Raw genomic sequence first — 46892 nt, forward strand, 5'->3', positions numbered from 1 at the left:
GGGCAACGGCGCGCCGCGCCCGACCCGCCCGGCCGCGCCGAGCGCCATGCCGCGCGGTTTCCTGCCGGCCGACCCACTGCGAATCACCGAAGCCGACAGTGCGACCCTGGCTGCGCGCATGGCCGCCGGCGACTTCAACAGCGTCCGACTGACCCAGGCCTACCTCGACCGCATCGCCGCACTCGACGACGACGGGCCTCGGCTCAACGCGGTGATCGAACTCAATCCGGATGCGCTGGCCGAGGCGCGCGCGCTCGACGAAGAGCGCAAGGCCGGCCGGCTGCGCGGCCCGCTGCACGGCATCGCGGTGCTGATCAAGGACAACATCGACGCCACTCCGATGGTCAACTCGGCCGGCTCGCTGGCCTTGGCCGCGCATCGCCCGGCGCAGGACGCGCCGCTGGTCGGCGCACTGCGCCAGGCCGGCGCGGTGATCCTCGGCAAGACCAACCTCAGCGAGTGGGCCAACTTCCGCTCGTCGCGCTCGATCTCCGGCTGGAGCGGCCGCGGCGGGCTGACCCGCAACCCCTACGCGCTCGACCGCACCGCTTGCGGTTCCAGCAGCGGCACCGGCGCGGCGATCGCCGCCAGCCTGGCCACGATCGGCGTCGGCACCGAGACCGACGGCAGCATCCTGTGCCCGGCGGCGATGAACGGCCTGGTCGGCTTCAAGCCCAGCGTCGGCCTGGTCAGTCGCGCCGGGATCATCCCGATCTCGCACAGCCAGGACAGCGCCGGCCCGATGGCGCGCAGCGTCGCCGACGCCGCGCAACTGCTGAACGTGCTCGCCGCGGCCGAGGCCGGCGGCGACAGCGCCGCGCAGGCCGCCGCCGGCAAACGCATCGACGACTACGTCGCCGCGCTCGATGCCGAGTCCTTGCGCGGCGCCCGCCTCGGCTTCATCCGCGAATCCGGGGTCAAGACGCCTGCGGCGATCGACGCGGTGCTCGAGCGCAGCTTCATGGGCATGCGCGATGCCGGCGCCACCATCGTCGAGGTGCGGATCCCGACCGCCGGGCAGTGGGACGCGGCCGAGTTCGAAGTGCTGCTGTACGAGTTCAAGGACGGCGTCGAGCGCTACCTGCGCGAGCACGACGCACCGGCCAGGACCCTGACCGAGCTGATCGCCTTCAACCGCGCCAACGCCGCGACCGAGATGCCCTACTTCGAACAGGAACTGCTCGAACAAGCCAACCGGAAGGGCAGCCTCAAGGACCCGGCCTATCGCAAGGCCGCGGCCCGCGCGCGCCAGCTGGCCGGCGCGCAAGGCATCGACGCGGTGATGAAGCGGCACAAGCTCGACGCGCTGATCGCGGTCGCGACGACCCCGGCCTTCATGGTCGACGCCGTCAACGGGGACCCCTTCGGCGGCGCGAGCTGGGGCGCCGCCGCGGTGGCCGGATACCCGAGCCTGACCGTGCCGCTCGGCGAAGCCTCCGGCCTGCCGGTCGGCCTGGTCTTCATGGGCCGGCGCTGGAGCGACGCGAAGCTGCTGTCGCTGGGCTATGCCTTCGAGCAACTGACCCGGGCGCGCACCGCGCCGAAGTATCGGGCGACCGTGAATCCCTGAGGATGGGACGCGGTTGCGCTGGGTGGAGTTGGAGTTGGAGTTGGAGTTGGAGTTGGAGTTGGAGTTGGAGTTGGGGTTGGGGTTGGGGTTGGGGTTGGGGTTGGGGTCTGCGATGGTGTGGCGTCGCGCCGTGCGGTGTAGCGGTCTCGGCTCACGCCGCTCCTATCCTGCGACGGAGCGCCGTCCCGGCGAATGGTGTCGGCGTTGTCGGCACTGCGCGTCGTGTGGTCGCGGCTCACGCCGCTCCTACAGTGGATGGATTCGCAGGGTCGCCCGTGTAGGAGCGACGTGAGTCGCGACCGCAGGACGCGCAGAAGTAACAAGGCCGTCGTCATCCGTCGAGGCGGCGCGCGTTCGCCAGGGGTAGGAGCGGCGCAAGCCGCGACCGCCATGCCTCGGTCTCGCTTCGCCGTTGGGTCTCTCTGTAGGAGCGACGTGAGTCGCGACCGCGGGACGCGCAGAAGTAACAAGGCCGTCGTCGTCCGTCGAGGCGGCGCGCGTTCGCCAGGGGTAGGAGCGGCGCAAGCCGCGACCGCCATGCCTCGGTCTCGCTTCGCCGTTGGGTCTCTCCGTAGGAGCGACGTGAGTCGCGACCGCGGGACGCGCAGAAGTAACAAGGCCGTCGTCATCCGTCGAGGCGGCGCGCGTTCGCCAGGGGTAGGAGCGCGCAAGCCGCGACCGCCATGCCTCGGTCTCGCTTCGCCGTTGGGTCTCTTTGTAGGAGCGACGTGAGTCGCGACCGCGGGACGCGCAGAAGTAACAAGGCCGTCGTCATCCGTCGAAGCGGCGCGCGTTAGCAAGGGGCAGGAGGGACGCAAGCCGCGACATCGCTGTGACGGTCTTACGGCGCATCGCTCACTCGAACCAAATCAGGATCAAGATCAAACCCAAAGCTTCCGCCACTAAAGCGGCGGGTTACTTTCTTTTGTCATAAGCAACAAAAGAAAGGTAACCAAAGAAAAATGCTTTTTTCTTGAATCACCAGCCCGCACGAGCGGTGCATACGCCGGGATTTTTCATACGGGACATCCCTGTCCCGATGAAAAACGGCGCGCGTCCCTGCGCGCCGCCCTCCGGGTCTTCTATGGCCTTCGCTAGTGCGACGCGACGCAAAGCAACGGCAACGGCAACGGGCAACGGGCAACGGGCAACGGGCAACGGGCAACGACAGTAGCAATAGCAACGGGCGGGACGGTCAACTACGACGCTACTCTTGGGTAGGAGCGGCGCAAGCCGCGACCGTCGACTCCATGCCTCCGGCATCCCTAACCATCACCCCGCACTCCAACAAACAAAAACCCGCCTTGCGGCGGGTTTTCGTCTTGCGGGCGCATCGGCCGAGGCCAGAACGAAACCTCAGGCCGGCGCGGCGATCTGCGCCTGCTTGCGGACGATCAGCATCGCCACTTCCAGCGCCTGTTCGTAGTTCAGGCGCGGGTCGACGGTGGAGCGGTAGGCGCGGTCGAGATCGCTCTCGGTCAGTTCGCGTGCGCCGCCGAGGCACTCGGTCACGTCTTCGCCGGTCAGTTCCAGATGCACGCCGCCCATGCGGGTTCCGGCGGCCGCGTGCAGTTCGAACGAAGTCTCGATCTCGGCGCGGATGTTGCGGAAGCGACGGGTCTTGTAGCCGTTGCTGGTGCTCTCGGTGTTGCCGTGCATCGGGTCGCAGACCCACAGCACGCGACGGCCGTCGCGACGCATCGCGTCGAGCAGCGGCGGCAGCTTCTCGGCGATGTGGCTCGCGCCCATGCGGTGGATGAAGGTCAGGCGGCCGGGCTCGTCCTCGGGGTTGAGCAGGTCGATGGTGCGCAGCAGCTGGTCCGGCGTCACCGTCGGGCCGACCTTGAGCGCGATCGGGTTGCGGATACCGCGGAAATACTCGGCATGGGCGCCGTCGACCGCGGCGGTGCGCATGCCGATCCACGGGTAATGGGTGCTGAGGTTGAAGAAGCCCCAGTGACGCGGCACCTGCCGGGTCAAGGACTCTTCGTACGGCAACAGCAAGGCCTCGTGCGAGGTGTAGAAGTCGACCCGGTTGAGGTTGTGCACTTCCGAACCCGACAAGGTTTCCATGAAACGCACCGCATCGCCGATGGCGTTGACCATGCGCCGGTACTCGTCGGCCAGCGGCGAATGGCCGACCCAATTCAGGTTCCAGTACTCGGGATGATGCAGGTCGGCGAAACCGCCGTCGATCAGGGCGCGGACGAAGTTCATCGTCATCGCCGAGCGCGCATGCGCCTTGATCATGCGGCGCGGGTCGGGCTTGCGCGCGGCCTCGTTGAAGGCCGGCGCGTTGACCATGTCGCCGCGGTAGCTCGGCAGGGTGATCCCGTCGATGGTCTCGGTGTCGGCCGAACGCGGCTTGGCGTACTGGCCGGCGAAACGGCCGACGCGCACCACCGGCTTGCGCATGCCGTGGACGAGCACCAGGCTCATCTGCAGCAGCACCTTGAGGCGGTTGGAGATCACGTCCGAGGAACACTGGTCGAAGCTCTCGGCGCAGTCGCCGCCCTGCAGCAGGAAGCGCTTGCCTTCCTGCGCCTCGGCGAGCTGCTGCTTGAGCGAGAGGATCTCCCACGAAGTCACAAGCGGCGGCAGATGACGCAGTTCCTGCAACGCGGATTCCAGCTCGGCCGCGTCCGGATAATTCGGCAACTGCAATGCGGTGCGCTCGCGCCAGGACGTGGGCGTCCAGTCGGCGGGAAGGTTGACGGCACGCAGGTTGCGATCGGAGGCGCTCATTTCCTTGGTTTCCAGTTGGGGGCTGCGGTGGGGATCGAGTGAGGCGGGATGGCTCTGTCCAGTCAGGACTCTATTGAATCAACGACGGCGGAACGCGGCATAGGCCGCCCAGACCGCCAGCACGACGAAGCAGATCAGGCTCCAGGCCGGCATGGCCAGGCCGAGGAAGCTCCAATCGACCGCGGCGCATTCGCCGGAACCGGTCATGACCTTGCGGATCACCCCGGCGATCGGCATCGCATCGAGCATGTAATCCAGGCCCGGGCCGCAGGCCGGGACCTGGTCCGGCGGCAGGTGCTGCAGGCGCACGTGGTTGCCGGCGACGGCGATGCCGCCGAGCGAGGCCAGCAGGGCCAGCACGCCGTAGGTGCGGCGCCCGCCGGCACTCTTCGGGCCATGCACGGCGCCGGCCAGGAACACCAGGCCGAGCGCGAAGAAGGCCACGCGCTGGAAGATGCACAGCGGGCAGGGTTCGAGGTGTTGGTACAGCTGCAGGTAGAACGCGTACGCAAGCAGGCCGGTGCAGGCCAGGAAGCCGAGCAGGTACTGGGTCCGGAAAGAGGCTTTGAAGGGGTTCATGTTCACACCATACGGGTCTGGGTCGGGTCGTGCCAATGTCGGATAGGCATGTCGCTACGCAACGTGGCGTTTCGTCGCAGCAACATCGACTGCGCCGGACGGGGAAAGTTGCGCCGAGAAACCGATCGTCCGCCCGAAACCCTCTTCCGCAGCCCGCCTGCCCCGATCATTACCGCCGTAACCGTTGCCGAAGTAACCGTCGCCGAAAAGCAAAAACCCCGGCCGGGGCCGGGGCTTCGCTCGCTGGGCACGCGACCGTCGCCGGTCGCCTGCCTGTTGGCTTGCATGTCGTATCGCAGCGCCGGTCGCCCGGCGCAGGCGATCACTCGGCCGCGGCTTGCGGACGATCGACCAGCTCGACGTAGGCCATCGGCGCATTGTCGCCAGCGCGGAAACCGCACTTGAGGATGCGCAGGTAACCGCCCGGGCGCGAGGCATAACGCGGGCCGAGTTCGACGAACAGGGTGCCGACGGCTTCCTTGTCGCGCAGGCGCGAGAAGGCCAGGCGGCGGTTGGCGACGCCGTCCTTCTTGGCGAGGGTGATGAGCGGCTCGGCGACGCGACGCAGCTCCTTCGCCTTCGGCAGGGTGGTGCGGATGAGACCGTGCTTGATCAGCGAAGCGGCCATGTTGGTGAACATGGCGTCGCGGTGAGCACTGGTGCGGCTGAACTTACGGCCGGATTTCTGGTGGCGCATGGTTGGGATTCCTGATGAATGTCGTAACTGTTGGAGATCGCTGTCGCCATCCAGGCGTTGGAGCATTGGACTGCGGGTGGTCCGAACCGGCCTTCCCTGACCGGAGAGCCGCGGACTTCTGGGTCCGTCGGCATGTGTTGCGGTGTTGCGGTGTTGCTTCTAATCAGAAATCCACGCTTCGGCTGAGCTTCGGCGTGGATTTCTTTTCGTTCCCGGCCCTGCGCCGCGCGCAGGGCCTTCGCCCAAGCCGCGCGGCAATGCCGCGCGAGCCAGGCTGGGCCTTAGCCCATCATCCCGTGCGAGGCGATGCCGGCGGGCGGCCAGTTTTCCAGCTTCATGCCGAGGGACAGGCCGCGCTGAGCCAGCACTTCCTTGATCTCGGTGAGCGACTTCTTGCCGAGGTTCGGGGTCTTGAGCAGCTCGACTTCGGTCTTCTGGATCAGATCGCCGACGTAGTAGATGCTCTCGGCCTTGAGGCAGTTGGCCGAACGAACGGTCAGTTCGAGGTCGTCGATCGGACGCAGCAGGATCGGATCGATGCCGCTGGTGGCCGGCTTCTGCGCACCGCGGTCGCGGTGGGTGAAGTCGCCGAACACCGACAGCTGATCGGTGAGGATATCGGCCGCGGTGCGCACGGCTTCCTCGGCGTCGATCGTGCCGTTGGTTTCGATGTCGAGCACGAGCTTGTCGAGGTCGGTGCGCTGTTCGACGCGCGCGGCTTCCACCGCGTAGGCGACGCGACGGACCGGCGAGAAGCTGGCGTCGAGCATCAGGCGGCCGATCGCACGGGTTTCTTCGTCCGGACGACGGCGCGAAGCCGCCGGCTGGTAGCCGAAGCCACGCTCGATCTTCAGACGCATGTTGAGTGCCGTGTCCTTGGTCAGGTGGCAGATCACATGGTCGGTGTTGAGGATTTCGACGTTGTGGTCGGTCTTGATGTCGCCGGCGGTGACGATGCCGGGACCCTGCTTGGCCAGCGACAGCGTCGAAGCGTCGCCGGTGTGCATGCGGATCGCGACGTCCTTGAGGTTCAGCAGAACCTCCAGCACGTCCTCTTCCAGACCTTCGACCGTGGTGTACTCATGCAACACGCCGTCGATTTCGACCTCGGTGATGGCGAAACCCGGGATCGACGACAGCAGCACGCGACGCAGCGCGTTGCCCAGCGTGTGGCCGTAACCGCGCTCCAACGGCTCGATCACGACTTTCGCGCGATTGCCAGTGAGGCGTTCGATCTGCGGACCGCGCGGGCGCAGTACCTGGTTGGCGGTAACCGTCATGTTTCGGTGTCTCCAATGACCTCCGTCGGGGGGCGACGGGAGGCTTTAGCTCTTGGAGCCCCCTCTGTTCGAGGGAGCGGCCGATGCGCCTGGCGCATCGACCTGGGTTGCGGGTGTTGCCGGCCCCGGGGGACCGGCAGCGCCCTGCACTATTACTTGCTGTACAACTCGACGATCAGCGCTTCGTTGATGTCGGCCGGCAGGTCCGCACGATCCGGAACCGCCTTGAACACGCCGCTGAACTTCTTGTTGTCGACCTCGACCCACGACGGCGACAGGTCCATCTGCGACGACACGGTCAGGGATTCCTGCACGCGAAGCTGCTTCTGGGCGCGCTCGGACAACGCGATCGCGTCGCCGGCCTTGACCTGGTACGACGGGAGGTTGACCGACTTGCCGTTGACCGTGACGCCACGGTGCGAAACCAGCTGGCGGGCGGCCGGACGGGTCACGGCGAAGCCCATGCGGTAGACGACGTTGTCGAGACGGGTCTCCAGCAACTGCAGCAGGTTCTCGCCGGTGTTGCCCTTCTTGGTCGAGGCCTTCTTGTAGTAGTTGCGGAACTGACGCTCCAGCAGACCGTAGATACGCTTGACCTTTTGCTTCTCGCGAAGCTGGGTGGCGTAATCGGACAGCTTGCCCTTGCGGGCGGTGGGGCCATGCTGGCCGGGCTTTTGCTCGAGCTTGCACTTCGAGTCGAGCGCGCGGGCGGACGACTTCAGACCAAGGTCGGCGCCTTCGCGACGAGCGAGCTTACAGGTGGGGCCAATATAACGAGCCATTTTTCTTCAGCTCCTCAGACGCGACGCTTTTTCGGCGGACGGCACCCGTTGTGCGGGATGGGCGTCACGTCGATGATGTTGATGATCTTGTATCCGACGTTGTTCAGCGAACGAACGGCGGACTCGCGACCCGGACCCGGGCCCTTGATGCGCACTTCCAGCGACTTGACGCCGTAGTCGAGCGCAGCACGGCCAGCCTTTTCGGCTGCCACCTGGGCGGCGAACGGGGTCGACTTGCGGGAACCGCGGAAACCCGCGCCGCCCGAGGTCGCCCACGAGAGCGCGTTGCCCTGGCGGTCGGTGATCGTGATGATGGTGTTGTTGAAAGAAGCGTGGACGTGGGCGATGCCGTCGGTGACGACTCGCTTGATCTTCTTCTTGGTTTTGGCAGCTGCCGGCTTGGCCATGGTATGGGTCCCTTACTTCTTGATGGCCTTGCGCGGACCCTTGCGGGTACGTGCATTGGTACGCGTGCGCTGACCACGCAGCGGCAAGCCGCGGCGGTGACGCAGGCCGCGGTAGCAGCCCAGGTCCATCAAACGCTTGATCGCAATACCGACCTCGCGACGCAGGTCGCCTTCGACCACGAACTTGCCGACTTCGGCGCGCAAGCGCTCGACTTCCGGCTCGGACAGGTCACGGATTTTGGTCGTCGAAGTGACGCCTGCGGACTCGCAGACTTGCTTCGAACGGGTACGGCCGATGCCGAAAATGCTTTGCAGGCCAACCCAGACATGCTTCTGGGCAGGCAAATTAACGCCCGCAATACGCGCCATAAGGCGATCTCCAACTGATTTGGCGGCCAGGACGGATTAATCCTGGCGGAGTGAACTGGAAATTATATCTAGGTCTCGGGTTAATAGGAAGCCCCGCGGCACCAAAGGTGCCACGGAACCACGGCATGGGGAGTGTGCCCATGCTCCGGCGACGAATCTGAACTGGCTGAACAAGGCGATGACCTGCCTCCCCAGCCCCGCGCGCTACTCTGGCGCGCGGAACGGTCCCGACTCACCCGCGCGCGAGACCGCCGCGCGAGCCGCCCTTCAAGTTCGCTTTCTTCAACAGGCTTTCGTACTGATGCGACATCAGATGAGCCTGGATTTGAGCGATGAAATCCATCACCACGACCACGACGATCAGCAACGAGGTGCCGCCGAAGTAGAACGAGGTTCCCAGTTGGGTGCGCATGACCTCCGGAAGGAGGCAGACGATCACCAGGTAAATCGCGCCAGCCGCCGTAAGGCGAGTCAGCACGCCGTCAACGTAGTCCGCGGTGGCCTTGCCGGGACGGATGCCCGGGATCAGCGCGCCCGACTTCTTGAGGTTGTCGGCGGTTTCCTGCGAATTGAACACCAGCGCCGTGTAGAAGAACGCGAAGCCGATGATCAGGCCAGCATACAGGATCATGTGAACCGGTTCACCCGGGTTCAACCACTGGCTGAGGCGCTGCAGGAAGCCGGAGAAACCGCTGCCGCTGTTGTTCTGGGCGAACCAGGTCGCTGCCGTCGCCGGGAACATCACGATGCTCGAGGCGAAGATCGCGGGGATCACGCCCGACATGTTGAGCTTCAGCGGCAGGAACGAGGCCTGGTTCATGTAGGCGTTACGGCCGCCTTGGCGACGGGCGTAATTGACCGTGATCCGACGCTGGCCGCGCTCGACGAACACCACCAGATAGGTGAAGCCGACGACCAGGGCGATGATCGCGATCGCCGCGATGGCGCTCATGTCGCCGTTGCGGATCTGCTCGAACATCTGCAGGACCGCGGCGGGCAGGCCCGCGACGATGCCGGCGAAGATGATCAGGGAGACGCCGTTGCCGATACCGCGTTCGGTGATCTGCTCGCCGAGCCACATCAGGAACATCGTGCCCGCGGTCAACGCGATCACGGCGGTCAGGATGAAGCCCATGCCCGGCGCGTACACCACCGGCACGCCGTTCGGCGCCATGCTCGACTGCAGGCCGGCGGCGATGCCCCAGGCCTGGAACACCGCCAGCGGAATCGCGCCCATGCGCGACCACTGGTTGATCTTGCGCCGGCCCGATTCGCCTTCCTTCTGGATGGCTTTCAGGCTGGGCACGATCTGCACCAGCAGCTGCACGATGATCGAGGCCGAGATGTACGGCATCACGTTCAGTGCGAACAAGCTGAAGCGATGCAGGGCGCCGCCCGAGAACATGTTGAACATGTCCACGATCGTGCCCTGCTTGGTCGACATGAACTCGACCATCGCCTGCGGGTTGACGCCGGGCACCGGGATGTAGCTACCGATGCGGTAGACGATCAAAGCGCCGATCACGAACAGCAAACGCTGACGGAGCTCGGTGAACTTACCGAGCCCGCCACCGAGGCCAGCCATCGCGTTGCCGCTCCGCGCCATGCGTCGTTTACTCCTCGACCTTGCCGCCGGCCGCTTCGACGGCGGCCTTGGCGCCGGCCGTGGCCAGCACGCCCTTGAGTACGAACTTCTTGGTCAGCTCGCCCTTCTTGACGATCTTGGCCTGCTTGGCCGAGCTCGGAACGAGCTTGGCGGCCTTGAGGGCGGCAAAATCGACGTCGCCGGCATCCAGCTTGTCCAGCTGGTACAGCAGCACTTCGGCCGTGTCGTTCTTCAGCTTGGAGCGGAAGCCGATCTTCGGCAGGCGACGCTGCATGGGCATCTGGCCGCCTTCGAAGCCGGCCTTGATCTTGCCCTTGCCCGAACGGGCGAACGAGCCCTTGTGGCCGCGGCCGGCGGTCTTGCCGAGGCCGGAACCGATACCGCGACCGACGCGCTTGCGGTCTTCGCGGGCGCCGTCAGCCGGCTTGAGTGTATTGAGACGCATGATGTTCTCCTTAGCCCTCGACCTGAACCAGGTAGTGGACCGTGTTGATCAGACCACGAACCTGCGGGCTGTCTTTCAGCACGCGCACGTCGTTGAGCTTGTTCAGGCCGAGCGCCTTCACCGACAGGCGGTGACGGGCCTGGCAACCGCGCATGCCCTTGACCAGGCGCACGGTGACGGTGCCGCCTTCGACGGCCTTGTTTTCGGCCTTAGCCATGGTGCAGATCCTCCACCTTCTTGCCGCGCTTGGCAGCGATCTTGGCCGGCGAGTGCATGCCGGTCAGACCCTTCAGCGTGGCGCGAACCAGGTTGATCGGGTTACGCGAACCGGTGGCCTTGGCCAACACGTTCTTGACGCCGACCGCTTCGAGCACGGCGCGCATCGCGCCGCCGGCGATCACGCCGGTACCTTCCGACGCCGGCTGCATGTACACATGCGCCGCGCCGTGGCCCGACTTGACCGCGTGCCACAAGGTGCCGCCGTTGAGGTCCACGTTGTTCATCGCCTTGCGGGCGTATTCCATCGACTTCTGGATCGCGACCGGCACTTCGCGCGCCTTGCCGTAGCCGAAGCCGACCTTGCCGTTGCCGTCGCCCACCACCGTCAGAGCGGTGAAGGTGAACTGGCGACCGCCCTTGACCGTCTTGCTGACGCGGTTGACCGCGATCAGCTTCTCGATCATGCCGTCGTCGATTTCTTCGCGGTTGCGATCACGGTCGCGGCCCCGCGGTGCTCTATCGTCTGCCATTTCGATGTCTCGTTTATTGAAGGGATTTGCGGCGTCGCCGCTTATGATTGTGAAGTGGCTCGGGTGTTGCGGCGATGGCGGGAACCCGTCATCGCGCCCGACGCAGCCCGCGTCGGCGGGTTGAAACGATTGATTGCATCAGGCGTGGAGACGAATCTCCACGCTTTCAAGCCTGCGAAGGCCCGGATGCTTAGAACTGCAGACCGCCTTCACGCGCGGCATCGGCCAGCGCCTTGATGCGGCCATGGTAGCGGTAGCCCGAGCGGTCGAAAGCGACCTTCTCGATACCGGCCGCCTTGGCGCGCTCGGCGATCATCTTGCCGACCTTGACGGCGGCTTCGGCGTTCTTGCCGTTCTTCAGGCCTTCCTTGACGTCGGCCTGGACGGTCGAAGCGGTGGCCAGGACCTTGGAGCCGTCGGCGGTGAAGACCTGGGCGTACAGGTGCTGGCCGGTGCGGAGCACGGTCAGGCGGGCGACGCCGAGGTTGCGGATGTGCGAACGGGTCGACTTGGCGCGACGCAGACGAGCGATGTTCTTGTTCATGTTCTGATCTCCGAAAGCTGAAAGCTTGGTGTTCTGGGGCCGGTACGGGACCGGCGCCCTACCCGTTAGGCCTTCTTGGCTTCCTTACGGATGATGACTTCGCCGGCGTACTTCACACCCTTGCCCTTGTAGGGCTCCGGCGGACGGAAACCGCGAATCTTGGCGGCGACTTCGCCGACGCGCTGCTTGTCCGCGCCCGAGACCAGGATCTCGGTCTGGGTCGGCGTGGCGATCGTGATGCCTTCCGGGGCCTTGAACAGGACCGGGTGCGAGAAACCCAGCGACAGGTTCAGGTCGGAACCGGCCATCGAGGCGCGGTAACCGACGCCGACCAGCTCGAGCTTGCGCTCGAAGCCTTCCGACACGCCCTTCACCATGTTGGCGAGGATGGCGCGCAGGGTGCCGGTCAGCGGGATCAGCGCCGCGTCTTCGGTCGCGAACAACGCTTCGCCGTTCTCGATCTTCAGGTTGATGGCGGCCGGCTTGGCGATCGACAGCGAGCCCTTCGGGCCCTTGGCGACGATCGAATCGGACTGGACGTTCAGCTCAACACCCTTCGGCAGGGCGATCGGCTTCTTGGCAACTCGGGACATGGTCGTTTACTCCCTTAGGCCACGAAGCACAGGACTTCACCGCCGACGCCCTGCTGGCGCGCCTGCGCATCGGTCATGATGCCTTTCGAGGTGGAGATGATGGCGATGCCCAGGCCGCCGAGGACCTTGGGCAGCTCTTCCTTGCCGCGGTACTGGCGCAGGCCCGAGCGGGAGTAGCGCTGGAGGCGCTCGATCACCGGCTTGCCTTCGTAGTACTTCAGCGAAATTTCGAGTTCGGACTTGCCCGGGGCGACTTCCGTCACGCGGGAATCCAGGATGTAACCCTCGTCCTTCAACACGGCCGCGATGGCCACCTTGACCTTGGACGACGGCATTTTCACCGTCGGCTTGCGCACAGCCGCCGCATTCTTGATGCGGACCAGCATGTCGGCGATGGGATCAGTCATGCTCATTGAGATTCACCTTATGAGTAGCACCGATATCCGCGGAATTGCGAATTTCAGTTGTAGTAACGCTTTCCTGCGACGGTCCCAGAAGCGCCGCCGCGACCCGAGGGCCGCGGCGGTGGATCCGGGAAAGCCGACTATCTTACCAGCTTGCCTTGCGAAGACCAGGCACGTCGCCGCGCATGGTGGCTTCGCGCAGCTTGTTGCGGCCGAGGCCGAACTTGCTGTATACGCCGCGCGAGCGGCCGGTCAGGGCGCAACGGTTGCGCTGACGGCTCGGCGAGGAGTCGCGGGGCAGCTTGGACAGCTTGATCACCGCCTCGGCCTTGTCCTCGTAGGAGGACGCGTCGCTGGAGATGATCTTCTTCAGCTCTTCGCGCTTGCCGGCGTACTTCTTCGCCAGCTTGGCCCGCTTGACCTCGCGGTTGACCATGGAAGTCTTAGCCATTGTTCAATCCTTAAGTATCAGTTGCGGAACGGGAAGCGGAAGGCTTCGAGCAGGGCCTTGGCCTCGGCATCGGTCTTCGCGGTCGTGGTGATCGCGATGTCCATGCCGCGCAGCGCGTCGACCTGGTCGAAATCGATTTCCGGGAAGATGATCTGTTCCTTGACGCCCATGTTGTAGTTGCCGCGGCCGTCGAACGAACGGCCGGACACGCCACGGAAGTCGCGCACGCGCGGCAACGAGATGTTGACCAGGCGATCGAGGAACTCGTACATCTTGGCGCGGCGCAGGGTGACCTTGGCGCCGATCGGCCAGCCGTCGCGGATCTTGAACGAAGCCACCGACACGCGGGACTTGGTCACGATCGGCTTCTGGCCGGCGATCTTGGTCATGTCGGCGACGGCATTTTCCAGGATCTTCTTGTTGGTGGCGGCTTCGCCCACGCCCATGTTCAGCGTGATCTTGACGAGGCGCGGCACTTCCATCGGGTTCTTGTAGCCGAACTTTTCGGTCAGCGCCGGAACCACTTCTTTCTTGTAAAACTCTTCGAGCCGGGTGGTCATTTCAGCATTCCTCAGGCGTCAACCGCCTCACCACTGGAGCGGAACACACGCAGTTTGCGTCCATCCTCCAGCATCTTGAAACCGATGCGTTCGCCCTTGCCGGTGGCCGGGTTGAACAGCATGACGTTGGAAATGTGAATCGGCGCTTCGCGCTCGATCACGCCGCCCGGCTGGTTGGCCTGCGGATTCGGCTTGGTGTGGCGCTTGATGATGTTGATGTTCGCCACGACGACCTTGTCGCCGAGCACGCGCACCACATCACCCTTCTTGCCCTTGTCCTTGCCGGCGGTGACGATGACTTGATCGCCCTTCTTGATACGGTTCATGTCTAGTTCCTCCGCTCAGAGCACTTCAGGCGCGAGCGAGACGATCTTCATGAACTTCTCGGAGCGAAGCTCGCGAGTCACGGGCCCGAAGATACGGGTGCCGATCGGCTCATGCTTATTGTTGAGCAACACCGCAGCGTTGCCATCGAAGCGGATCAGCGAGCCGTCCGGACGGCGCACGCCCTTGCGGGTGCGGACCACGACGGCGTCGTAAACGTCGCCCTTCTTGACCTTGCCGCGCGGGATCGCGTCCTTCACGGTGACCTTGATGATGTCGCCAATGTGCGCGTAACGGCGCTTGGAGCCGCCGAGCACCTTGATGCACATCACTTCCTTAGCACCGGAGTTGTCGGCCACGCCGAGGTAGCTTTGCATCTGGATCATGGTTCAGCCTCCTCTTATTCGGCCGCGCGGCTGACGATTTCAACCACGCTCCAGTTCTTGGTCTTGGACATCGGAGCAATCTCCTTCACGCGGACGATATCGCCTTCTTTGCAGGCGTTCTCGGCATCGTGAGCGTGGAGCTTGGACGAGCGACGGATGTACTTGCCGTACAGCGCGTGCTTGACCTGGCGTTCGACCAGCACGGTGACGGTTTTGTCCATCTTGTTGCTGACGACCCGGCCTTCAACCGTGCGCAGCGCCTTGTCTGTATTGTTGTCGGTCATGGCGGGTCCTTACTTCTTCTCACCCAGCAGCATGTTGACGCGAGCAATCTCGCGCTTCACACGGCGGGCTTCATGAGTCTTGGCGAGCTGGCCGGTGGCCTTCTGCATGCGGAGAGAGAAGCTCTCCTTGTGCAGTTCCACCAGGTGGGCCTTCAGTTGGTCGGCCGACTTCTCGCGCAGTTGCTTGAGTTCCATTAGCGCACCGTCCGGGTAACGAAAGTGGTGGTCACCGAGAGCTTGGCGGCGGCCAGACGGAACGCTTCGCGCGCCACGTCCTCGCCCACGCCTTCGATCTCGTAAATCATGCGACCGGGCTGGATCTGAGCGACCCAGTACTCGACGTTGCCCTTACCGGAGCCCATGCGGACCTCGATCGGCTTCTTGGTGATCGGCTTGTCCGGGAACACGCGGATCCACATCTTGCCGCCACGCTTGACGTAACGGCTGATCGAGCGGCGGGCCGCTTCGATCTGACGCGCAGTGAGCTGGCCGTGAGCAGTGGCCTTGAGGCCGTACTCGCCGAAGCTGACGGCGTTGCCGCTCCAGCTCAGGCCATCATTGCGGCCCTTGTGTACCTTGCGGTACTTGGTTCGCTTGGGTTGCAACATGACGGATTACCTCTGTTCGCGGGCGGGACGGCCCGGACGGTCGTTACGATCACCGCGGTCGCCGCGGTCACCACGATCGCTGCGCGGGGAGTCGTCCTGCTTCTCCTGGCCCACCTGGGAGAAGTCGAACACTTCGCCCTTGTAGATCCAGGTCTTGATGCCGATGATGCCGTACGTCGTCTTGGCTTCCGCGAAGCCGTAGTCGATGTCGGCGCGCAGCGTGTGCAGCGGCACGCGACCTTCGCGGTACCACTCCGAACGCGCGATTTCGGCGCCGTTGAGACGGCCGGCGACGTTGACCTTGATGCCGAGGGCACCCAGGCGCATCGCGTTGCCGACGGCACGCTTCATCGCGCGGCGGAACATGATGCGACGCTCGAGCTGCTGCGCGATCGATTCGGCGACCAGCTGCGCGTCGAGTTCCGGCTTGCGGACCTCGGTCACGTTGATGTGCGCCGGGACGCCCATCAGTGCGCTGACTTCCTTACGCAGCTTCTCGATGTCCTCGCCGCGCTTGCCGATCACCACGCCCGGACGGGCGGTGTGGATCGTCACGCGGGCGTTGTTCGCCGGACGCTCGATGAAGATCTTGGAAATACCGGCCTGAGCGAGCTTCTTGCGGAGCATCTCGCGGACCTTGAGGTCGGCTGCGAGGTACTCGGCATACTGCTTCTTGCCGGCAAACCACTTCGAATTCCAGTCCTTGGCGATGCCCAGGCGGATTCCGGTCGGATGTACTTTATGACCCATTGTCTGACTCCGCCTTACTTGCCCGCGCCCACAACCACAGTGATGTGGCTGGTGCGCTTGAGGATGCGGGTGCCGCGGCCTTTCGCACGAGCCATGAAGCGCTTCAGTGCGGGACCCTCGTCCACCATGATGGTCGTGACCTTGAGTTCGTCAACGTCGGCGCCCTGGTTGTTCTCGGCGTTCGCGATGGCGGACTCCACGACCTTGCGGATCAGTGCAGCCGCCTTCTTGTCCGAGAACTTCAGCAGGTTGACGGCGCGCTCGGCGGACAGACCGCGCACCTGGTCGGCGACCAGGCGGGCCTTCTGCGGGGAGATGCGCGCGGTGCGCAGGATGGCTTTCGCTTCCATGGTCATCTCCTTACTTACCCGACTTCTTGTCGCCGCCGTGACCCTTGAACGTACGGGTCAAAGCGAATTCGCCAAGCTTGTGGCCAACCATGTTCTCGTTGACCAGCACCGGGATGTGGTTTTTGCCGTTATGCACGGCGATGGTGAAGCCCACCATTTCCGGCAGCACCATCGAGCGGCGCGACCAGGTCTTGATCGGCTTCTTGTTGTTGCCCGCGGTCTCCACCTTCTTGATGAGATGGTGGTCGACGAACGGACCCTTTTTGAGTGAACGTGCCATGGCCGATTAACCCCTGCGATCGCGCACGATGAATTGCGAAGTGCGCTTGTTCTTGCGCGTCTTGTAACCCTTGGTCGGAACACCCCAGGGGGTGACCGGATGCGGGTTGCCCTGGCCAGCCTTCGCCTCACCGCCACCGTGCGGGTGGTCGACGGGGTTCATGGCGGCGCCGCGGACGGTCGGCTTGATGCCGCGCCAGCGCTTGGCGCCGGCCTTGCCCAGCTTCTCGAGGCTGTGCTCGTCGTTGCCGACTTCGCCGATGGTGGCGCGGCACTCGACCGGCACCTTGCGCATTTCGCCGGAGCGAAGACGCAGCGTGGCGTAACCCTGCTCGCGAGCGACCAGCTGGACGCCGGCGCCGGCGGCGCGGGCGATCTGGGCGCCCTTGCCGGGCTTCATTTCGATGCAATGCACCGTCGAACCGACCGGGATGTTGGTCAGCGGCAGCGTGTTGCCGACGCGGATCGGAGCATCGCGGCCGGCGATCACCTGATCGCCGTCCTTCAGGCCCTTCGGGGCGATGATGTAACGGCGCTCGCCATCGACGTAGCACAGCAGCGCGATGTGCGCGGTGCGGTTGGGATCGTATTCGATCCGCTCCACGCGCGCCGGAATGCCTTCCTTGTCGCGCTTGAAGTCGATGATGCGGTAGTGCTGCTTGTGACCACCACCGATGTGACGGGTGGTGATGCGGCCGTGGTGGTTACGGCCGCCGCTCTTGCTCTGCTTTTCGACCAACGCCGCGTGCGGCGCGCCCTTGTGCAGGCCCGGCGTCACGACGCGGACCGCGTTGCGGCGGCCGGCGGAAGTGGGCTTGAAAGTCATCAATGCCATGGGTCTTTCCTCAGGCCTTGGCCATTACGTCGATCGACTGGCCTTCGGCCAGCTTCACGTACGCCTTGCGCCAGTCGGCGCGACGGCCCATGCGGAACTTGAAGGCCTTGTTCTTGCCCTTCACGTTGACCACATTCACCGCCTCGACCTTAACGTCGAACAGCTTTTCCACGGCGACCTTGATGTCGGCCTTGGTAGCGTCCGTCGCGACTTCGAAGACGTATTGGTTGGATACTTCCTGCAGACGGGCGGTCTTTTCGGACACGCGCGGCGCACGGATGATGCTGTAGAGCTTGGCCTCGTTCATGCCAGCCACTCCTCGATCTTCTTGACCGCATCGGCGGTGAACACGATCGAATCGGCGCCGACGAGGGCCACCGGATCGAGTCCCTGCACGTCGCGGACTTCCACATAGGGCAGGTTGCGAGCCGAGAGGTACAGATTCTCGGAGGCTTCCTCGGTGACGAGCAGCGGACGACGGCCCATTTCGAGCGACTTCAGCATGGCGACCATGCCCGAGGTCTTCGGCGTCTCGATGTCCAGCTTCTCGACGACGGTGATGCGGCCCTGGCGGTTCAATTCCGACAGGATCGCAGCCATCGCCGCGCGGTACATCTTGCGGTTCACCTTCTGGGCGAAGCTGCGCGGCTTGGCCGCGAAGGTCACGCCGCCGCCGACGAAGATCGGAGCCGTCAGCGCGCCGTGACGCGCACCGCCGCCCTTCTGCTTCTTCGACTTCTTGGTGGTGCCGTTGACTTCCGAACGCGTCTTCTGCGCCTTGGTGCCGGCGCGGCCCGCGTTGCGGTAGGCCACAACGACCTGGTGGACCAGGTCTTCGCTGAATTCGCGATCGAAGATGGCGTCGGAAACCGACAGCTTCTTGTCGCTACCGTTGATGGCAAGTTCCATCGTCATACTCCCTTGCTCGACGGACGGACGATCACGTCGCCGCCCGGAGCGCCCGGCACGGCGCCCTTGATCGCGATCAGGCCGCGCTCGGCGTCGACCTTGACCACTTCCAGGCCCTGCGTGCTCTGCTGAACGGCGCCCATGTGACCGGACATCTTCTTGCCCGGGAAAACGCGGCCCGGCGTCTGGCGCTGGCCGATCGAACCCGGCGAACGGTGCGACAGCGAGTTACCGTGCGTCGCGTCGCCCATGCTGAAGTTCCAGCGCTTGATCGTGCCCTGGAAGCCCTTGCCCTTGGTGATGCCCTGGACGTCGACGATCTGGCCCACTTCGAAGATGTCGGCCTTGATCTCGCCGCCGACTTCGAACGCGCCGATCTTGTCTTCTTCCACGCGCAGCTCCCACAGGCCGCGACCGGCTTCGACCTTCGCCTTGGCGAGGTGTCCGGCTTCGGGCTTGTTGACGAGCGCAGCGCGGCGCACGCCGACGGTGACCTGCACGGCGCTGTAGCCGTCGGTGTCCGTGGTCTTGATCTGGGTAATACGGTTCGGGGTCGCCTCGATCAGGGTCACCGGAACCGACTTGCCGTCTTCAGTGAAGAAGCGGCTCATGCCGGCCTTGCGACCGACGATGCCCAACGAATATTTCTTCGCGGTCATGGTGGTGGCCTCAGGTCAGCTTGATCTGCACATCGACGCCAGCCGCCAGCTCGAGCTTCATCAGCGCGTCTACGGTCTTGTCGTTCGGGTCGATGATGTCGAGCACGCGCTTGTGCGTGCGGGTTTCATACTGGTCGCGCGCGTCCTTGTCGACGTGCGGGGACACCAGGATGGTGTAGCGCTCGATCTTGGTCGGCAGCGGGATCGGGCCGCGCACTTGCGCGCCGGTCCGCTTAGCTGTCTCGACGATCTCGCTGGCCGAGCGGTCGATCAGACGATGATCGTACGCCTTCAGCCTAATCCGGATCTTTTGGTCCGCCATGAACGGAATTCCTTGGTTAAAAGAGCGACGGGCCGGCCTCTGGGTGTGCCGAACCCCACGAAAACGCAAACACTCCAGGACTACACCCACGTCCCGGAGCCTCCTTGCCTGGTAAAAACATAAGGCAGGCCGGTTACCCGACCCGCCCAGAAAGGATTGGAACGCACGAAAGGCCCCGTTTACTGTTCCTTGGAAGCCCGAGGGCCCGGAACGTACGGAGCGCAGCCGTGCGACATGTCCTTGTCTGGCGAATACGAGGCGCGTCCTGCACCTCATTTCGCTGGTCGTGCCGCCCTGGCATGAACAAGGGTGGCACGGTGGTCGCGCATTCTACACGCACTGCCGCGGCAGGTGCAAGCCCATGGTTTCGGGAACGTCGAGCCGGGCGTCCACGCTGGCGCGAGGCCTCGCACTGCGCGCGCGCCGGGTTCGGACGGGTTCGGATCGCCGCCGGGCGGCGCGGCCGCCCGACGCTACCCGGGCCCTGCGAGCACCGCTTCGATTCCGGCCGGCCGCGGATCGAGGGCCGGGAATCCATCCGTGCCACGAGCCGAAGGCAGGCCATTGGCCGGCAGGTCGAGCGGACGGCCGGGCATTGTAGACGAAACCCGCTCGCCGGAGACGACGCCCCGAAACGCCGGCGGACGGGCGCCCCGAGCACTCGGGGCGCCCGCGTGCAGCCTCAGCGGTAGGCGGTCAGCGAATGGGTCCAGGTGTGGCCGCCACCCTTCGTTGCCCAACTGTGGGTCGCCCACGAATTACCTTCGCCCGGCCAGGGGTCGGCCAGGGTCACGTAACCGACCCCATCGAACACCTGGTAACCGTAGATGGCCAGGGCATGTCCTCCGCCGCCGTCCCAGCCCCAGCGAACGGCCAGGGGGCCGCGATAGTCGATCTGGTTGGCGATCTCGGAATAGCTCAACGAGCGGCTGTAACTGACGGTCGAAACCCCCCAATGCCAAAGGATATGGTCGACACCGTCGTAGGCCCCGCCGAACAGGGCGTTGGTTCGGTTGGCGCTGTCGTTCCAGTAGAAGGGCTGGTTCTGGCAGGCGTAGTTGATCGCGAAGTCGTAGTTAGCCGTGGCGCATTGGCTGGCGCCGACACCGTAGAAACCGAGGATGCTGCTGGCGGTCGCCGCCCAGCACCAGTTGCTGTGCTGCTGCTCCTGGGTCGACCAGTTCACCAAGTACCCGGCGTGGGCCGGGACCAGCGCGGCGAGGGCCAGCGCAAGCGGCGCCAGGATGGAGCGTAAGCGTGTGCGATTGGACATGATTGGGTGCTCCTGTCGGCTCAAAGGCGCTTGAGGGCTGCGGCCACGGCGGCACGCAAGGCGGGGGTGGCCTGGGCAGCGGTCAGGCCCTGTGAAGCCGAGGCGGCTTCGGCCCGATCCAGCGAGAGGTTGGCGCGGGCCGCGGCCAGCGGGACATAACGAGAAGCGCGACTGACGCCGCTCACCTCCAGAAAGTCGGCCACGCCCTGGCGGCTGCGCACCAGGCGCAAGCCCTCCTGCCCGCTCCGCTGCAGGGCCACGGCTTCGATCTCGTTGGCCAGGCCAGAGGCGCCGACAGCGACCACTTGATAGCGGCCCTGCGTATCGGGCTCCAGTGTGGCCAGCCCCACCGGCACCTGCCCGTCCCAGAGAACGTAGCGCAGGGTCGGCGCGCTTCGGGCGGACTGGGCAATGTCCTTACCCGCCAACAGCAGCGCGGGGTCGACGAAAGCGACTGGAACCGTGCGGCCGACCCGCAGCCCGCGCGGCGAGCGGCCGCTGTCCAGGCTGAGCACCTCGGCCAGACTCGCGGCCCGCTCGGCCGAGCCCGATTGAGCGGCGAGCCAGTCATGGATCAGGCGCCGGGCTCGTGCATCCTCGAGAGCCGGCGCAGACGCCGCTGCGTTCGACGCCTGCGCCTGCACCGGCGATGGCGCCTGCAGCGCCGCGGCCAGGGCGAGCGCGCAAGCGAGATTTACATACTTCATAAAAACTCCTTTCGATTATTGGGAAAGTGCGCGGCCGCGCCCCAGGTCGAAATTGAGTTTCTCCACACCGGCAGTCAAGCGAAAAACAAATAAATACCACCCCTCTCGACAATTACCATTATTCAACCCCTTAAAACCCCAGCAACGCGTGACGCAGCGCACCATCGGAAAATATGCCTTGGTGCTGCGCACCACAGTTTCAGCTGAGTGATAATCCAATCACACTAAGTGAAAACCCCTATAAAACAGGCCATCGGACGCCATAGCGCCCGATCCGGAACATGCACTGACGCATCAAAGATAATATTCCCTACAAACCCGACGACCCGCCGCGCCGAAAATGCGGGAGCCGAACCAGATCGAATCGCAGGGTCGCGCGCCATGGCAAACCGGCATATGGCGCATAACGAAACTCATGCGCTCCATGGATTCGACTTCCGGGCAGCACCGTGCCGACGCGAAGGAATCAGGGGAAAATATCGGGCCGCCAGGTCGGCGCAACGGACCGCAACGGCGCGTGGATATTGACCTGGGGCGCAACAACCGCGGCCGCCGAAAGCCCGGCCATAACGCGAGCCGGCCACCCGTCTCGCAGGACCGCCAGGGTCGGTTTCGGAGCTGGAGCTCGGGAAAGAACATCGGTCGTGGCGGCCGCATCGGCCGACGGCGACGAGCCGCGGCCGGCTCCACACCGGACCGCTGCTGCCGCAATGCGCAGACAGCGACGCTCCCGCCCTGCCTGCCTTTGCGCGGCGACCGAGCTCCCGGCAGGTTGCGGGTACGGCGCATCGGCGCGCCTTGAGCCATCCGCACAGAAGCGTTCCCCCAAAACGACACTGGCGGCCCGAAGGCCGCCAGTGCGTTCGACACGCCGGGTCAGACCGGCGCGCCGCAGGTTGCTTACTGCAATTACTTGATGATCTTGGCCACGACGCCGGCGCCGACGGTACGGCCGCCTTCGCGGATCGCGAAGCGCAGGCCTTCGTCCATCGCCACCGGGTTGATCAGCGTGACCACCATCTTCACGTTGTCGCCCGGCATCACCATCTCGACGCCTTCCGGCAGCTCGCAAGCGCCGGTGATGTCGGTGGTGCGGAAGTAGAACTGCGGACGGTAGCCCTTGAAGAACGGGGTGTGACGGCCGCCTTCGTCCTTCGACAGCACATAGACTTCGGCTTCGAAGTCGGTGTGCGGCTTGATCGAACCCGGCTTGCACAGCACCTGGCCGCGCTCCACGTCGTCGCGCTTGGTGCCGCGCAGCAGCAGACCGGCGTTGTCGCCCGCCTGACCCTGGTCGAGCAGCTTGCGGAACATTTCCACGCCGGTGACCGTGGTCTTCTGGGTCGGACGGATGCCGACGATTTCGATTTCGTCGCCCACCTTGACGATGCCGCGCTCGATGCGGCCGGTCACCACGGTGCCGCGGCCCGAGATCGAGAACACGTCTTCCACCGGCATCAGGAACGGCTTGTCGACGTCGCGTTCCGGCTGCGGGATGAAGCTGTCCAGCGCGTCGACCAGGCGCAGGATCGACGGCACGCCGATTTCGCTCTGGTCGCCTTCCAGCGCCAGACGCGCCGAACCGTGGATGATCGGGGTGTCGTCGCCCGGGAACTCGTACTTGCTCAGCAGCTCGCGCACTTCCATCTCGACCAGCTCGAGCAGCTCGGCGTCGTCCACCATGTCGGCCTTGTTCAGGAACACGACGATGTACGGCACGCCGACCTGACGCGACAGCAGGATGTGCTCGCGGGTCTGCGGCATCGGGCCGTCAGCGGCCGAGCACACCAGGATCGCGCCGTCCATCTGCGCCGCACCGGTGATCATGTTCTTCACGTAGTCGGCGTGGCCCGGGCAGTCGACGTGCGCGTAGTGGCGCGTCGCCGATTCGTATTCCACGTGCGCCGTCGAGATCGTGATGCCGCGCGCCTTTTCTTCCGGCGCCGCGTCGATCGCGTCGTAAGCCTTGAACTCGCCACCGAAACGCTCGGCGCCCACCTTGGTCAGCGCCGCCGTCAGCGTCGTCTTGCCGTGGTCGACGTGGCCGATCGTGCCGACGTTCACGTGCGGCTTGGTGCGCTCGAATTTACCCTTAGCCATGATGTCTCTCTCAAAGTTCTGTGATTCGTGATTCGGGATTGGGGATTCGACGAACGAAGCCGCCCAATCCCTTTAACTAAACTTGCACTGGATCAGAGCCGGTACGGGCCCCGGAAGCAGGCGGCATCCGCTGTGCGAATCCCGCCCCGCTGCCGGATCCCGGCCTGGATCAGCCGCCCTTCTTGATCACGGTCTCGGCGATGTTGTTCGGCGCCTCGGCGTAGTGATCGAATTCCATCGTGAAGGTCGCGCGGCCCTGGGTCAGCGAGCGGATGGTCGTCGCGTAACCGAACATTTCGCCCAGCGGCACCATCGCGTTGATGGTCTTGCCCGACGGCGTGTCGTCCTGGCCCTGCAACAGGCCGCGACGACGGCTCAGGTCGCCCATCACGTCGCCGACGTACTCTTCCGGCGTCACGACTTCGACCTTCATCATCGGCTCCAGCAGGACCGGATCGGCCTTGCGGAAACCTTCCTTGAACGCCATCGACGCGGCGAGCTTGAACGCCATTTCCGAGGAGTCGACGTCGTGGTACGAGCCGAACACCAGCTTGACCTTGACGCCTACGACCGGGAAGCCGGCCAGCGGACCGCTGGTGATGGTTTCGCGCAGGCCCTTCTCGATCGCCGGGATGAATTCCTTCGGAATCACGCCGCCGGTGATGTCGTTGATGAACAGGAAATCGTTCTCGACGTCCTCGTTCGCGCGGTCCTTCTCGTCCATCGGCGACAGCTCGATCACGACGTGACCGTACTGACCCTTACCGCCGGACTGCTTGGCGTGCTTGTAGTCCGACTTGACGTCCGCCTTGCGGATGGTCTCGCGGTAAGCGACCTGCGGCTTGCCGACGTTGGCTTCGACGTTGAACTCGCGCTTCATGCGGTCGACGAGGATGTCCAGGTGCAGCTCGCCCATGCCGGCGATGATGGTCTGGCCCGATTCTTCGTCGGTGCGCACGCGGAACGAAGGATCTTCCTGCGCCAGGCGGCCCAGGGCGATACCCATCTTTTCCTGGTCCGACTTGGTCTTCGGTTCGACCGCCATCGAGATGACCGGCTCCGGGAACACCATGCGCTCGAGGGTGATAATGTGATCCTGCGCGCACAGCGTGTCGCCGGTGGTCACGTCCTTCAGGCCGACCGCCGCGGCGATGTCGCCGGCGCGGACTTCCTTGATTTCGTCGCGCTGGTTGGCGTGCATCTGCAGGATGCGGCCGACGCGTTCCTTCTTCGACTTGACCGGGTTGTACACCTGGTCGCCCGAATTCAGCACGCCCGAGTAGACGCGGAAGAAGGTCAGCGAACCCACGAACGGGTCGGTCATGATCTTGAACGCCAGCGCCGAGAACGGTTCGGTGTCGGACGCCTTGCGGGTGTCTTCCTTCTCGTCCTCGTCGATGCCGGCGACCGGCGGACGGTCGGACGGCGACGGCAGCAGGTTGATCACGCCGTCGAGCATGGCCTGCACGCCCTTGTTCTTGAACGCCGAGCCGCAGAACACCGGCACGATCTCGACGCGCAGGGTGCGCGCGCGCAGACCGGCGACGATCTCTTCTTCGGTCAGCTCGCCCTCGTTGAGGTACTTGTCCATGAGCTCTTCCGAGGCTTCCGCCGCGGCTTCGATCATGAACGCGCGAGCCGCTTCGGCGGTGGCCTGCAAATCGGCCGGCACGTCGCGGTATTCGAACTTGGTGCCCTGCGAAGCGACATCCCAGTGGATGGCCTTCATCTTGAGCAGGTCGACCACGCCTTCGAAGCCTTCTTCGGCGCCGATCGGCACCTGCATCGGCACGGCGTAGGCGCCCAGACGGGCCTTCAGCTGCTCGACGACCTTGTCGAAGTTGGCGCCGGTGCGGTCCATCTTGTTGACGAAGGCCATGCGCGGCACGGAGTACTTGTTGGCCTGGCGCCACACGGTCTCGGACTGCGGCTGCACGCCGCCGACCGCGCACAGCACGAACACCGCGCCGTCGAGCACGCGCAGCGAGCGCTCGACTTCGATGGTGAAGTCGACGTGTCCGGGGGTGTCGATGATGTTGAAGCGGTGCTCGGGCAGGGACTTGTCCATGCCCTTCCAGAACGCGGTCGTCGCTGCCGACGTGATGGTGATGCCGCGTTCCTGCTCCTGCTCCATCCAGTCCATCGTCGCGGCACCTTCGTGCACTTCGCCGATCTTGTGGCTGACGCCGGTGTAGAAAAGGATGCGCTCGGACGTGGTGGTCTTACCCGCGTCGATGTGCGCCATGATGCCGAAGTTGCGGTAACGCTCGATGGGAGTGGTGCGAGCCACGGGACCCTCTCGTAATAAGTTTTCGAATTCCAAATGGCCGGACGCCGCCTTATCGGCGGCCTCCGGTTCGCTAGGCGGCCTTTAAGCCGCCGCGGCAACATCTCATGCGGATGTTGCGAAGGCCCTGTCGCCAGGGCGCGCGATCACCAGCGGTAGTGAGCGAACGCGCGGTTCGCTTCTGCCATGCGGTGGGTCTCTTCGCGCTTCTTGATCGCGGCGCCGCGGTTTTCGGAGGCGTCGAGCAGTTCGGCGGCGAGCTTGCGCGGCATGCTGCTCTCGCCGCGCTTGCGCGCCGACTCGATCAGCCAACGCATCGCCAGCGCCATGCGGCGCGACGTACGCACTTCGACCGGCACCTGGTAGGTGGCGCCGCCGACGCGACGCGACTTCACTTCGACCGACGGAGAGACGTTGGTCAACGCCTTCTCGACCAGCTCGAGAGCGTTGGGGCTCTTTTCGCCGATGACGTCCATCGCGCCGTAAACGATCTTCTCGGCGACGGACTTCTTGCCGCTCTGCATGACCATATTGATGAAGCGCGCGATCGTCTCGCTGCCGTGCTTGGGATCGGGCAGAACCGAACGCTGCGGGGTGGAACCTTTACGCGACATGGTGCGTACCTATTCTCGTGATTCTTGGTAGACGTATTCCGGGAGCGGGCGCCTGTACGAAGCGCCGGCCGTCGAAACGACGCGCTTAGGACTTCGGACGCTTGGCGCCGTACTTGGAACGGCTCTGGCGACGCTTGGCGACACCGGCGGCATCGAGCGAGCCGCGCACGGTGTGGTAGCGCACGCCCGGCAGGTCCTTGACGCGACCGCCGCGGATCAGGACCACCGAGTGCTCCTGCAGGTTGTGGCCTTCGCCGCCGATGTACGAAATGATTTCGTAGCCGTTGGTGAGGCGCACCTTGGCGACCTTGCGCAGAGCCGAGTTCGGCTTCTTCGGGGTCGTGGTGTAAACGCGGGTGCAAACGCCGCGACGCTGCGGGCAATTCGCCAGCGCCGGCGAGGCGCTCTTGTAGGTGGTCGCCTGCCGCGGCTTGCGGACGAGCTGATTGATGGTTGCCATCTAGAACTCTATTGATGAGGGGCCGGGCGGCCGCTTCGTGAGAAACGAACGGCAAGCCGAATACACCCGGCCCACCGAGACGAAAAAGTATAGCTCGCGTTTGACGTGGCCGTCAACGCGAGCGACGCGGACGAACGGAATCGGCGCCGATCAGCGCCAATCCGTCCCAATTCCGATTGATCCCGCCCTGCCCTGGGCCGAACACGAGGCGCTCCATGCGCCTCATTTCGTGATCTGGGACGGCCCGAAGGCCGTCCGAATTGCCTAGTTTAGCTGTATTTCCGCGCGATTACGAGCCGCAGCGCCTCAGGAGGCGCTGGACTCCTCGCCGCCCTCGGCGACCGCAGCCACCGCGGCCGGAGCCTCGGCCACCGGGGCCGAGACCGGGCCCGACAGGGCTTCCATCTCCGAGTCGGTCAGACCCGAGGCGTTCTTGCGGCGCTGGGTGTGGTACGCCAGGCCGGTACCGGCCGGGATCAGTCGGCCGACGATCACGTTTTCCTTGAGGCCGCGCAGGCCGTCGCGGGTACCGCGCACGGCGGCCTCGGTCAGCACGCGGGTGGTCTCCTGGAACGAGGCGGCCGAGATGAACGACTCGGTCGCCAGCGAGGCCTTGGTGATGCCGAGCAGGACCGGATCGTACTTCGCCGGGATCTCGTTGCGCGCCAGCAGGCGGGCGTTCTCTTCGACGAAGCGCTGACGCTCGATCTGCTCGCCGTGCAGGAACTTGCTGTCGCCCTGGTCGGTGATCTCGACCTTGCGCAGCATCTGGCGAACGATCACCTCGATGTGCTTGTCGTTGATCTTCACGCCCTGCAGGCGGTAGACGTCCTGGATTTCCTTGGTCAGGTACACGGCCAGCGGCTCGACGCCCAGCAGGCGCAGGATGTCCTGCGGACTCGGCTCGCCGTCCACCACGGTCTCGCCCTTCTCCACGTGCTCGCCTTCGAACACGATGATCTGGCGGTACTTCGGGATCAGCTCTTCGTGCTCTTCGCCATCGGCCTGCTTGATGATCAGGCGCTGCTTGCCCTTGGTGTCCTTGCCGAAGCTGACGATGCCCGAGACTTCGGCGAGGATCGCCGGGTCCTTGGGCTTGCGCGCTTCGAACAGGTCGGCCACGCGCGGCAGACCGCCGGTGATGTCGCGGGTCTTCGAGGCTTCCTGCGGGATCTTGGCGACCACGTCGCCCACGCCGACCGCGGCGCCGTCCTGCAGGTTGACGATCGAACGCGGCGGCAGCAGGTACTGCGCCGGCAAGTCGGTGTTCGGGATCGTCAGATCCTTGCCGTTCTTGTCGACGATGCGCACGATCGGGCGCAGATCCTTGCCTTGCGAGCCGCGACGCTTCGGATCGGTGATCTCGCGCGAAGCCAGGCCGGTCAGTTCGTCGGTCTTCTCGATCACGGTCACGCCGTCGACGAAGTCGATGAAGCGGATGAAACCGGCGACTTCCGAAACGATCGGGTGGTTATGCGGATCCCAGTTGGCCACGGTCTGGCCGGCCTTGATCTCGGCGCCGTCCTTGACCGCGACGGTCGCGCCGTACGGCAGCTTGTAGCGCTCGCGCTCGCGGCCGTGCGGGTCGAGCACCGACAGTTCGCCCGAACGCGACACCGCGACCAGATGGCCGTTGGCGTGCGCGACGTGCTTGAGGTTGTTGAACTTGATCGAACCGGTGGTCTTGACCGTGACGTTGTCGATCGCCGCAGCTCGCGATGCCGCACCACCGATGTGGAAGGTACGCATGGTCAGCTGGGTGCCCGGCTCGCCGATCGACTGAGCGGCGACGACGCCGACCGCTTCGCCGTGGTTGACCAGGTGACCGCGGCCCAGATCGCGGCCGTAGCAGTTGGCGCAGACGCCGAAGCTGCTGGTGCAGGTGATCGTCGAGCGGACTTTGATCGACTGGACGCTGGCCTCTTCGAGCTTGGCCACCCAGGCTTCGTCGAGCAGCGTGTTGCGGGTGACGATCGGATCCTCGTCGTTGCCCGGCAGGAACACGTCCTCGGCCACGACGCGGCCCAGCACGCGGTCGCGCAGCGGTTCGACCACGTCGCCGCCTTCGACGATCGGGGTCATCATCAAACCCTCGAGCGTGCCGCAATCGTCCTCGGTGATGACCACGTCCTGGGCCACGTCGACGAGTCGGCGGGTCAGGTAACCGGAGTTGGCGGTCTTCAACGCGGTATCGGCCAGGCCCTTGCGCGCGCCGTGGGTCGAGATGAAGTACTGGAGAACGTTCAGGCCTTCGCGGAAGTTCGCGGTGATCGGCGTCTCGATGATCGAGCCGTCGGGACGCGCCATCAGGCCGCGCATACCGGCCAACTGGCGGATCTGCGCCTGCGAACCGCGGGCGCCGGAGTCGGCCATGATGTAGATCGAGTTCATCGACTTCTGCGGGACGCGCTTGCCTTCGGCGTTCTCGACGGTGTCGGTGCCGATCGCGTCCATCATCGCCTTGGCCACGCGCTCGTTGGTGCGCGACCAGATGTCGACGACCTTGTTGTAGCGCTCGCCGGCGGTGACCAGACCGGACTGGTACTGCTGCTGGATTTCCAGCACTTCGGTCTCGGCCTCGGCCAGGATGCCCTTCTTCTCGCCCGGGATGATCATGTCGTCGATGCCGATCGAGACGCCGGCGCGGGTCGCGTAAGCGAAGCCGGTGTACATCAGGCGGTCGGCGAACACGACCGTGTCCTTAAGACCCAGCATGCGGTAGCACGAGTTGATCAGGCGGCTGATGTTCTTCTTGGTCAGCTCGGTGTTGGCCAGCGCGTACGGCAGGCCGTCCGGCAGGATCTCGCGCAGCAGGGCGCGGCCGACGGTGGTGTCGACGATCGAGGTCTTGGGCTCGCGGGTGCCGTCCTCGTTGATCACGATCTCGCTGATGCGGACCTTGACCTTGGCGTGGATCTGCACGACGCGGTTGTCGTAGGCGCGCTTCACTTCGGCGACGTTGGCGAACACCATGCCCTCGCCCGCCTTGTTTTCGAGGGCGCGGGTCATGTAGTACAGGCCGAGCACGACGTCCTGCGACGGCACGATGATCGGCTCGCCGTTGGCCGGCGACAGGATGTTGTTGGACGCCATCATCAGCGCGCGCGCTTCCAGCTGGGCTTCCAGCGAGAGCGGCACGTGGACGGCCATCTGGTCGCCGTCGAAGTCGGCGTTGAACGCGGTGCAGACCAGCGGATGCAGCTGGATCGCCTTACCTTCGATCAACACCGGCTCGAACGCCTGGATGCCCAGACGGTGCAGGGTCGGCGCGCGGTTCAACAGCACCGGGTGCTCGCGGATCACCTCTTCGAGGATGTCCCACACCTCGGCCTCTTCACGCTCGACCAGCTTCTTGGCGGCCTTGATCGTGGTGGCCAGGCCGCGACGCTGCAGCTTGGCGAAGATGAAGGGCTTGAACAGCTCCAGCGCCATCTTCTTCGGCAGGCCGCATTCGTGCAGGCGCAGGGTCGGGCCGACCACGATGACCGAACGGCCCGAGTAGTCGACGCGCTTGCCGAGCAGGTTCTGACGGAACCGGCCCTGCTTGCCCTTGATCATGTCGGCGAGCGACTTGAGCGGACGCTTGTTGGTGCCGGTGATGGCGCGGCCGCGGCGGCCGTTGTCCATCAGGGCGTCGACCGATTCCTGCAGCATGCGCTTTTCGTTGCGCACGATGATGTCGGGCGCGTTGAGCTCGAGCAGGCGGCGCAGGCGGTTGTTGCGGTTGATGACGCGACGGTACAGATCGTTCAGGTCGGAGGTCGCGAAGCGGCCGCCGTCCAGCGGGACCAGCGGACGCAGATCCGGCGGCAGCACCGGCAGCACGGTCATGACCATCCACTCCGGGCGGTTGCCGGACTCGAGGAAGGCTTCGACCAGCTTGATGCGCTTGGTCAGGCGCTTGAGCTTGGTTTCGCTGTTGGTCGAGGCGATCTCCTCGCGCAGCTGCAGCATCTCAGCCTGCAGGTCGATCGTGCGCAGCAGGTCGTACACGGCCTCGGCGCCCATCGCGGCTTCGAAGTCGTCGCCATGTTCCTGGCGCGCGGTGAGGTACTGCTCTTCGGTCAGCAGGTTGCCGCGTTCCATCGGGGTCAGGCCCGGCTCGGTCACGACATACGCTTCGAAGTACAGGATGCGCTCGATGTCGCGCAGGGTCATGTCGAGCATCAGGCCGATGCGCGAGGGCAGCGACTTGAGGAACCAGATGTGCGCGACCGGCGAGGCCAGGTCGATGTGGCCCATGCGCTCGCGGCGCACCTTGGCCAGGGTCACTTCGGTGCCGCACTTCTCGCAGACCACGCCGCGGTGCTTCATGCGCTTGTACTTGCCGCACAGGCACTCGTAGTCCTTGATCGGTCCGAAGATCGCGGCGCAGAACAGGCCGTCGCGCTCGGGCTTGAAGGTGCGGTAGTTGATGGTTTCCGGCTTCTTCACTTCGCCGAACGACCACGAACGGATCAGGTCGGGCGAAGCCAGCGCGATCTTGATCGCGTCGAAGTCCAGCGCGGGACGCTGCTGGTTGAAGAGATTGAGCAAGTCTTTCATTTTTGACTCCGGGATTCGGGATTAGAGATCTGAGATTCGTCAAAGCGGGGATCCGGGGGATCGGGACGGTCGGCGTTCGCCTGGACCCATCCCGAACCCGAATCCCCAATCACCGCTCTCAGTTCTCTTCCAGCTCCATGTTGATCGCGAGCGAGCGGATTTCCTTCACGAGCACGTTGAAGGACTCCGGCATGCCGGCGACCATTTCGTATTCGCCGTCGACGATGTTCTTGTACATCTGGTTGCGGCCCTGCACGTCGTCGGACTTCACCGTCAGCATTTCCTGCAGGGTGTAGGCCGCGCCGTAGGCTTCCAGCGCCCAGACTTCCATTTCGCCGAAACGCTGGCCGCCGAACTGCGCCTTGCCGCCCAGCGGCTGCTGGGTGACGAGCGAGTACGGACCGGTCGAACGCGCGTGCATCTTGTCGTCGACGAGGTGGTTCAGCTTCAGCATGTGCATGTAGCCGATCGTGACCGGACGCTCGAACGCTTCGCCGGTGCGGCCGTCGTGCAGGATCGTCTGACCGCTGCTCGGCAGTTCGGCCAGCTCGAGCATGCGCTTGATCTCGAACTCGGCCGCGCCGTCGAACACCGGGGTCGCCATCGGCACGCCGTCGACCAGGTTGTGCGCCAGGGTCAGCAGCTCTTCGTCGGTGAATTGCTTCAGGTCGACGCGCTGGCCGTGCAGTTTCTGGTCGTGGTTGTAGATGTCGTCCAGGAACTTGCGCAGTTCGGCGATCTTCTGCTGCGCCTCCAGCATGCGCTGGATCTTCTGGCCCAGGCCCTTGGCGGCCCAGCCCAGATGCACTTCGAGGATCTGGCCGATGTTCATGCGCGACGGCACGCCCAGCGGGTTCAGCACGATGTCGACGGTCTGGCCGTCGGCCGCGTACGGCATGTCCTCGACCGGCACGATGGTCGACACGACGCCCTTGTTGCCGTGACGGCCGGCCATCTTGTCGCCCGGCTGGATGCGGCGCTTGACCGCCAGGAACACCTTGACCATCTTCAGCACGCCCGGCGCGAGGTCGTCGCCCTGGGTGATCTTGCCGCGCTTGTCGGCGAAGCGGCGGTCGAATTCCTTCTGGTGGACATCGATCTGCTTCTGGGCGCGTTCGATCGCCTCGATCGCTTCCTCGTCCTTCATGCGCAGGGTGAACCAGTCGGACTTCTTCAGGCCGTCCAGCACCAGGCTGGTGACCGTGTCGCCCTTCTTCAGGCCGGCGCCGCCGTTGGCGGTCTTGCCGATCAGCTGCGAACGCAGACGGTCGTAGATCGCCGCTTCGAGGATCCGGAACTGGTCGTCGAAGTCCTTCTTGACGCGACGGATTTCCGACTCTTCGATCTGGCGGGCGCGCTTGTCCTTCTCGATGCCGTCGCGGGTGAAGACCTGCACGTCGATGACGGTGCCGTCCATGCCCGGGGGCACGCGCAGCGAGCTGTCCTTAACGTCCGAAGCCTTTTCGCCGAAGATCGCGCGCAACAGCTTCTCTTCCGGGGTCAGCTGGCTCTCGCCCTTCGGCGTGACCTTGCCGACCAGGATGTCGCCGGCGCGGACTTCGGCGCCGATGTACACCACGCCGGACTCGTCGAGGCGGTTCAGCGCCTGCTCGGAGACGTTCGGGATGTCGGCGGAGATTTCCTCCGGCCCCAGCTTGGTGTCGCGGGCGACGCAGGTCAGCTCTTCGATGTGGATCGTGGTGTAGCGATCCTCTTCGACCACGCGCTCGGAGAGCAGGATCGAGTCTTCGAAGTTGTAGCCGTTCCACGGCATGAACGCGACCAGCATGTTCTGGCCGAGCGCGAGCTCGCCGATGTCGGTCGAGGGGCCGTCGGCCAGCACGTCGCCGCGGGCGATGACGTCGCCGACCTTGACCAGCGGGCTCTGGTTGATACAGGTGTTCTGGTTCGAACGCGTGTACTTGATCAGGTTGTAGATGTCGACGCCGGCGTCGGTGACGCCGGAGATTTCCGACTCGTTGACCTTGACCACGATGCGGGCCGCGTCGATCTGCTCGATCGTGCCGCCGCGCAGCGCATTCACGGTCACGCCCGAGTCGCGCGCCACGGCGCGCTCGATGCCGGTGCCGACCAGCGGCTTCTGCGCCTTCAGGGTCGGGACGGCCTGGCGCTGCATGTTCGCGCCCATCAGCGCGCGGTTGGCGTCGTCGTGCTCGAGGAACGGAACCAGCGCGGCCGCGACCGACACGGTCTGCATCGGCGAGACGTCCATGAAGTGGATCTCGGACGGCGGCTTGAGCAGGGTTTCGCCCTGGTAACGGCAGGCGACGAACTGGGCGGTGATCATGCCCTTGTCGTCCTGCGGCGCGTTAGCCTGGGCGATGACGTACTCGTTCTCTTCGATCGCCGACAGGAACTCGACGTCGTCGGTGACCTTGCCGTCCACGACCTTGCGGTACGGCGTCTCGAGGAAGCCGTACTTGTTGGTGCGGGCGAACACGGCCAGCGAGTTGATCAGGCCGATGTTCGGGCCTTCAGGCGTTTCGATGGTGCACACGCGGCCGTAGTGGGTCGGATGCACGTCGCGCACTTCGAAGCCGGCGCGCTCGCGGGTCAGACCGCCCGGGCCGAGGGCCGACACGCGACGCTTGTGCGTGACTTCCGACAGCGGGTTGTTCTGGTCCATGAACTGCGACAGCTGCGAGGAGCCGAAGAACTCCTTGATCGCGGCGGCCACCGGCTTGGCGTTGATCAGTTCCTGCGGCGTGAGGCCTTCGGATTCCGCCATCGACAGGCGCTCCTTGACCGCGCGCTCGACCCGGACCAGGCCGACGCGGAAGGTGTTCTCGGCCATTTCGCCGACCGAACGCACGCGGCGGTTGCCCAGGTGATCGATGTCGTCGACCACGCCGCGGCCGTTGCGGATCTCGGTCAGCACGCGGATGACGTCGAGGATGTCGGAGGTCTTGCCCAGCTCGCTGCGCAGGCGCACGGACTCGTCGTCCTTGCGCTCGGCGAAGTACTTGGCGTCGTACAGCACCGAGGCGCCGAGGGTTTCCTTGCGGCCGATGCGGCGGTTGAACTTCATCCGGCCGACGCCCGACAGGTCGTAGCGCTCGAAGGTGAAGAACAGGTTGTGGAACAGGTTCTGCGCGGCGTCCTTGGTCGGCGGCTCGCCCGGACGCATCATCCGGTAGATTTCGACCAGGGCTTCCAGCTGCGTCTTCGACGGATCGATGCGCAGGGTGTTGGAGATGTACGGACCGCGGTCGAGGTCGTTGACCCAGATCGTGCCGACCGACTCGATGCCGGCCTTGCGGAACGCGGCCAGCTGGTCGTCGCTGATTTCGTCGTTGGCCGAGGCCAGCAGTTCGCCGGAACGGGTGTCGACGACGTCGTGCGACAGGATGCGGCCGACCAGGTAGCTGTCGGGCACGGCCAGCGCGGCGATGCCGGACTGCTCGAGCTGCTTGACGTGGCGCGCGGTGATGCGCTTGCCGGCTTCGACGATGACCTTGTCGCCGTCGGCCAGATCGAAGTCCAGGGTTTCGCCGCGCAGGCGCTCGGAGACCAGCTCCCACTGCACGCCCTCGGACATGATGTGGAAGGTGTTGATCTCGAAGAACTCGGCGAGCATTTCTTCGTTGTTGTAGCCGAGCGCGCGCAGCAGCACGGTGACCGGCAGCTTGCGGCGGCGGTCGATGCGGGTGAACAGCGCGTCCTTCGGGTCGAACTCGAAGTCGAGCCAGGAACCGCGATACGGGATGATGCGGGCGCTGTACAGCAGCTTGCCCGAGCTGTGGGTCTTGCCGCGGTCGTGGTCGAAGAACACGCCAGGCGAACGGTGCAGCTGCGAGACGATGACGCGCTCGGTGCCGTTGACGATGAAGGTGCCGTTGTCGGTCATGAGCGGGATCTCGCCCATGTAGACCTCCTGCTCCTTCACGTACTTGATGGCCTTGGTCGACGACTCGCGGTCGTAGATCACCAGGCGCACGGTCACGCGCAGCGGGGCGCCGTAGGACAGGCCGCGGTTGCGGCACTCGCGCTCATCGAACACCGGATCGCCGAGCTTGTAGCCGACGTATTCGAGAGCAGCGTTGCCGCTGTAGCTGGAGATCGGGAACACCGACTTCAGGGCGGCGTGCAGGCCGCGGTCGGCGCGCTTGGCCGGGTCGGTGTGTTCCTGCAGGAATTCGCGATAGGAGTCGACCTGGATCGCGAGCAGGAACGGCACTTCGAGGATGGACTTGCGCTTGCCGAAGTCCTTGCGGATGCGCTTCTTTTCAGTGAACGAATAGTTCGTGGAAGCTGTGGTCATGGTGAGCTACCGCCTCGATTAACTTTGATGGGCCGGGAAAGCCGCCGTAGCGTCCTTCCGGGCGAACCGCGCGTCCGCGGTCCGGGGGAACAAGGGAAAATTGCCAGTGGGAAGTCGCTGGTATTGCCGGCACCAGCACGCCTTCTCCCGCTACTTCCGACTGGTAACTCGGATGACGCCGGGAATATCGATCCCCGTGGAACGGCCAAAGGCCGGGGACTTTCGTCCCCAGCCTTGGGTGGTCGCCAAAGTGACTCGGCGACGCAAGTACGGCTTACTTGACTTCGACAGCTGCACCAGCGGCTTCGAGGTCCTTCTTGAACTTCTCGGCGTCGGCCTTCGAGACGGCTTCCTTGACGGTCTGCGGAGCGCCTTCGACCAGGTCCTTGGCTTCCTTCAGGCCCAGGCCGGTGATGGCGCGGACGGCCTTGATGACTTCGACCTTCTTCTCGCCGGCAGCCTTCAGGATGACGTTGAACTCGGTCTGCTCTTCGACCGGAGCGGCATCGGCCACGGCGACGCCGGCGGCAACCGGAGCAGCGGCGGAAACGCCGAACTTCTCTTCGATCGCGCGGACGAGCTCCATGACTTCCATCAGGCTCTTTTCGGCGATGGCTTCGACGATTTGTTCGTTGGAAAGGGACATTTGAATAACCTCAGGAAATATTGATCTTACGAATCGGATTCAGTGAAGCGGTCGCGAATGCGGGGCGGCGGTTACGCCGGTTCCGCTTCGGCCGGAGCTTCGACAGCGACTTCGCCGCCGCCCTGCTGGTCGGCCACGGCCTTGACGGCGCGGGCGAACATGCTGGCGGGTTCGGACAGGACGCGGGCCAGCATGGCCAGGGCCTGGTCGAGGGTCGGCAGCGAGGCGAGGACGTCGACGTGGCTGGCCGGGTACACCTGGCCTCCCAACGCGACGACCTTGGCCTGCAGCTTGTCGTTGCCCTTGGCGAATTCCTTGATCAGACGCCCGGCGGCGCCGGGTTCTTCCGTCGAGAACGCATACAGCAACGGACCGACGAGCTTGTCCTGGACGCACTCGTATTCGGTACCGGCGACGGCGCGCGAAGCCAGGGTGTTCTTGACGACACGCAAGTACACACCGGTTTCACGAGCCTTCTTGCGCATCGCGGTCATTTGACCGACCGTGATGCCTGCGTACTCGGCAGCAATCAAGGAGTGAGCCTTGGCGGCGACTTCTGCCAGTTCGGCGACTACTTCTTGCTTCTGAGACAGATTAAGAGCCATTGCACTCCTCCAAGGCCGGGATTCGGGATTCGTGAGAGGAAACCGGCACAGCGGCTTGCGCCTGCGGCCGATCCCCGATCCCGTACTACCCATCCCGGCACTATTAACTCCGCTTACGGCTCCTGCCGCTTGCGGTCCTGGGCGGCGACCGTCCTTGTCGCCGGGGACGCCGAAGGCATCCCGGGTGGTGGCCTTTCCTGAAAAGGTTTCAGGGGCGGCACCATCTACGCCGGCCCGGCTCCGAAGAGTCCGAATTAAGCGATCCCGCTGTACCGACGGCGACTCCTTGCCGTGTCGAGCTTCCGTGCCCGTCGTCGGTATGCGCAGACCGCGCCTGCGGTCTTTGACGGCTATCGGTCGGGAGCGGACTCCCTTGCGACGCCCTCAAATGCTGGGAACGAGTTGAGAGGAGCGAGAAACGAGTTGGAGCGACTGGGCTTGCCGCCGACTCCTCATTCCCCTTCGCTCATTCCTGTTGTTCGATTACTTCAGCGACAGCGAGGTCAGATCGACGGTCACGCCCGGACCCATAGTCGAGCTGATCGAGATCTTCTGCAGGTACTGGCCCTTGGCGGTCGCCGGCTTGGCCTTGATCAGGTCGAGCAGCAGCGCCTGCAGGTTGTCCTTCAGCGAGGCGTCTTCGAAGGTGGCCTTGCCCAGGGTGCAGTGGATGATGCCGGCCTTGTCGGTGCGGTAACGCACCTGGCCGCCCTTGGCGTTCTTGACCGCTTCGGCCGGGTTCGGCGAGACGGTGCCGACCTTCGGGTTCGGCATCAGGCCGCGCGGGCCGAGCACCTGGCCCAGCTTACCGACGACGCGCATGGCGTCCGGGGTGGCGATGACGACGTCGTAGTTCAGATCGCCGGCCTGCATCTTCTCGGCCAGGTCGTCCATACCGACGGCTTCGGCGCCGGCGGCCAGGGCCTCGTCGGCCTTCGCGCCGGCCGGGGCGAACACCGCCACGCGCACGGTCTTGCCGGTACCGGCCGGGAGCACGGTCGAGCCGCGGACCTGCTGGTCGGACTTCTTCGCGTCCACGCCCAGGCGCACGGCGACGTCGACGGACTCGACGAACTTGGCCTTGGTGGCGGTCTTGACGATCTTGACCGCTTCTTCGAACGAGTAGGCCTTGCCCGGAACGACGGCTGCCTTGATTGCTTTTTCGCGCTTCGTGATTGCCATGATCAGCCCTCCACCACCAGACCCATGCTGCGGGCCGAACCCGCAATCGTCTTCACTGCCGCTTCCAGGTCGGCCGCGGTCAGATCCGCTTCCTTCGCCTTGGCGATGTCTTCGAGCTGCTTGCGGGTGACCTTGCCCACCTTCTCGGTGTTCGGGCGCTTGGAGCCCGACGAGATGCCGGCGGCCTTCTTGAGCAGGACCGAAGCCGGGGTGCTCTTGGTGACGAAGGTGAAGGTACGGTCCGAGTAGGCCGTGATGATGACCGGGGTCGGCAGACCCGGCTCGAGCTTGGAGGTCGCGGCGTTGAACGCCTTGCAGAACTCCATGATGTTCAGGCCGCGCTGACCCAGCGCAGGACCGACCGGCGGCGAGGGGTTGGCCTGACCGGCCTTCACCTGCAGCTTGATGTAACCGACTACTTTCTTTGCCATTGCTCTGCTCTCCGGGTGCTAGCGCCTGGACCTCAGGCTCCCCATCGGGCCGGAAATCGCGCGTTCCGGCATCGCGTTTTGCTTGCGCAGACAGCCGCCCCGGACCTTTGGAGAGGGGGCAGCTGCATGAGTTGGGCCACCGCACCTGGGCAGTGAGCCGCGCACTATATCAGGTTTTGCGGAATACAACACGACAAGGCCCGGCAAGCCGGGCCTCGTGCGATGCGGTCAGCCAGGCCGGGGCCGGACTCAGGTGGCCTTTTCGACCTGCCCGAATTCCAGCTCGACCGGGGTCGAGCGGCCGAAGATCAGCACCGCGACGCGCAGGCGGCTCTTCTCGTAGTTGATTTCCTCGACCACGCCGTTGAAGTCGACGAACGGGCCATCGACCACGCGGACCATCTCGCCCGGCTCGAACAGCACCTTCGGACGCGGCTTTTCGACGCCTTCCTGAACGCGCTGCAGGATCCGGTCCGCTTCGCGGTCCTGGATCGGCAAGGGGCGATCGGCGGTGCCGCCGATGAAACCCATGACCTTCGGGGTTTCCTTGATCAGATGCCAGCTTTCGCTGTCGATGCGCGGAATACCGGCTTCGTCGTGCGTGGCGATCTGGACCAGGACGTAGCCCGGGAAGAACTTACGCTCGGACCGGCGCTTCTGGCCGGAACGCATTTCGACGACCTCTTCGGTCGGCACCAGGACGTCGCCGAAGCGGTCCTGCATCTCGAAACGGACGATACGGTCGCGCAGCGCCTGCGCTACGGACTTTTCGAAGCCGGAATACGCATGTACCACGTACCAGCGCTTGTTATCTTGCGAATTCACGTCGGTCGTCTCCTCAACGCGACAGCAGGAACTTGACCGCAGCCTGGATCACATAATCGAAGCCGGACAGGATGAGGCTGAGAATCGCGACCGCGATCATGACCACCCAGGTGGTCTTGAGCGCCTCTTCGCGGGTCGGCCAGACCACCTTGCGCAACTCGAAGCGCGATTCCGAGAGGAATTCGCGGGTCTGTGCACCCTTGGTGGAAAACATGAACACCACCGCGCCGGCGAGCAGGCCGGCCACGACCACGCCGCTGCGCAGCGGGCCGCTCCAGTTCTCGAACCAGAGGTAGGCGAACACACCGCCCAGCGCAAGCGCCAGCGCGAGCGCGTACTTGGCGATATCACCGGCACCGCCGGATTTATGTTGTTCGGCCTTGCTGTTCATTCTCGGGGCGATTCCCTCGCGAAAGCCCGCCCATCCCTGCGCGGCCCTTTCAATGCATTCCAGTCGCCGGATCGTCCGAGCCGGCTCGGTATCGAGTGGCACGCCAGGAGGGACTCGAACCCCCAACCTGCGGTTTTGGAGACCGCTGCTCTGCCAATTGAGCTACTGGCGTACGTCTTTGAAGTCTTCAACCCGGCGCGGCGCCCGAATCGGGCCCGGACCGGGCGGATATTCCAAGGTGTACTAAACAACGAAGGCGGACCGGGTTGCCGGCCCGCCGTTCGCGGCTTGCGGCGGCCTTGCGACCGCCGCGATAGTGCAATTACTTGATGATCTTGGCCACGACGCCGGCGCCGACGGTACGGCCGCCTTCGCGGATCGCGAAGCGCAGGCCTTCGTCCATCGCCACCGGGTTGATCAGCGTGACCACCATCTTCACGTTGTCGCCCGGCATCACCATCTCGACGCCTTCCGGCAGCTCGCAAGCGCCGGTGATGTCGGTGGTGCGGAAGTAGAACTGCGGACGGTAGCCCTTGAAGAACGGGGTGTGACGGCCGCCTTCGTCCTTCGACAGCACATAGACTTCGGCTTCGAAGTCGGTGTGCGGCTTGATCGAACCCGGCTTGCACAGCACCTGGCCGCGCTCCACGTCGTCGCGCTTGGTGCCGCGCAGCAGCAGACCGGCGTTGTCGCCCGCCTGACCCTGGTCGAGCAGCTTGCGGAACATTTCCACGCCGGTGACCGTGGTCTTCTGGGTCGGACGGATGCCGACGATTTCGATTTCGTCGCCCACCTTGACGATGCCGCGCTCGATGCGGCCGGTCACCACGGTGCCGCGGCCCGAGATCGAGAACACGTCTTCCACCGGCATCAGGAACGGCTTGTCGACGTCGCGTTCCGGCTGCGGGATGAAGCTGTCCAGCGCGTCGACCAGGCGCAGGATCGACGGCACGCCGATTTCGCTCTGGTCGCCTTCCAGCGCCAGACGCGCCGAACCGTGGATGATCGGGGTGTCGTCGCCCGGGAACTCGTACTTGCTCAGCAGCTCGCGCACTTCCATCTCGACCAGCTCGAGCAGCTCGGCGTCGTCCACCATGTCGGCCTTGTTCAGGAACACGACGATGTACGGCACGCCGACCTGACGCGACAGCAGGATGTGCTCGCGGGTCTGCGGCATCGGGCCGTCAGCGGCCGAGCACACCAGGATCGCGCCGTCCATCTGCGCCGCACCGGTGATCATGTTCTTCACGTAGTCGGCGTGGCCCGGGCAGTCGACGTGCGCGTAGTGGCGCGTCGCCGATTCGTATTCCACGTGCGCCGTCGAGATCGTGATGCCGCGCGCCTTTTCTTCCGGCGCCGCGTCGATCGCGTCGTAAGCCTTGAACTCGCCACCGAAACGCTCGGCGCCCACCTTGGTCAGCGCCGCCGTCAGCGTCGTCTTGCCGTGGTCGACGTGGCCGATCGTGCCGACGTTCACGTGCGGCTTGGTGCGCTCGAATTTACCCTTAGCCATGGCTGTCGCTTCTCGTATGTGGGTCTGTATGTCGCGGCGGCTGTTGGTAAAGCAGCCTTGTCTTGCGTTGGATGGTGCTCACGAAAGGAATCGAACCTTCGACCTCCTCCTTACCAAGGAGGTGCTCTACCGACTGAGCTACGTGAGCGTGAAACCTGGTTGTCGCCGCCCGCCTGCGCGGGCCGTACTGCAATGGGACCGATGCGCGCGAATTCAACAGCTATCGTCGATCGAGTCGTCCAATGGAGCGGGAGACGGGATTCGAACCCGCATTATCAGCTTGGAAGGCTGAGGCTCTAACCATTGAACTACTCCCGCGCCGCACACAGCCGCTACAGCGTTGGAACTCGGACGCGCAACTTCGAAGAGCGTGCAACTTTAAACCGAAACCGGCGCCGACGATATCCTTGCCGCCGATATCGTCGAACCGATCCACTCGTGCCTCCGCGCCAGCATCCGTCGAACTGCGAAACCCGACGAACGATTGCCTGTCGCGATGAAACTGGTGGAGGGAGGTGGATTCGAACCACCGAAGGCGTAAGCCAGCAGATTTACAGTCTGCCCCCGTTGGCCGCTTGGGTATCCCTCCAAAAGAGCCCGTAATTCTGGCGCGCGTTCTTCAGGAAGTCAACGCGTTTTCACACAACTTTTTCCGGAATCTTGCCGCGCCGGCCGAACCGGCCGCCGGGCGGCCCCGAAACGGCCGCATAGTGTACTCAGACATTGAACCGGAAGTGCAGTACATCGCCCTCCTGGACGCGATATTCCTTGCCTTCCAGGCGCAGGCGCCCGGCATCGCGGGCTCCGGCCTCGCCCTTGTACTTGATGAAATCGTCGTAGGAGATGGTTTCGGCGCGGATGAAGCCCTTCTCGAAGTCGGTATGGATCACGCCCGCAGCCTGCGGCGCGGTCGAACCGGCCTTGACCGTCCAGGCACGCACTTCCTTGACCCCGGCGGTGAAGTAGGTCTGCAGGCCCAGCAGCTCGTAGCCGGCGCGGATCACCCGGTTGAGGCCGGGCTCGGCCAGGCCCAGGTCGGCCAGGAAGGTGTCGCGGTCGGCGTCGTCGAGCTGGCTCAGCTCTTCCTCGATCGCGGCCGAGACCGGCACCACCTGGGCGCCCTCGAGCTTGGCGCGCTCGCGCACGGCGTCCAGGTGCGGGTTGTTCTCGAAACCGTCCTCGAGCACGTTGGCGACGTACATCACCGGCTTGAGGGTCAGCAGGAACAGGTCGCGCAGCGCGGCCTTGTCGTCCTCCGACAGGTTCAGCGCGCGCGCCGGCTTGCCGGCGTCCAGGCCCTCGCGCACGCGGCCGAGGACCTCCTTGCGCACGATCGCTTCCTTGTCGCCGGTCTTGGCCGAGCGCTCGGCGCGCTGGTAGGCCTTCTCGACGCTTTCCAGGTCGGCCAGGGCCAGCTCGGTATCGATGGTCTCGATATCGGCGATCGGGTCGACCTTGTTGTTGACGTGGATGACGTCCGGGTTCTCGAAGCAGCGCACCACGTGGGTGATCGCGTCGACTTCGCGGATGTGGGCGAGGAACTTGTTGCCCAGGCCCTGCCCGCTCGCGGCGCCGGCGACCAGGCCGGCGATGTCGACGAACTCGACCGCGGTCGGCAGCAGCTTCTGCGGCTTGACGATCTCGGCCAGCGCGTTCAGGCGCGGGTCCGGCACCGGCACGGCGCCGACGTTCGGCTCGATCGTGCAGAACGGGAAGTTCGCCGCGGCGATCCCGGCCTTGGTCAGGGCGTTGAAAAGGGTCGACTTGCCCACGTTGGGCAGGCCGACGATGCCGCATTTGATACCCATGGCTTCGTAATCCGGGAATAGAGAATCGAGAATCGGGAATGGGAAAGCGGGCTCTGACGATTCCCGATTCCCCATTCCCCATTCACGATTTGGGCGTATGCAACCGGGTCATGGCGTCCATCAGATTGCCCTGCACGACCAACGGCATGACCTCTATGGCGTCGTCGATCGCGCGCAGGATCGTCGCCTCGTCGTCCTTGCCGGGCCGGCCGAGCACCCAGGGGGTGACCTTGTCCTTGTGGCCGGGGTGGCCGATGCCGATGCGCAGGCGGTGGAACTTGCCGTGGCCGAGCAACTGGATGGTGTCGCGCAGACCGTTCTGGCCGCCGTGGCCGCCGTCGAACTTGAGCCGGGCGGTGCCCGGGGCGAGGTCGAGCTCGTCGTGCGCCAGCAGCGCTTGCTCGGGTTCGATCTTCCAGTAGCGCAGGGCCGCGACGACCGACTTGCCCGACAGATTCATGAAGGTGGCCGGCTTGAGCAGCCAGACCGGGCGCCCGGCGATCTCGATCTTCGAGGTTTCGCCGAACAATTTCGATTCCAGACCGAACCGGCCGCCGAACTTTTCGTTCAGGGCGTCCACAAACCAGAACCCGGCATTGTGCCGGGTCCGGGTGTGTTCCGACCCCGGGTTGCCGAGGCCGACGATCAGGCGCAGATCTGCCATCGCGTAAGACTATCCGTGTACGCAAACCGGCGCGCCGGTCAGGGCGCGCCGGTCCGCGATCACTTCTTGTCTTCGTCCTTCTTGGCGACCTTCGCGGCCGGCACTTCGGCGACCGGCGCGTCGACGGCCTCTTCGGCCTCTTCCTTGCCGTGCTTGGCGATCACGACGGCCACGTCGTGTTCCTTGCCCAGCTTCAGCTCGGGGATCTCGACACCCTTCGGCAGCTTGAGCTCCGACAGGTGGACGATGTCGCCGACGGCGAGCGCGGACAGGTCGATCTCGATGAACTCCGGCAGGTCCTTCGGCAGGCAGCTGACTTCGACTTCGTTGAGCTCGTGGGTCACAACGACGTCGGCAGCCTTGCCGGCCGGCGACTTGTCTTCGTTGAGGAAGTGCAGCGGCACCGCGACGCGGATGGCCTGGTTCTCGTCCACGCGCTGGAAGTCCAGGTGCATGATGATCTGCTTGTACGGGTGGCGCTGCATATCGCGCAGCAGCACGCTCTCGCTCTTGCCGTCGACATCGAGGGTCAGGATCGAGGAGTAGAACCACTCGTGCTGGCTGGCCAGCCACACTTTCTCGTGATCGAGCTGGATCGGCTGCGGCGTGGCCTTGCCGCCGTAGATGATGGCCGGGATGCTGGCGGCACGACGCAGGCGGCGGCTCGCACCCTTCCCCTCGACGTTGCGGCCAGTGGCCTTGATGATGTGTTCGGACATTTTTATTTACTCACTTTGCAGCGTTAGGATCGCCTCGCGGCGATTTGGAGACTCATCCGCGACCAGATGAGCCTGGACCGGGACCCGGGACTCGGGACTCGGGACTCGAAAGGCAAAAGCCGAGGCTTCAGCGTTCACGAGTCCCGAGTCCCGAACCCCGAGTCCCTGGATTCAATCCACGTACAACGAACTGACCGACTCGCCGAAGGCGATGCGGCGGATCGTTTCGGCCAGCAGCTCGGCGACGCTGAGCTGGCGGATGCGGCCGGTGGCGCGGGCCGCGGCGGTCAGCGGGATGGTGTCGGTCACCACCAGCTCGTCCAGCTGCGACTTCATCACGTTGTCGATCGCCGCGCCCGACAGCACCGGATGGGTGCAGTAGGCGACGACCTTCAGCGCGCCCTGCGCCTTCAGCGCCGCCGCGGCGGCGCACAAGGTGCCGGCGGTGTCGACGATGTCGTCGACCAGCACGCAGGTCTTGCCCGACACGTCGCCGATGATGTTCATCACCGTGGCGACGTTGGCGCGCGGGCGGCGCTTGTCGATGATCGCCAGGTCGGCGTCGTCGAGGCGCTTGGCGATCGCGCGGGCGCGGACCACGCCGCCGACGTCGGGCGACACCACGACCATGTTGTCGGTGCCGTGCGCGCGCCAGATGTCGGCGAGCAGCAGCGGCGAGGCGTAGACGTTGTCGACCGGGATGTCGAAGAAGCCCTGGATCTGGTCGGCATGCAGATCGACCGTGAGCACCCGGTCGGCGCCGACGGCGCCGAACATCTTGGCCGCGACCTTGGCGGTGATCGGCACGCGCGAGGAGCGCGGGCGGCGATCCTGGCGGGCGTAGCCGAAGTACGGCACCACCGCGGTCACGTTGGCCACCGAGGCGCGCTTGAGCGCGTCGATCAGGACCAGCAGCTCCATGAAGTTCTCGGCGGTCGGCGCGTTCGTCGACTGGATGACGAACACCTCCTGGCGACGCACGTTCTCTTCGATCTCGACCTGCACCTCGCCGTCGGAGAAACGCCCCACCAAGGCCTTGCCGAGGCGGATGCCGAGCTCCTTGCACACGGCCTCGGCGAGCGGACGGTTGGCATTACCGCTGAATACCAGCAGGTTTCGATCGTTTTGCACTGTTTTCTCCGCTTCGCTCTGACCGTGGCGGCTGATGACGATGGGAACGTGGGAAATCCACGATTCCCAACTCCCGGCATTCGATGGCAGGGGCGGTAGGATTCGAACCTACGAATGCCAGGATCAAAACCTGGTGCCTTGGGCCTCTTGGCGACGCCCCTGCGGAAGATTTGCCTCGAGTGCGGCGCACAGCGCGGAACGCCCTGCACCGCCCGCCGTCCAGGCCCGCAGGCCGGAAGGCAGTTCCGCCAGCGCTGCCTCGGCGGATTCGCGCTGCGCGAACTCGACGAAACACCCGCTGCCAGAGCCGGTCAGGCGTGGCGAACCGATCTGCGACAACGCGGCGAAGGCGGCCTCGACGGCAGCTTCGCGCTTGCGCAACACCGGCTCGAACGCATTCCCGAGCGGCTTACCCGAAACGAAGTCCGACATTGTCGCGGGCGCGGCATCCCGCGTCAATTCGGACGATTGAAACAAGGCCGCGGTCGGCGCATGCACCCCGGGGTCGACCAGCACATACCAGGCCGGCGCCAGCGCGAGCGGCTGCAACGTCTCGCCGATGCCTTCGGCCCACGCGTTCTCACCCCGCACGAAGACCGGCACATCGGCGCCGAGGCGCAAGCCGAGCTCGGCCAGGCGATCGATGCCGAGATTCGTGCCCCACAAGGCATCCAGCGCGACCAGGACGGTGGCCGCATCGGACGAGCCGCCGCCAAAGCCGCCGCCGGCCGGAATGCGTTTTTCGACGACGATATCGGCACCTTTAGAGCTTTTGGCTTCACTTTTGAGCAGCAGAGCGGCGCGCACGGCGAGGTCGTCGCGCTCGGCCACGCCCGCCACCGAGGCGCCGTGGCGCATCACCCGCCCGTCCGCGCGCGGACGCAGGCGGATCGTGTCGCCCCAGTCGAGGAGACGGAACACGGTCTGCAGCAAGTGGTAACCGTCGGCCCGGCGGCCGGTGATCCGCAGGAACAGGTTCAGCTTGGCCGGCGCAGGCCAGACCGACCAGCTCGACTCGGTCGGCTGGGCCGGCCCGCTCGACTCGGCAAAAGGGACGGACATGATCGGATCGCGGCTCGGTCGGGAGTGTCGGGGCGTTAAGGATCGGGCTCGAAAGCGCCGGGGCTAGGACGCGCGATCAGCGCGCGGCGGCGTCGGGCGCCGGCGCGGCCTGGGCGCCTTGCCACTCGTCGACGATCAGGCGCACGCGGGCCTCGCCGCG

General features: G+C 65.0%; 50 protein-coding genes and 5 tRNA genes. 1 reads left to right on the top strand and 54 read right to left on the bottom strand.

Features of this window, described 5'->3' with window-relative positions; translation table 11 throughout:
* Positions 1-1570: amidase (locus tag ACSAMQ_RS07755; protein WP_435395114.1), on the top strand; the 1570-nt coding region annotated here is incomplete at its 5' end.
* 1356 nt (positions 1571-2926) lie between these two features.
* Here the strand turns inward: ACSAMQ_RS07755 and ACSAMQ_RS07760 are convergent.
* The 54 genes from ACSAMQ_RS07760 to ispE form a co-directional block, all read right to left on the bottom strand.
* The gene (locus tag ACSAMQ_RS07760; protein ID WP_435395115.1) at positions 2927-4315 is read right to left on the bottom strand and encodes a class II 3-deoxy-7-phosphoheptulonate synthase; all 1389 of its coding nucleotides are present in this window, start codon (positions 4313-4315) and stop codon (positions 2927-2929) included.
* 78 nt (positions 4316-4393) lie between these two features.
* Positions 4394-4894 (bottom strand): disulfide bond formation protein B, encoded by a 501-nt coding sequence (locus ACSAMQ_RS07765; RefSeq protein ID WP_435395116.1) that lies wholly within the window; start codon positions 4892-4894, stop codon positions 4394-4396.
* Between the two features lie 322 nt (positions 4895-5216).
* Positions 5217-5591, bottom strand: coding sequence for a 50S ribosomal protein L17 (rplQ, locus tag ACSAMQ_RS07770; RefSeq protein ID WP_031373811.1), 375 nt, complete (start codon positions 5589-5591; stop codon positions 5217-5219).
* A 281-nt stretch (positions 5592-5872) separates the two neighbouring features.
* Positions 5873-6871: a DNA-directed RNA polymerase subunit alpha gene (locus ACSAMQ_RS07775; protein ID WP_031373812.1), complete on the bottom strand. Its 999-nt coding sequence runs from the start codon at positions 6869-6871 to the stop codon at positions 5873-5875.
* A gap of 152 nt (positions 6872-7023) precedes the next feature.
* Positions 7024-7653 carry a 30S ribosomal protein S4 gene (rpsD, locus tag ACSAMQ_RS07780; RefSeq protein ID WP_031373813.1) on the bottom strand — a complete coding sequence of 210 codons (630 nt, stop codon included), beginning with the start codon at positions 7651-7653 and terminating at the stop codon, positions 7024-7026.
* 14 nt (positions 7654-7667) lie between these two features.
* Complete coding sequence (rpsK, locus tag ACSAMQ_RS07785) at positions 7668-8060, bottom strand: 30S ribosomal protein S11 (protein WP_031373814.1); 393 nt, start codon at positions 8058-8060, stop codon at positions 7668-7670.
* Between the two features lie 12 nt (positions 8061-8072).
* Positions 8073-8429, bottom strand: coding sequence for a 30S ribosomal protein S13 (gene rpsM, locus ACSAMQ_RS07790; protein WP_031373815.1), 357 nt, complete (start codon positions 8427-8429; stop codon positions 8073-8075).
* A 232-nt stretch (positions 8430-8661) separates the two neighbouring features.
* A complete protein-coding gene (gene secY, locus ACSAMQ_RS07795; RefSeq protein WP_031373816.1) occupies positions 8662-10035 on the bottom strand; it encodes a preprotein translocase subunit SecY in 1374 nt (457 codons plus the stop codon).
* Positions 10036-10042: 7 nt separating this feature from the next.
* Positions 10043-10480: a 50S ribosomal protein L15 gene (gene rplO, locus ACSAMQ_RS07800; RefSeq protein WP_031373817.1), complete on the bottom strand. Its 438-nt coding sequence runs from the start codon at positions 10478-10480 to the stop codon at positions 10043-10045.
* A gap of 10 nt (positions 10481-10490) precedes the next feature.
* Positions 10491-10697, bottom strand: coding sequence for a 50S ribosomal protein L30 (rpmD, locus tag ACSAMQ_RS07805; RefSeq protein ID WP_031373818.1), 207 nt, complete (start codon positions 10695-10697; stop codon positions 10491-10493).
* A complete protein-coding gene (gene rpsE / locus ACSAMQ_RS07810) occupies positions 10690-11229 on the bottom strand; it encodes a 30S ribosomal protein S5 (RefSeq protein ID WP_435395117.1) in 540 nt (179 codons plus the stop codon). The genes rpmD and rpsE overlap by 8 nt, the downstream gene beginning before the upstream one ends.
* 190 nt (positions 11230-11419) lie before the next feature.
* Positions 11420-11773, bottom strand: coding sequence for a 50S ribosomal protein L18 (gene rplR, locus ACSAMQ_RS07815; RefSeq protein WP_031373820.1), 354 nt, complete (start codon positions 11771-11773; stop codon positions 11420-11422).
* A gap of 65 nt (positions 11774-11838) precedes the next feature.
* Positions 11839-12366, bottom strand: coding sequence for a 50S ribosomal protein L6 (rplF, locus tag ACSAMQ_RS07820; protein WP_031373821.1), 528 nt, complete (start codon positions 12364-12366; stop codon positions 11839-11841).
* 14 nt (positions 12367-12380) lie between these two features.
* Positions 12381-12779, bottom strand: a complete 399-nt coding sequence (gene rpsH, locus ACSAMQ_RS07825) for a 30S ribosomal protein S8 (RefSeq protein WP_435395118.1) — start codon at positions 12777-12779, stop codon at positions 12381-12383.
* A 136-nt stretch (positions 12780-12915) separates the two neighbouring features.
* Positions 12916-13221, bottom strand: coding sequence for a 30S ribosomal protein S14 (gene rpsN / locus ACSAMQ_RS07830; protein ID WP_435395119.1), 306 nt, complete (start codon positions 13219-13221; stop codon positions 12916-12918).
* Positions 13222-13238: 17 nt separating this feature from the next.
* On the bottom strand, positions 13239-13781 hold the full coding sequence (gene rplE, locus ACSAMQ_RS07835) for a 50S ribosomal protein L5 (protein ID WP_031373824.1): 543 nt from the start codon (positions 13779-13781) through the stop codon (positions 13239-13241).
* Positions 13782-13792: 11 nt separating this feature from the next.
* A complete protein-coding gene (gene rplX, locus ACSAMQ_RS07840; protein WP_031373825.1) occupies positions 13793-14107 on the bottom strand; it encodes a 50S ribosomal protein L24 in 315 nt (104 codons plus the stop codon).
* Between the two features lie 15 nt (positions 14108-14122).
* Positions 14123-14491, bottom strand: coding sequence for a 50S ribosomal protein L14 (gene rplN, locus ACSAMQ_RS07845; protein ID WP_031373826.1), 369 nt, complete (start codon positions 14489-14491; stop codon positions 14123-14125).
* 14 nt (positions 14492-14505) lie between these two features.
* Positions 14506-14775, bottom strand: coding sequence for a 30S ribosomal protein S17 (rpsQ, locus tag ACSAMQ_RS07850; RefSeq protein WP_031373827.1), 270 nt, complete (start codon positions 14773-14775; stop codon positions 14506-14508).
* 9 nt (positions 14776-14784) lie between these two features.
* Positions 14785-14970, bottom strand: a complete 186-nt coding sequence (rpmC, locus tag ACSAMQ_RS07855; RefSeq protein ID WP_435395120.1) for a 50S ribosomal protein L29 — start codon at positions 14968-14970, stop codon at positions 14785-14787.
* Positions 14970-15383, bottom strand: coding sequence for a 50S ribosomal protein L16 (gene rplP, locus ACSAMQ_RS07860; RefSeq protein WP_031373829.1), 414 nt, complete (start codon positions 15381-15383; stop codon positions 14970-14972). The genes rpmC and rplP overlap by 1 nt, the downstream gene beginning before the upstream one ends.
* A gap of 6 nt (positions 15384-15389) precedes the next feature.
* Positions 15390-16133, bottom strand: a complete 744-nt coding sequence (gene rpsC / locus ACSAMQ_RS07865) for a 30S ribosomal protein S3 (protein ID WP_031373830.1) — start codon at positions 16131-16133, stop codon at positions 15390-15392.
* 14 nt (positions 16134-16147) lie between these two features.
* On the bottom strand, positions 16148-16483 hold the full coding sequence (gene rplV / locus ACSAMQ_RS07870; protein WP_036149638.1) for a 50S ribosomal protein L22: 336 nt from the start codon (positions 16481-16483) through the stop codon (positions 16148-16150).
* A gap of 10 nt (positions 16484-16493) precedes the next feature.
* Positions 16494-16763 carry a 30S ribosomal protein S19 gene (rpsS, locus tag ACSAMQ_RS07875; protein ID WP_031373832.1) on the bottom strand — a complete coding sequence of 90 codons (270 nt, stop codon included), beginning with the start codon at positions 16761-16763 and terminating at the stop codon, positions 16494-16496.
* Positions 16764-16769: 6 nt separating this feature from the next.
* A complete protein-coding gene (rplB, locus tag ACSAMQ_RS07880; protein ID WP_031373833.1) occupies positions 16770-17597 on the bottom strand; it encodes a 50S ribosomal protein L2 in 828 nt (275 codons plus the stop codon).
* 10 nt (positions 17598-17607) lie between these two features.
* Positions 17608-17904: a 50S ribosomal protein L23 gene (rplW, locus tag ACSAMQ_RS07885; RefSeq protein WP_031373834.1), complete on the bottom strand. Its 297-nt coding sequence runs from the start codon at positions 17902-17904 to the stop codon at positions 17608-17610.
* Positions 17901-18506 (bottom strand): 50S ribosomal protein L4, encoded by a 606-nt coding sequence (rplD, locus tag ACSAMQ_RS07890; protein WP_435395121.1) that lies wholly within the window; start codon positions 18504-18506, stop codon positions 17901-17903. Before rplD ends, rplW begins: the two co-directional genes overlap by 4 nt.
* A 2-nt stretch (positions 18507-18508) precedes the next feature.
* Positions 18509-19165, bottom strand: a complete 657-nt coding sequence (rplC, locus tag ACSAMQ_RS07895; protein WP_435395122.1) for a 50S ribosomal protein L3 — start codon at positions 19163-19165, stop codon at positions 18509-18511.
* Positions 19166-19175: 10 nt separating this feature from the next.
* The gene (gene rpsJ, locus ACSAMQ_RS07900) at positions 19176-19487 is read right to left on the bottom strand and encodes a 30S ribosomal protein S10 (protein ID WP_031373837.1); all 312 of its coding nucleotides are present in this window, start codon (positions 19485-19487) and stop codon (positions 19176-19178) included.
* Positions 19488-20169: 682 nt separating this feature from the next.
* Positions 20170-20760 (bottom strand): papain-like cysteine protease family protein, encoded by a 591-nt coding sequence (locus ACSAMQ_RS07905; RefSeq protein ID WP_435395123.1) that lies wholly within the window; start codon positions 20758-20760, stop codon positions 20170-20172.
* A 20-nt stretch (positions 20761-20780) separates the two neighbouring features.
* Entirely contained in the window at positions 20781-21467 is a 687-nt protein-coding gene (locus ACSAMQ_RS07910; protein WP_435395124.1) for a hypothetical protein, read from the bottom strand.
* A 909-nt stretch (positions 21468-22376) separates the two neighbouring features.
* A complete protein-coding gene (gene tuf / locus ACSAMQ_RS07915) occupies positions 22377-23567 on the bottom strand; it encodes an elongation factor Tu (RefSeq protein ID WP_057918900.1) in 1191 nt (396 codons plus the stop codon).
* A gap of 169 nt (positions 23568-23736) precedes the next feature.
* Positions 23737-25857: an elongation factor G gene (gene fusA, locus ACSAMQ_RS07920; RefSeq protein ID WP_435395125.1), complete on the bottom strand. Its 2121-nt coding sequence runs from the start codon at positions 25855-25857 to the stop codon at positions 23737-23739.
* Between the two features lie 143 nt (positions 25858-26000).
* The gene (rpsG, locus tag ACSAMQ_RS07925) at positions 26001-26468 is read right to left on the bottom strand and encodes a 30S ribosomal protein S7 (RefSeq protein ID WP_036115439.1); all 468 of its coding nucleotides are present in this window, start codon (positions 26466-26468) and stop codon (positions 26001-26003) included.
* 85 nt (positions 26469-26553) lie between these two features.
* A complete protein-coding gene (gene rpsL, locus ACSAMQ_RS07930) occupies positions 26554-26928 on the bottom strand; it encodes a 30S ribosomal protein S12 (protein WP_031373762.1) in 375 nt (124 codons plus the stop codon).
* Between the two features lie 306 nt (positions 26929-27234).
* On the bottom strand, positions 27235-31473 hold the full coding sequence (gene rpoC, locus ACSAMQ_RS07935) for a DNA-directed RNA polymerase subunit beta' (protein WP_435395126.1): 4239 nt from the start codon (positions 31471-31473) through the stop codon (positions 27235-27237).
* Between the two features lie 118 nt (positions 31474-31591).
* Entirely contained in the window at positions 31592-35755 is a 4164-nt protein-coding gene (rpoB, locus tag ACSAMQ_RS07940) for a DNA-directed RNA polymerase subunit beta (protein ID WP_435395127.1), read from the bottom strand.
* Between the two features lie 274 nt (positions 35756-36029).
* Positions 36030-36401: a 50S ribosomal protein L7/L12 gene (gene rplL / locus ACSAMQ_RS07945; protein WP_435395128.1), complete on the bottom strand. Its 372-nt coding sequence runs from the start codon at positions 36399-36401 to the stop codon at positions 36030-36032.
* A 71-nt stretch (positions 36402-36472) separates the two neighbouring features.
* A complete protein-coding gene (gene rplJ / locus ACSAMQ_RS07950; protein ID WP_031373758.1) occupies positions 36473-37006 on the bottom strand; it encodes a 50S ribosomal protein L10 in 534 nt (177 codons plus the stop codon).
* A gap of 483 nt (positions 37007-37489) precedes the next feature.
* Entirely contained in the window at positions 37490-38188 is a 699-nt protein-coding gene (gene rplA, locus ACSAMQ_RS07955) for a 50S ribosomal protein L1 (RefSeq protein WP_435395129.1), read from the bottom strand.
* Between the two features lie 2 nt (positions 38189-38190).
* Positions 38191-38619, bottom strand: coding sequence for a 50S ribosomal protein L11 (gene rplK, locus ACSAMQ_RS07960; RefSeq protein ID WP_031373756.1), 429 nt, complete (start codon positions 38617-38619; stop codon positions 38191-38193).
* A gap of 249 nt (positions 38620-38868) precedes the next feature.
* Positions 38869-39444 carry a transcription termination/antitermination protein NusG gene (nusG, locus tag ACSAMQ_RS07965; RefSeq protein WP_031373755.1) on the bottom strand — a complete coding sequence of 192 codons (576 nt, stop codon included), beginning with the start codon at positions 39442-39444 and terminating at the stop codon, positions 38869-38871.
* A 13-nt stretch (positions 39445-39457) separates the two neighbouring features.
* A complete protein-coding gene (gene secE / locus ACSAMQ_RS07970; RefSeq protein WP_435395130.1) occupies positions 39458-39835 on the bottom strand; it encodes a preprotein translocase subunit SecE in 378 nt (125 codons plus the stop codon).
* Positions 39836-39931: 96 nt separating this feature from the next.
* Positions 39932-40007: transfer RNA gene (locus ACSAMQ_RS07975), tRNA-Trp, on the bottom strand.
* 150 nt (positions 40008-40157) lie between these two features.
* On the bottom strand, positions 40158-41348 hold the full coding sequence (tuf, locus tag ACSAMQ_RS07980) for an elongation factor Tu (RefSeq protein ID WP_057918900.1): 1191 nt from the start codon (positions 41346-41348) through the stop codon (positions 40158-40160).
* Positions 41349-41420: 72 nt separating this feature from the next.
* A tRNA-Thr gene (locus ACSAMQ_RS07985) sits at positions 41421-41496 on the bottom strand.
* Between the two features lie 95 nt (positions 41497-41591).
* Positions 41592-41666, bottom strand: a tRNA-Gly gene (locus tag ACSAMQ_RS07990).
* A 185-nt stretch (positions 41667-41851) separates the two neighbouring features.
* A tRNA-Tyr gene (locus ACSAMQ_RS07995) sits at positions 41852-41937 on the bottom strand.
* A gap of 127 nt (positions 41938-42064) precedes the next feature.
* Positions 42065-43156 (bottom strand): redox-regulated ATPase YchF, encoded by a 1092-nt coding sequence (gene ychF, locus ACSAMQ_RS08000; RefSeq protein WP_435395131.1) that lies wholly within the window; start codon positions 43154-43156, stop codon positions 42065-42067.
* Positions 43157-43238: 82 nt separating this feature from the next.
* Positions 43239-43820, bottom strand: a complete 582-nt coding sequence (gene pth, locus ACSAMQ_RS08005) for an aminoacyl-tRNA hydrolase (RefSeq protein ID WP_435395132.1) — start codon at positions 43818-43820, stop codon at positions 43239-43241.
* A gap of 59 nt (positions 43821-43879) precedes the next feature.
* Positions 43880-44539 carry a 50S ribosomal protein L25/general stress protein Ctc gene (locus tag ACSAMQ_RS08010; protein ID WP_435395133.1) on the bottom strand — a complete coding sequence of 220 codons (660 nt, stop codon included), beginning with the start codon at positions 44537-44539 and terminating at the stop codon, positions 43880-43882.
* A gap of 171 nt (positions 44540-44710) precedes the next feature.
* Positions 44711-45670: a ribose-phosphate diphosphokinase gene (locus ACSAMQ_RS08015; protein WP_057918906.1), complete on the bottom strand. Its 960-nt coding sequence runs from the start codon at positions 45668-45670 to the stop codon at positions 44711-44713.
* Positions 45671-45754: 84 nt separating this feature from the next.
* Positions 45755-45831 (bottom strand) — tRNA-Gln (locus tag ACSAMQ_RS08020).
* Complete coding sequence (gene ispE, locus ACSAMQ_RS08025; RefSeq protein ID WP_435395134.1) at positions 45794-46732, bottom strand: 4-(cytidine 5'-diphospho)-2-C-methyl-D-erythritol kinase; 939 nt, start codon at positions 46730-46732, stop codon at positions 45794-45796. Before ispE ends, ACSAMQ_RS08020 begins: the two co-directional genes overlap by 38 nt.
* Between the last annotated feature and the right edge of the window lie 160 nt (positions 46733-46892).

This window comes from Lysobacter sp. 1R34A (assembly GCF_051217035.1).
In the GTDB taxonomy this organism is placed as follows: domain Bacteria; phylum Pseudomonadota; class Gammaproteobacteria; order Xanthomonadales; family Xanthomonadaceae; genus Lysobacter.

Coding starts and splice junctions, on each gene's coding strand:
- ACSAMQ_RS07760 (WP_435395115.1), bottom strand. CDS start 4,315: ATGAGCGCCTCCGATCGCAACCTGCGTGCCGTCAACCTTCCCGCCGAC.
- ACSAMQ_RS07765 (WP_435395116.1), bottom strand. CDS start 4,894: ATGAACCCCTTCAAAGCCTCTTTCCGGACCCAGTACCTGCTCGGCTTC.
- rplQ (WP_031373811.1), bottom strand. CDS start 5,591: ATGCGCCACCAGAAATCCGGCCGTAAGTTCAGCCGCACCAGTGCTCAC.
- ACSAMQ_RS07775 (WP_031373812.1), bottom strand. CDS start 6,871: ATGACGGTTACCGCCAACCAGGTACTGCGCCCGCGCGGTCCGCAGATC.
- rpsD (WP_031373813.1), bottom strand. CDS start 7,653: ATGGCTCGTTATATTGGCCCCACCTGTAAGCTCGCTCGTCGCGAAGGC.
- rpsK (WP_031373814.1), bottom strand. CDS start 8,060: ATGGCCAAGCCGGCAGCTGCCAAAACCAAGAAGAAGATCAAGCGAGTC.
- rpsM (WP_031373815.1), bottom strand. CDS start 8,429: ATGGCGCGTATTGCGGGCGTTAATTTGCCTGCCCAGAAGCATGTCTGG.
- secY (WP_031373816.1), bottom strand. CDS start 10,035: ATGGCGCGGAGCGGCAACGCGATGGCTGGCCTCGGTGGCGGGCTCGGT.
- rplO (WP_031373817.1), bottom strand. CDS start 10,480: ATGCGTCTCAATACACTCAAGCCGGCTGACGGCGCCCGCGAAGACCGC.
- rpmD (WP_031373818.1), bottom strand. CDS start 10,697: ATGGCTAAGGCCGAAAACAAGGCCGTCGAAGGCGGCACCGTCACCGTG.
- rpsE (WP_435395117.1), bottom strand. CDS start 11,229: ATGGCAGACGATAGAGCACCGCGGGGCCGCGACCGTGATCGCAACCGC.
- rplR (WP_031373820.1), bottom strand. CDS start 11,773: ATGAACAAGAACATCGCTCGTCTGCGTCGCGCCAAGTCGACCCGTTCG.
- rplF (WP_031373821.1), bottom strand. CDS start 12,366: ATGTCCCGAGTTGCCAAGAAGCCGATCGCCCTGCCGAAGGGTGTTGAG.
- rpsH (WP_435395118.1), bottom strand. CDS start 12,779: ATGAGCATGACTGATCCCATCGCCGACATGCTGGTCCGCATCAAGAAT.
- rpsN (WP_435395119.1), bottom strand. CDS start 13,221: ATGGCTAAGACTTCCATGGTCAACCGCGAGGTCAAGCGGGCCAAGCTG.
- rplE (WP_031373824.1), bottom strand. CDS start 13,781: ATGACCACCCGGCTCGAAGAGTTTTACAAGAAAGAAGTGGTTCCGGCG.
- rplX (WP_031373825.1), bottom strand. CDS start 14,107: ATGAACCGTATCAAGAAGGGCGATCAAGTCATCGTCACCGCCGGCAAG.
- rplN (WP_031373826.1), bottom strand. CDS start 14,491: ATGATCCAGATGCAAAGCTACCTCGGCGTGGCCGACAACTCCGGTGCT.
- rpsQ (WP_031373827.1), bottom strand. CDS start 14,775: ATGACCGACAACAATACAGACAAGGCGCTGCGCACGGTTGAAGGCCGG.
- rpmC (WP_435395120.1), bottom strand. CDS start 14,970: ATGGAACTCAAGCAACTGCGCGAGAAGTCGGCCGACCAACTGAAGGCC.
- rplP (WP_031373829.1), bottom strand. CDS start 15,383: ATGTTGCAACCCAAGCGAACCAAGTACCGCAAGGTACACAAGGGCCGC.
- rpsC (WP_031373830.1), bottom strand. CDS start 16,133: ATGGGTCATAAAGTACATCCGACCGGAATCCGCCTGGGCATCGCCAAG.
- rplV (WP_036149638.1), bottom strand. CDS start 16,483: ATGGAAGCGAAAGCCATCCTGCGCACCGCGCGCATCTCCCCGCAGAAG.
- rpsS (WP_031373832.1), bottom strand. CDS start 16,763: ATGGCACGTTCACTCAAAAAGGGTCCGTTCGTCGACCACCATCTCATC.
- rplB (WP_031373833.1), bottom strand. CDS start 17,597: ATGGCATTGATGACTTTCAAGCCCACTTCCGCCGGCCGCCGCAACGCG.
- rplW (WP_031373834.1), bottom strand. CDS start 17,904: ATGAACGAGGCCAAGCTCTACAGCATCATCCGTGCGCCGCGCGTGTCC.
- rplD (WP_435395121.1), bottom strand. CDS start 18,506: ATGGAACTTGCCATCAACGGTAGCGACAAGAAGCTGTCGGTTTCCGAC.
- rplC (WP_435395122.1), bottom strand. CDS start 19,165: ATGACCGCGAAGAAATATTCGTTGGGCATCGTCGGTCGCAAGGCCGGC.
- rpsJ (WP_031373837.1), bottom strand. CDS start 19,487: ATGGCGGACCAAAAGATCCGGATTAGGCTGAAGGCGTACGATCATCGT.
- ACSAMQ_RS07905 (WP_435395123.1), bottom strand. CDS start 20,760: ATGTCCAATCGCACACGCTTACGCTCCATCCTGGCGCCGCTTGCGCTG.
- ACSAMQ_RS07910 (WP_435395124.1), bottom strand. CDS start 21,467: ATGAAGTATGTAAATCTCGCTTGCGCGCTCGCCCTGGCCGCGGCGCTG.
- tuf (WP_057918900.1), bottom strand. CDS start 23,567: ATGGCTAAGGGTAAATTCGAGCGCACCAAGCCGCACGTGAACGTCGGC.
- rpsG (WP_036115439.1), bottom strand. CDS start 26,468: ATGTCGCGTAAAGGTTCCACCCCGCAGCGTTCGGTTCTGCCCGATCCC.
- rpsL (WP_031373762.1), bottom strand. CDS start 26,928: ATGGCAACCATCAATCAGCTCGTCCGCAAGCCGCGGCAGGCGACCACC.
- rpoC (WP_435395126.1), bottom strand. CDS start 31,473: ATGAAAGACTTGCTCAATCTCTTCAACCAGCAGCGTCCCGCGCTGGAC.
- rpoB (WP_435395127.1), bottom strand. CDS start 35,755: ATGACCACAGCTTCCACGAACTATTCGTTCACTGAAAAGAAGCGCATC.
- rplL (WP_435395128.1), bottom strand. CDS start 36,401: ATGTCCCTTTCCAACGAACAAATCGTCGAAGCCATCGCCGAAAAGAGC.
- rplJ (WP_031373758.1), bottom strand. CDS start 37,006: ATGGCTCTTAATCTGTCTCAGAAGCAAGAAGTAGTCGCCGAACTGGCA.
- rplA (WP_435395129.1), bottom strand. CDS start 38,188: ATGGCAATCACGAAGCGCGAAAAAGCAATCAAGGCAGCCGTCGTTCCG.
- rplK (WP_031373756.1), bottom strand. CDS start 38,619: ATGGCAAAGAAAGTAGTCGGTTACATCAAGCTGCAGGTGAAGGCCGGT.
- secE (WP_435395130.1), bottom strand. CDS start 39,835: ATGAACAGCAAGGCCGAACAACATAAATCCGGCGGTGCCGGTGATATC.
- tuf (WP_057918900.1), bottom strand. CDS start 41,348: ATGGCTAAGGGTAAATTCGAGCGCACCAAGCCGCACGTGAACGTCGGC.
- ychF (WP_435395131.1), bottom strand. CDS start 43,156: ATGGGTATCAAATGCGGCATCGTCGGCCTGCCCAACGTGGGCAAGTCG.
- pth (WP_435395132.1), bottom strand. CDS start 43,820: ATGGCAGATCTGCGCCTGATCGTCGGCCTCGGCAACCCGGGGTCGGAA.
- ACSAMQ_RS08010 (WP_435395133.1), bottom strand. CDS start 44,539: ATGTCCGAACACATCATCAAGGCCACTGGCCGCAACGTCGAGGGGAAG.
- ispE (WP_435395134.1), bottom strand. CDS start 46,732: ATGTCCGTCCCTTTTGCCGAGTCGAGCGGGCCGGCCCAGCCGACCGAG.